The 57671-nt window shown below is 54.9% G+C and carries 49 protein-coding genes, 1 tRNA gene and 1 riboswitch (2 of these 51 only partly in view); of the genes, 29 read left to right on the top strand and 21 right to left on the bottom strand.

Annotated features, from left to right (window positions below; genetic code table 11):
• Window positions 1–1098: the 5' portion of a diaminobutyrate--2-oxoglutarate transaminase gene (gene ectB / locus M6D89_RS10870; protein WP_253968097.1), read on the bottom strand. It extends 171 nt beyond the left edge of the window; only the first 1098 of its 1269 coding nucleotides appear in the window; the start codon lies at window positions 1096–1098; its stop codon lies beyond the left edge, outside the window.
• 270 nt (window positions 1099–1368) lie between these two features.
• Here ectB and M6D89_RS10865 point away from each other — a divergent pair, with 270 nt between their 5' ends.
• The 3 genes from M6D89_RS10865 (at window position 1369) to M6D89_RS10855 (ending at window position 3765) form a co-directional block, all read left to right on the top strand.
• Window positions 1369–1992 (top strand): IMPACT family protein, encoded by a 624-nt coding sequence (locus M6D89_RS10865; RefSeq protein WP_253968096.1) that lies wholly within the window; start codon window positions 1369–1371, stop codon window positions 1990–1992.
• A gap of 207 nt (window positions 1993–2199) precedes the next feature.
• Window positions 2200–2760 carry an HNH endonuclease gene (locus M6D89_RS10860; RefSeq protein WP_253968095.1) on the top strand — a complete coding sequence of 187 codons (561 nt, stop codon included), beginning with the start codon at window positions 2200–2202 and terminating at the stop codon, window positions 2758–2760.
• 66 nt (window positions 2761–2826) lie between these two features.
• Window positions 2827–3765, top strand: a complete 939-nt coding sequence (locus tag M6D89_RS10855; RefSeq protein ID WP_253968094.1) for a sugar phosphate isomerase/epimerase family protein — start codon at window positions 2827–2829, stop codon at window positions 3763–3765.
• Between the two features lie 10 nt (window positions 3766–3775).
• On the opposite strand, the gene M6D89_RS10850 is transcribed toward M6D89_RS10855, so the two are convergent.
• On the bottom strand, window positions 3776–4123 hold the full coding sequence (locus M6D89_RS10850; protein WP_253968093.1) for a hypothetical protein: 348 nt from the start codon (window positions 4121–4123) through the stop codon (window positions 3776–3778).
• 328 nt (window positions 4124–4451) lie between these two features.
• Here M6D89_RS10850 and M6D89_RS10845 point away from each other — a divergent pair, with 328 nt between their 5' ends.
• Window positions 4452–7961 carry a HEAT repeat domain-containing protein gene (locus M6D89_RS10845; RefSeq protein WP_253968092.1) on the top strand — a complete coding sequence of 1170 codons (3510 nt, stop codon included), beginning with the start codon at window positions 4452–4454 and terminating at the stop codon, window positions 7959–7961.
• A gap of 433 nt (window positions 7962–8394) precedes the next feature.
• Here M6D89_RS10845 and M6D89_RS10840 read toward each other — a convergent pair whose 3' ends face one another.
• The 4 genes from M6D89_RS10840 to M6D89_RS10825 all read right to left on the bottom strand — a co-directional run bounded on the left by M6D89_RS10840 (window position 8395) and on the right by M6D89_RS10825 (window position 11788).
• Window positions 8395–9210, bottom strand: a complete 816-nt coding sequence (locus M6D89_RS10840) for a 3-keto-disaccharide hydrolase (RefSeq protein WP_253968091.1) — start codon at window positions 9208–9210, stop codon at window positions 8395–8397.
• Window positions 9211–9284: 74 nt separating this feature from the next.
• The gene (gene cysE / locus M6D89_RS10835; protein ID WP_253968090.1) at window positions 9285–10085 is read right to left on the bottom strand and encodes a serine O-acetyltransferase; all 801 of its coding nucleotides are present in this window, start codon (window positions 10083–10085) and stop codon (window positions 9285–9287) included.
• Window positions 10086–10146: 61 nt separating this feature from the next.
• On the bottom strand, window positions 10147–11145 hold the full coding sequence (locus M6D89_RS10830; protein WP_253968089.1) for a serine/threonine protein kinase: 999 nt from the start codon (window positions 11143–11145) through the stop codon (window positions 10147–10149).
• Between the two features lie 43 nt (window positions 11146–11188).
• On the bottom strand, window positions 11189–11788 hold the full coding sequence (locus tag M6D89_RS10825; RefSeq protein ID WP_253968088.1) for a ComF family protein: 600 nt from the start codon (window positions 11786–11788) through the stop codon (window positions 11189–11191).
• 194 nt (window positions 11789–11982) lie between these two features.
• On the opposite strand from M6D89_RS10825, the gene bioB reads away from it, so the two are divergent.
• The 15 genes from bioB (at window position 11983) to pnp (ending at window position 27294) form a co-directional block, all read left to right on the top strand.
• Window positions 11983–13044, top strand: coding sequence for a biotin synthase BioB (bioB, locus tag M6D89_RS10820; RefSeq protein ID WP_253968087.1), 1062 nt, complete (start codon window positions 11983–11985; stop codon window positions 13042–13044).
• 6 nt (window positions 13045–13050) lie between these two features.
• Window positions 13051–14229 (top strand): 8-amino-7-oxononanoate synthase, encoded by a 1179-nt coding sequence (gene bioF / locus M6D89_RS10815; protein ID WP_253968086.1) that lies wholly within the window; start codon window positions 13051–13053, stop codon window positions 14227–14229.
• A complete protein-coding gene (gene bioC, locus M6D89_RS10810) occupies window positions 14229–15779 on the top strand; it encodes a malonyl-ACP O-methyltransferase BioC (protein ID WP_253968085.1) in 1551 nt (516 codons plus the stop codon). The genes bioF and bioC overlap by 1 nt, the downstream gene beginning before the upstream one ends.
• Window positions 15776–16471 carry a dethiobiotin synthase gene (bioD, locus tag M6D89_RS10805; RefSeq protein WP_253968084.1) on the top strand — a complete coding sequence of 232 codons (696 nt, stop codon included), beginning with the start codon at window positions 15776–15778 and terminating at the stop codon, window positions 16469–16471. The genes bioC and bioD overlap by 4 nt, the downstream gene beginning before the upstream one ends.
• 107 nt (window positions 16472–16578) lie before the next feature.
• Window positions 16579–16809, top strand: a complete 231-nt coding sequence (locus M6D89_RS10800; protein ID WP_253968083.1) for a hypothetical protein — start codon at window positions 16579–16581, stop codon at window positions 16807–16809.
• 8 nt (window positions 16810–16817) lie between these two features.
• Window positions 16818–17687 carry a putative metalloprotease CJM1_0395 family protein gene (locus tag M6D89_RS10795; protein ID WP_253968082.1) on the top strand — a complete coding sequence of 290 codons (870 nt, stop codon included), beginning with the start codon at window positions 16818–16820 and terminating at the stop codon, window positions 17685–17687.
• Between the two features lie 102 nt (window positions 17688–17789).
• Window positions 17790–17969, top strand: coding sequence for a DUF3094 family protein (locus M6D89_RS10790; protein WP_253968081.1), 180 nt, complete (start codon window positions 17790–17792; stop codon window positions 17967–17969).
• 174 nt (window positions 17970–18143) lie between these two features.
• A tRNA-Met gene (locus tag M6D89_RS10785) sits at window positions 18144–18220 on the top strand.
• 286 nt (window positions 18221–18506) lie between these two features.
• A complete protein-coding gene (gene rimP, locus M6D89_RS10780) occupies window positions 18507–18962 on the top strand; it encodes a ribosome maturation factor RimP (protein ID WP_253968080.1) in 456 nt (151 codons plus the stop codon).
• Between the two features lie 40 nt (window positions 18963–19002).
• The gene (gene nusA, locus M6D89_RS10775) at window positions 19003–20484 is read left to right on the top strand and encodes a transcription termination factor NusA (protein WP_253968079.1); all 1482 of its coding nucleotides are present in this window, start codon (window positions 19003–19005) and stop codon (window positions 20482–20484) included.
• Between the two features lie 57 nt (window positions 20485–20541).
• Entirely contained in the window at window positions 20542–23244 is a 2703-nt protein-coding gene (gene infB, locus M6D89_RS10770) for a translation initiation factor IF-2 (protein WP_253968078.1), read from the top strand.
• 77 nt (window positions 23245–23321) lie between these two features.
• A complete protein-coding gene (rbfA, locus tag M6D89_RS10765; protein WP_253968077.1) occupies window positions 23322–23705 on the top strand; it encodes a 30S ribosome-binding factor RbfA in 384 nt (127 codons plus the stop codon).
• Window positions 23705–24652: a tRNA pseudouridine(55) synthase TruB gene (gene truB, locus M6D89_RS10760; RefSeq protein WP_253968076.1), complete on the top strand. Its 948-nt coding sequence runs from the start codon at window positions 23705–23707 to the stop codon at window positions 24650–24652. Before rbfA ends, truB begins: the two co-directional genes overlap by 1 nt.
• A gap of 119 nt (window positions 24653–24771) precedes the next feature.
• Entirely contained in the window at window positions 24772–25041 is a 270-nt protein-coding gene (rpsO, locus tag M6D89_RS10755; protein WP_253968075.1) for a 30S ribosomal protein S15, read from the top strand.
• A gap of 108 nt (window positions 25042–25149) precedes the next feature.
• Complete coding sequence (gene pnp / locus M6D89_RS10750; protein WP_253968074.1) at window positions 25150–27294, top strand: polyribonucleotide nucleotidyltransferase; 2145 nt, start codon at window positions 25150–25152, stop codon at window positions 27292–27294.
• Between the two features lie 71 nt (window positions 27295–27365).
• Here the strand turns inward: pnp and M6D89_RS10745 are convergent, their stop codons facing one another.
• Together M6D89_RS10745 and M6D89_RS10740 are read right to left on the bottom strand one after the other, a co-directional pair.
• Window positions 27366–28010 (bottom strand): ChrR family anti-sigma-E factor, encoded by a 645-nt coding sequence (locus M6D89_RS10745; RefSeq protein ID WP_253968073.1) that lies wholly within the window; start codon window positions 28008–28010, stop codon window positions 27366–27368.
• Window positions 28007–28588 carry a sigma-70 family RNA polymerase sigma factor gene (locus tag M6D89_RS10740; RefSeq protein ID WP_253968072.1) on the bottom strand — a complete coding sequence of 194 codons (582 nt, stop codon included), beginning with the start codon at window positions 28586–28588 and terminating at the stop codon, window positions 28007–28009. Before M6D89_RS10740 ends, M6D89_RS10745 begins: the two co-directional genes overlap by 4 nt.
• A 305-nt stretch (window positions 28589–28893) precedes the next feature.
• On the opposite strand from M6D89_RS10740, the gene M6D89_RS10735 reads away from it, so the two are divergent.
• From M6D89_RS10735 to M6D89_RS10725, 3 genes are all read left to right on the top strand, one after another.
• A complete protein-coding gene (locus M6D89_RS10735) occupies window positions 28894–30726 on the top strand; it encodes a fasciclin domain-containing protein (RefSeq protein WP_253968071.1) in 1833 nt (610 codons plus the stop codon).
• 361 nt (window positions 30727–31087) lie between these two features.
• Window positions 31088–33466 (top strand): hypothetical protein, encoded by a 2379-nt coding sequence (locus tag M6D89_RS10730; RefSeq protein ID WP_253968070.1) that lies wholly within the window; start codon window positions 31088–31090, stop codon window positions 33464–33466.
• 156 nt (window positions 33467–33622) lie between these two features.
• Window positions 33623–35107: a hypothetical protein gene (locus tag M6D89_RS10725; RefSeq protein ID WP_253968069.1), complete on the top strand. Its 1485-nt coding sequence runs from the start codon at window positions 33623–33625 to the stop codon at window positions 35105–35107.
• Between the two features lie 116 nt (window positions 35108–35223).
• Here the strand turns inward: M6D89_RS10725 and M6D89_RS10720 are convergent, their stop codons facing one another.
• The 7 genes from M6D89_RS10720 to M6D89_RS10690 form a co-directional block, all read right to left on the bottom strand.
• Complete coding sequence (locus M6D89_RS10720) at window positions 35224–36390, bottom strand: helix-turn-helix transcriptional regulator (RefSeq protein WP_253968068.1); 1167 nt, start codon at window positions 36388–36390, stop codon at window positions 35224–35226.
• A gap of 306 nt (window positions 36391–36696) precedes the next feature.
• On the bottom strand, window positions 36697–40314 hold the full coding sequence (gene uca, locus M6D89_RS10715; RefSeq protein WP_253968067.1) for an urea carboxylase: 3618 nt from the start codon (window positions 40312–40314) through the stop codon (window positions 36697–36699).
• A gap of 87 nt (window positions 40315–40401) precedes the next feature.
• Window positions 40402–41052, bottom strand: coding sequence for an urea amidolyase associated protein UAAP2 (locus M6D89_RS10710; protein ID WP_253968066.1), 651 nt, complete (start codon window positions 41050–41052; stop codon window positions 40402–40404).
• Window positions 41053–41062: 10 nt separating this feature from the next.
• Window positions 41063–41779, bottom strand: a complete 717-nt coding sequence (locus tag M6D89_RS10705; RefSeq protein WP_253968065.1) for an urea amidolyase associated protein UAAP1 — start codon at window positions 41777–41779, stop codon at window positions 41063–41065.
• A complete protein-coding gene (locus tag M6D89_RS10700) occupies window positions 41776–42567 on the bottom strand; it encodes an ABC transporter ATP-binding protein (RefSeq protein ID WP_253968064.1) in 792 nt (263 codons plus the stop codon). Before M6D89_RS10700 ends, M6D89_RS10705 begins: the two co-directional genes overlap by 4 nt.
• Window positions 42564–43385 carry an ABC transporter permease gene (locus M6D89_RS10695; RefSeq protein ID WP_253968063.1) on the bottom strand — a complete coding sequence of 274 codons (822 nt, stop codon included), beginning with the start codon at window positions 43383–43385 and terminating at the stop codon, window positions 42564–42566. The genes M6D89_RS10700 and M6D89_RS10695 overlap by 4 nt, the downstream gene beginning before the upstream one ends.
• 42 nt (window positions 43386–43427) lie before the next feature.
• The gene (locus M6D89_RS10690; protein WP_253968062.1) at window positions 43428–44468 is read right to left on the bottom strand and encodes a putative urea ABC transporter substrate-binding protein; all 1041 of its coding nucleotides are present in this window, start codon (window positions 44466–44468) and stop codon (window positions 43428–43430) included.
• Between the two features lie 83 nt (window positions 44469–44551).
• Window positions 44552–44652, bottom strand: a riboswitch (guanidine-I (ykkC/yxkD leader).
• Window positions 44653–45033: 381 nt separating this feature from the next.
• Here M6D89_RS10690 and M6D89_RS10685 point away from each other — a divergent pair.
• Window positions 45034–47376 (top strand): DUF1631 family protein, encoded by a 2343-nt coding sequence (locus tag M6D89_RS10685; protein WP_253968061.1) that lies wholly within the window; start codon window positions 45034–45036, stop codon window positions 47374–47376.
• Window positions 47377–47381: 5 nt separating this feature from the next.
• On the top strand, window positions 47382–47732 hold the full coding sequence (locus M6D89_RS10680; protein WP_253968060.1) for a PilZ domain-containing protein: 351 nt from the start codon (window positions 47382–47384) through the stop codon (window positions 47730–47732).
• 28 nt (window positions 47733–47760) lie between these two features.
• Here M6D89_RS10680 and hemL read toward each other — a convergent pair whose 3' ends face one another.
• The 4 genes from hemL to hemJ form a co-directional block, all read right to left on the bottom strand.
• The gene (gene hemL / locus M6D89_RS10675; protein ID WP_253968059.1) at window positions 47761–49050 is read right to left on the bottom strand and encodes a glutamate-1-semialdehyde 2,1-aminomutase; all 1290 of its coding nucleotides are present in this window, start codon (window positions 49048–49050) and stop codon (window positions 47761–47763) included.
• The gene (gene thiE, locus M6D89_RS10670; RefSeq protein WP_253968058.1) at window positions 49047–49706 is read right to left on the bottom strand and encodes a thiamine phosphate synthase; all 660 of its coding nucleotides are present in this window, start codon (window positions 49704–49706) and stop codon (window positions 49047–49049) included. The genes hemL and thiE overlap by 4 nt, the downstream gene beginning before the upstream one ends.
• Window positions 49707–49748: 42 nt before the next feature.
• Window positions 49749–50567: a bifunctional hydroxymethylpyrimidine kinase/phosphomethylpyrimidine kinase gene (gene thiD / locus M6D89_RS10665; RefSeq protein WP_253968057.1), complete on the bottom strand. Its 819-nt coding sequence runs from the start codon at window positions 50565–50567 to the stop codon at window positions 49749–49751.
• A gap of 110 nt (window positions 50568–50677) precedes the next feature.
• Entirely contained in the window at window positions 50678–51100 is a 423-nt protein-coding gene (hemJ, locus tag M6D89_RS10660; protein ID WP_253968056.1) for a protoporphyrinogen oxidase HemJ, read from the bottom strand.
• Window positions 51101–51239: 139 nt separating this feature from the next.
• On the opposite strand from hemJ, the gene argC reads away from it, so the two are divergent.
• The 4 genes from argC to erpA all read left to right on the top strand — a co-directional run bounded on the left by argC (window position 51240) and on the right by erpA (window position 53882).
• Window positions 51240–52286, top strand: a complete 1047-nt coding sequence (argC, locus tag M6D89_RS10655; RefSeq protein WP_253968055.1) for an N-acetyl-gamma-glutamyl-phosphate reductase — start codon at window positions 51240–51242, stop codon at window positions 52284–52286.
• A gap of 15 nt (window positions 52287–52301) precedes the next feature.
• Window positions 52302–53048: a keratin gene (locus M6D89_RS10650; protein WP_253968054.1), complete on the top strand. Its 747-nt coding sequence runs from the start codon at window positions 52302–52304 to the stop codon at window positions 53046–53048.
• A 17-nt stretch (window positions 53049–53065) separates the two neighbouring features.
• Window positions 53066–53464, top strand: a complete 399-nt coding sequence (locus tag M6D89_RS10645; RefSeq protein ID WP_253968053.1) for a bactofilin family protein — start codon at window positions 53066–53068, stop codon at window positions 53462–53464.
• A 64-nt stretch (window positions 53465–53528) separates the two neighbouring features.
• Window positions 53529–53882, top strand: a complete 354-nt coding sequence (gene erpA / locus M6D89_RS10640) for an iron-sulfur cluster insertion protein ErpA (RefSeq protein ID WP_253968052.1) — start codon at window positions 53529–53531, stop codon at window positions 53880–53882.
• 10 nt (window positions 53883–53892) lie between these two features.
• On the opposite strand, the gene M6D89_RS10635 is transcribed toward erpA, so the two are convergent.
• Together M6D89_RS10635 and M6D89_RS10630 are read right to left on the bottom strand one after the other, a co-directional pair.
• On the bottom strand, window positions 53893–55005 hold the full coding sequence (locus tag M6D89_RS10635) for an anhydro-N-acetylmuramic acid kinase (protein WP_253968051.1): 1113 nt from the start codon (window positions 55003–55005) through the stop codon (window positions 53893–53895).
• Window positions 55005–56456: a peptidoglycan DD-metalloendopeptidase family protein gene (locus M6D89_RS10630; RefSeq protein ID WP_253968050.1), complete on the bottom strand. Its 1452-nt coding sequence runs from the start codon at window positions 56454–56456 to the stop codon at window positions 55005–55007. The genes M6D89_RS10635 and M6D89_RS10630 overlap by 1 nt, the downstream gene beginning before the upstream one ends.
• A 259-nt stretch (window positions 56457–56715) precedes the next feature.
• Between M6D89_RS10630 and tyrS the strand changes: the two genes are divergently transcribed.
• Window positions 56716–57671, top strand: partial view of a tyrosine--tRNA ligase gene (gene tyrS, locus M6D89_RS10625; protein ID WP_253968049.1) — the 5' portion only. It continues 352 nt past the right edge of the window; only the first 956 of its 1308 coding nucleotides appear in the window; its start codon is at window positions 56716–56718; its stop codon lies beyond the right edge, outside the window.

The following is a 57671-nucleotide window of genomic DNA, read 5'->3' as shown; positions in this document are numbered from 1 at the left end:
TTCGGCCGAGGTCTCGGAGGCAACGCCCGGGGTCATTTCCAGCCCCCAAATCATGCCCAGACCACGCACTTTGGGGTTGAACTGTGGGAATTCATCGGCAATTTTCTGCAGCTCTTGCTCGATAAATTTGCCTTTATGAACCACCGCGGTGGCCAGGTCGTCGTTATCCCAAAAGCTCAGCGCTTCGGTGGCGGCGACAAAAGCCAGGTTATTACCGCGGAAGGTGCCGGTGTGTTCGCCGGGTTGCCACTGGTCAAGCTCGGGACGCATTAACAGTAATGCCATGGGCAGGCCGCCGCCAATTGACTTGGACAAGGTGACCATGTCTGGGTGGATTCCCGCGCGCTCAAAGCTAAAGAAGGTGCCGGTGCGACCATTGCCCACCTGAATGTCGTCGATAATCAGCAGAATATCGAACTCGCGGCACAGTTGTTCCAGCTTTTTCAGCCATTCGATGCGCGCGACATTAATACCGCCTTCGCCCTGCACGGTTTCCACGATAATGGCGGCGGGCAAGTCGATGCCGCTGCTGCCGTCGTTGAGGAATTTGCGCAAGTAATCAATGGTGTCGACGTCTTCACCCAAAAAGCCGTCGTAGGGCATAAACGCGGTGTTGCTGCGGCTGCCGTAGGATTCGTCTTTGTAAAAGTAGTTGCCAGTGGCGGCCAGGGCGCCCATAGTCAAACCGTGGTAGCCGTTGGTAAAGGCAATAATGTTGGAGCGCTGTTTTACCATGCGCGCCAGTTTCATGGCGGTTTCTACCGCGTTGGTGCCGGTAGGGCCGGTAAACTGAACTTTATACTGCAGGTTGCGTGGTGCCAGAATAGTGTCGCGGAACTTCTGCAAAAAGGCGCGCTTGGCGATAGTGGCCTTATCCAGGCCGTGGACAATGCCATCGCGTTCCAGGTGTTCAATCAGCGCCTTGGTGACCATCGGGTGGTTGTGGCCGTAGTTGAGAACCCCGGCACCGGCAAAGAAGTCAATGTAGCGCGTGCCGTTTTCGTCAAACAGCTCGGAGCCTTTGGCGACATCAAATACGGTTGGAAATGAGCGAACGTAGCCGCGAACTTCCGATTCCATTTCTTCAAAAATTCTCATGCTTGTCTTTCTCCCGATGATGGTTAAATCCTGCGTGGTACGCGGGGTAAATAATCGTTTTACTGGCCCGACCCTTGTGCCGGTCGAGTCACTGATACGCGGTGACCCAGTATGCGGCTCAGTCCGGCTGGACGTTTCTGGAGGCGGGGGCTGCTACTAATTTTAACTCCGGTCGTTTACAAACAGTGCATTCATCATAGCAAGAGCCGCGCTTAAACACGAATTTGCGCGCTTTGTTACACTGGTTTGTTGGCACTAGTGGGGGCAAATATGGGGACGGGTTATCGGGCGCTGGCGGCCGAGCATGTAAACGAGTACGAAGAAAAACGCAGCCAATTTATTACGGTGTTAGTGCCGGTTTGCTCGCGTGAGCAGGCCATGGATGCGCTGGTGCGTATCAAGGCTGAACGTCCCGGTGCCAATCATTATTGTTGGGCGTATATTGTCGGCGCCGCCGACCAGCCTAAAACAGCGGCGTTTAGCGACGATGGTGAACCCTCCGGCACGGCGGGCAAGCCTATGTTGCATGTGCTGCAGCATCGGGACGCAGGGGATTGTCTGGCCGTCGTCGTCCGTTTTTTTGGCGGCGTGAAGTTGGGCGCGGGCGGTTTAGTGCGGGCCTACAGCGCCTCGGTTTCGGGTGCGCTGGACGGCGCGGCCTGGCGTTCGGTGGTGCCTAAGCAGGCCGTGATTATTGAGGTGCCTTTTCCCCTCGAGCAAAAAATGCGACATCTGCTCGGTGAATACTCGGTTCAGGATATCGAGGCCGAGTATCGCGAGTCGGTCAGTCTGTGCTTTGAGTTGGCTCAAGGGCAGGTCTCGTCATTGCGCCGCCAAGTGGCGCAGTTAAGTTCTGGCGCTGCCAGAGTTTTGCCCGAGGAGAAAAAAGAGTAGGCGAGGTGCGTAAAAAGCGGTACATTTGACATATTATCGTCACAGTTAACCGACAAAGTAGGGACAAATCGAAACATTTGTCGCTCCGACGATCATCGCATTGAGGGCTTGGTTGACAATCCCGAGCGATGCCACGCTTTACCAGTAATAGGTTGGGCCACCTGTACGAATAGAGGTGCCCCGAGCCTGTCACTACGGGAGGTGTCGATGGAAGAGAGGATACTGCGGCTCAATATCGCCGGGCAGCCTATTGAGTGGTTACCCTGGCAGGACGCCGTCTGTCTTTATGCCAGGGATTTGGTGGTTTGGAGCCTGGGCGGCTCGGTGCGCAAAGTGGTGGGCGGTTACGCCCGATGTAGCAGCGTGCGCTCGCAGATAACCCTTCCCGCCATTATCGCCTGTGGCGGCAGTCGAATCGCCCGCTACCGTCTTATCCCCCCGCTTACCAACCGCGCTCTGTTTGCCCGAGACGACCATTTGTGCCTTTACTGCGGCAAAAAATTTATTACCGCTCAGTTGTCCCGCGACCATGTGCACCCGGTCAGTCGCGGCGGTCGGGATGTGTGGCAAAATGTGGTCACCGCCTGCAAGCGCTGCAATCAACGCAAAAGCAATCATCTGTTACAAGATATCGATATGGAGCTTTTGGCTCTGCCGTTTCGCCCCAATATCGCCGAGTATCTTGCGCTGATTAACTCCGATCGAATTCGCGGTGATCAGATGGAGTTCCTGCGCCCGCAGTTTTCGGAAAACCGCGCCTGGCACTGAGTTTGGCTTTGTCGCTAGAATAGCCCTCCATCCAATAACAAGACGACATCCTCGTTGAGGTTTTCTATGGCTTCTCTCTCCCGACGCTCTTTTTTGCACGCACTCGCGGCGACTTCTGTTTGTGGGGCCTTTCCCGGCTTAACCCGAGCGCAAAGCGACGCGTTTTATTTTGATATCTCACTGGCGCAGTGGTCACTGCACAAGGCTTTTTTTGATCAGTCGCTCAGCACCCTGGATTTTCCCTCGGTGGCACGCACCAATTTCGATATTGGCGCGGTGGAGTATGTGAATCAATTCTTTATGGACAAGGCGCAGGATCAAACTTTTTTGCGGGAGTTAAAACGGCGCGCGGACGATCACAATGTCCGCAACCTGCTGATTATGATTGATGGCGAGGGCGACCTGTCTACTGCCGACGAAGGGCGCCGTAAGCAGGCCGTAGAGAATCATTACCCCTGGATAGAGGCGGCCAACACCATCGGCTGTCACAGTATTCGGGTTAACTTACACGGCGCCGGCAGCGCCGAAGACTGGCACAATGCTTCGGTGGCCAGCCTGGTTGAACTGGCCGCGTTCTCCGAGCCTTTGGGGATTAAGATACTGGTGGAAAATCACGGTGGTTATTCTTCTCACGGCGCCAAGCTTGCCGAGGTTTTAAAAGAGGCCGATTCGCCCTACTGCGGTTCGATGCCGGATTTTGGCAACTTTTGCTATCAGCGCGCGGACGGTGGCTTGTGGGATTCGCCGTGCATCAAACAGTATGATATCTACCAGGGCGTGGCCGACTTAATGCCCTATGCAGGCGCGGTGAGTGCGAAAACCTTTCGTTTTGATGAGCAGGGCAATGAGCCGGATATGGATTATCGCCGACTGTTTGAAATTATTAAAAACGCGGGTTACAACGGCTATGTGGGCATCGAGTACGAGGGTAGCGAGCTGCCCGCCGACCAGGGCATTCTCGCGACCAAGCGTTTGCTTGAGCGGGTGCGAAAAGAGCTCGCTTGAGGCGTCAGCCTTAGCGGTAGACCACCTGGCCGCGATAGACGCGGTGGGGGCGATCGCTGGGCTGGGGTTCTTGTGCCGGTTTGCGAGACTCGCTCAGGCTCACTTGGCCGCGATAAACCTTCACTTGCTGAGCGACCTTTTCTTCGGGTTTTTCCAGGCGCGCGGGCCAATCGCCAGCGGCGAGTTGAAACAGCTCTTTGATCAGCGCCCGGGTCACCGCGTCGCGGGTTTGGTGATAATAATCCGCCAGCTCGTAGAATAAATCGGGGTTGGCCAACTTAATGCCAGGCTTAAGTTCAGAGGGGGCTCGGCGACGCAACTCGAGCACCAGGTCAATCATGGGTTTGCTGTACTGCATAAACTGCTACCTGTCCCGTTAGATTGAAAGGGGTCTCCCCCAGAGACAGGGTGTCTGCAAAATGTTCGCCAAGCTGACTATTTCACCATTTAGGCGCCATATGGTCGCTGGAGCGGGCTTGGGGGAAAGCAAGGTGCTTTGTTTTGGGGCTATAGGGCGTGCACTGTGTCCAACATGAGGCGCGGAGGAACCTCTTAAAGGTCTGCAAACACTACTTAACTTGTGCCTTTATGGCGCGGGCTTATAATCTGTTCGTAGCTCTAATTTTACCCGTTCAGGCACGAATGACGTGCTGTAACCGATACTCATAACGATAACTGTGATGATTATGTCCAACCAAATTTCAGGCGCTTTATTGCTGCCCCGCTCACTTCGTCTTTCTATCCTGGCCCTGGCAGTCGCCCTGACGGCCTGCTCGCCACCGGAGCAAACCTCGGAAACGGCCGGCAAAGACCCCGCACCAGCCCCGGCTAATCAAACCGACAAAGGTTCGCCCCTGGCGCCAGAACGTATTGTGGAGATCACCGATGCCGCCGCCAGCACCCGCGCCCAGAGCATCGAGTCGCAAACCAATATGGAGCTCGCCGACGGCTTGCAGATGGAGCTCTGGGCCTCGGAGAAGCTGCTCGCCGACCCGGTGGCCCTGAGCATGGACTACGACGGTAACGCCTGGGTGGCCATTACCCATCGCAGCAATAACTCAGAGTTTGATATTCGTCCCTACCCGCACTGGCTGACGCCGGCCCAGGCGATGCAAGACGTTGAAGATCGTCGCGCGTTTCTTAAAGATTATTTCAGCGCCGATAAAAACCTGACCGCCGATGATATTCCCGACCGCAATAAAGACGGGGTACACGACTGGCAAGACCTGGCAGTGGTCAAAGAAGAAGTGCTGCAAGTGTCCGATACCAGCGGCGATGGCCGCGCTGATCGCGCCCAGACCTTTTTGGAAGATTTTAATACCGAAGTCACCGATGTGCTGGGCGGCATTTACTATCACAATGAATTGAACGAGCTGTTTTTGGCAGTGGCGCCTCACGCCTGGCGGGTAAAAGACGCCGATGGCGATGGCATCGCTGATGATAAGCAGCAGCTGGCCGACGGCTTTGGCGTACATATCGGCTTTAGTGGCCACGGGATGTCAGGGGTCACTTTGGGGCCCGATGGCCGAATCTACTACGGTATCGGCGACATTGGCGCCAATATCACCGACAACGACGGTAACCAGCACGCCTACCCCAATCGCGGTGTGGTGGTGCGCAGCGAGTTGGATGGCAGTAACTTTGAAGTGTTTGCCCACGGGGTGCGCAACACTCACGAATTTGTGTTCGATAAATACGGCAATCTGGTCAGCGTAGATAATGACGGCGACCATCCGGGCGAGTTTGAACGTGTGGTTTATCTGGTGGATGGTTCGGACAGCGGCTGGCGCAGCAACTGGCAGTTCGGCAAATACACAGACCCCAAAAATAACAACTACAAAGTGTGGATGGACGAGGAGTTCTACAAGCCGCGCTTTGAATCCCAAGCGGCGCACATTTTGCCACCGGTGGCTCCATACCACGCCGGGCCTACTGGCATGGTCTACCATCCGGGCACGGGTTTGAGCGAGCGCTGGAAAGACCACTTCTTTATCGTCGAATACACCGGCAATGGGCCGCGCTCTGGCGTTAATGCCTTTACCCTCAAACCCGAGGGGGCGGGCTTTACCCTGGATACCGATCAACAAATGATGCGCGGTATTCAAGCCACCGGCCTGGATATGGGCCCCGACGGCGCTCTTTATACTAGCGACTGGATCGAGGGGTGGCACCGCAATGGCAAGGGCCGTATCTGGAAGCTGGATACCCCGGCCGAGGCCGATGCGGAACAGCGCGCCGAGACCAAGGCGCTGTTACAGGAAAACTTAAGCGAGCGCGATGCTGAATCGCTGGTCGCACTCTTGGCCCACGACGATATGCGTGTGCGTCAGCGGGCCCAGTTTGAGCTGGTCTCGCGCGGCGACGCAGCGCCGTTGGTGGGGGTGTTGGATGCCGACGCTCAATTGGCGCGCATTCACGCCATTTGGGGTATCGGTCAGTTCGCGCGCCAGGAGGCGGCTGCCGCTGAGCCTCTGCTGAGCTACCTGCGCGACGATAGTGACCCAGAAGTTCGTGCACAGATTGCCAAGGTGATCGGCGACGCGGAGTACGCGGCGGCGACCGATGCGCTGTTAAGTAACTTGGAGCACGACAATGCCCGGGTGCGTTTCTTCGCCACCCAGGCGCTCGGCCGGATCGGTGCCGAGCAGGCGACGCAGCCAATCATTGCCATGCTTGAGGCCAATAACGACGCGGACGTTTATCTGCGCCAGGGCGGTGCGGTTGCTCTGGCCCGTATTGGCGATGAGCAAGCATTGGCGGCCCTCGCCGAACACGAGTCCGAGGCGGTGCGTATTGCCGCTGTGGTGGCTTTGGGCCGTTTACAAAGCGATGCCCTGGCGGACTTCCTGGACGATCAAAGCCAGTTCGTGGTTACCAGCGCCGCGCGCGTGATCAACGACGATTTGTTTGTTGAAGGGGCCCTGCCGAGACTGGCCGAGCTGCTGGGTGCAACGCCGTTTACAAACGAAGAGTTACTGCGCCGCGCGATTAACGCCAATGCCTTTGTCGCCGATAAAGCGGCGGCTCAGCGCCTGGCCGACTATGCCGCCGATGCCGGCGCCGCTGCCGCGCTGCGCGCCGAAGCGTTAGAGGCGCTCACCTATTGGGAAAGCCCTTCGGTGTTTGACCGTGTGAGTGGTCGCTACCGTGGTGAGCGTACCGGCAATGCCGCCGTGGCGCGCGAGGTGCTGGCGGATGTCTATCCTGCGCTGCTCGCCGATGACTCTTCTGTCGTGCGCGAGGCTGCGGTTAACGCCCTGGGCAACCTGGCCTTTGCCGATGCTTCCGAGCGCTTAGTGAACTCGGTGCACAACGACAGCGCCGCCGAGGTGCGTCTAACCGCGCTCAATAATCTGCACAAGTTGGGTTATGCCGATATGCAAAAAGTGGTGTATGACGCGCTCAAAGATCAGGACGAAAGTGTGCGTATGAGTGCCTTGGCCATTGTTCCCGATTTGGATATTCCGGTGGAAACCAAAGTGGATATGCACACCATTTTGCTCGCTGAGGGCACCGTGGGTGAGCAGCAGGCGGCCTATCAGTCGCTGGCCAATATCAAGGCTCCCGAAGCGTATAGCGTACTGTCACAACAGATGGACAAGCTGATCGCCGGTGAGGTTGTGCCCGAAGTGCAGCTGGAGCTGGTTAACGCCGCCGAAGCGGCCGGCAGCGACGGGCTGACGCAAAAGCTGGCTGCCTACGAGGCGGCTAAAGATCAAACCAATCCGCTGGAGAAATACGCTGAGGCGTTAAAAGGCGGCGATGCCGAATCGGGTTTTGCCATTTTCAGTTACAGCAGTACCGCCCAGTGTGTGCGCTGCCATGTGATCGGCCCTCGCGGCAGCCATGTGGGCCCCGAGCTGACCGACATTGGCAGCCGTTTGACCCGCGAGCAATTGCTGGAAGCCATGGTGGCGCCCGGCGTTCGTATCGCCCCCGGGTTTGGCAATACTACCGTAACCTTGCAAGACGGTACCGTGGTTGAGGGGCTGTTTGCCGCCGAGGCCGAGGACAGCATTACCGTCCAGGCCAGCGACGGCACCGAGCACACGATTGCGCTCGGGGATATCGCCGAGCAGACTTATTCCCCCTCGGGTATGCCACCCATGGGGCTGATGCTGGATAAAGGTCAGCTGCGCGATCTGGTGGAGTATTTGCACCTGCAGCGCGGCCAAAGTAAGGCGGTTTCACACTAAAGCCCGCTGCGCGGGGCGGCCTTAGCGCCGCCCAAGCAAAAATACCGGCCTCGTGCCGGTATTTTTGTATGGGCTCCGCGGAGCCTCTGATCAAGTCCCCAGTGGCCTCTGGCTTACAGAGCTTTTCGAGATCAAGGCGGCGAACTGAAAGCGGGCTGACGGCCCGGTGAGGTGAGCTAACACAGAGATCGGAAAGCTCTGTAAGCCCCGAAGGGCGCGGCCAAAACGTTCATCCGCTGTGTTGCACTTCTTGCCAAGGACTATGGCCATTGCCTGCGAAGCGCGCCTTGCGGAGTGAACGTTTTGACTCGCGCAGAGACCGCTGGGGACTTGATCAGAGGCTCCCTATGTCTTATGGGGCAGGGGCCTATCCACCACGAAAAAGCCCCCGCCGAGCGGCGAGGGCTTGGTTGCTACTTACTTGAGGCGGGAATTACTCGTAATCACAGGCCTCGGCGCTGTGTTTTACCAAATAGTCTTTGTAGTTGCTGGCGTCCGTGTCCATACAGCCTTCCAGGTTCAGTAGCTTAACGCTGCGAAAATCAATGGGGGCCGACTCCGCCTGCAGGGCAATATACCCCCCCTCTAGCGCGGTACCATCGTCTTTTTGCAAGTCCGTATAGCGCATCACCTCTTCGCCGTTGACCTTGTGCACCGCCAATTCGCGGCCGTGTACTTCCAGCTCTACCGTGACCCATTGGTCGCCCGGGTAGGTGTTACTGCTGGAGTTGATGCAGTGGTCTTTGCGCAGTACCGGCGCCATCACCACATGCGTGCCGGGTGTACACAGGTTGGCGGTACTGCGCTCGCCCGAGTCCTTACCGCCCAGTAGTTGGTACTCGATACTGAGCGGAAAGTCTTGCCCTAGCGCCATGGTTTCGGGCGCCTGGGCGTGGTACATAATGCCGTTATTGCGCCAGGCCCACTCGGGCCCGCCATCCACCTGGGGTCCGGTAAAGCGGTACTCCACTTGCAGCCGATAGTAGGAAAAGGGCCGTACTTTATAAAAAATATGGCCGAAATCGTCGTTAAAATCCGGGTATTGGTCGTAGCGCACCTTTAGCAAACCGTCTTCGGCGCGGAAAGTGTTGTGGGTATTTTCACCCAACTCCGAGTGGCGAATTTTAATCGCCCAATTGTCTAAATCCTCGCCGTTAAACAGGGCTTGCCAATCGCTCTCGGCTGGGGCAGCAAGAGCGGCGACGGGACTAAGGGCGAGAGCAAGGGCGAGAGGTTTGAGTGGCGACATGGCGGCTCCATTATTTTATTGGTGAAATTGTTGCCAAATATACACGAGGGCGAGCCGGTTGGGGAGTTTGTCGCTCACTCCCCAATGGTGTGATTCATCGCCCGCGAGGGGTGGGCGCAATCGGCACTGCCCACTATCTTGGCGGGGACGCCGGCGACGGTGGTACGCGGGGGCACACTTTTAAGCACGACGCTGCCTGCGCCTACTTTGGCGCAGTGGCCGATTTCAATGTTGCCCAAAATCTTGGCGCCGGCGCTGATCAGCACGCCGCTGCGCACTTTGGGGTGGCGGTCGCCGCTCTCCTTGCCGGTGCCGCCTAAGGTGACCGCTTGCATAATCGACACTTCATCTTCCACTACCGCGGTTTCGCCAATAACGATACCGGTGCCGTGGTCGAGCATAATGCCCCGGCCGATGCGGGCGGCCGGGTGGATGTCCACGGAGAAAACCACCGATATACGGTTTTGCAGAAACAGCGCCATGGCGCGGCGTTCTTTGCCCCAAAGCCAGTGGGCGATGCGGTAGGCCTGCAGGGCGTGAAAGCCTTTAAAAAATAAAAACGGGGTGGTCAGCGAGCAGCAGGCTGAGTCGCGCTCGTTAATCGCCTGAATGTCCGCGCGCATGGCAGTGCCTATGGCCGGGTCGTCGGCCAGGGCTTCGTCGATCACCTCGCGCACCGAAATGGCCGGTAGCGCGGGGCTTTCGAGTTTGTTGGCCAGATGAAAGCTGAGGGCATCTTCCAGGCTAGTGTGATTGAGAATGGTGGCGTATAAAAAGCTTGCCAGCATAGGCTCTTTAGCCGCCTGCTCGGTGGCGCTCAGGCGAATTTGTTCCCATACCGGGTCGGCGCTGGCAGCGGCTTGCTGAATAGTCATAGTGGCTCCTTTAAATGCTTATGCCATTATGAGGCTTAGGTTTCAGATTTCCAGAGCCCGGCTAATAAACTTCCAGCGCCGGCTCGTTCAAAGCCGCCAATTGCTCGCGCAACTCCAGAATATGCTCGGCCCAGTAGCGTTCGGTATTAAACCAGGGAAAGCTGTGGGGAAAGGCTGGGTCGGACCAGCGCTTCGCCAGCCAGCCGGCGTAATGCATAATGCGCAGGGTTCGCAGGGCCTCAATTAACAGCAGCTCGGCGGGGTTAAAGTCACAGAACTCCCGGTAGCCTTCCAGGATTTCCGAAATCTGCGCGGTTTGCTGGGCGCGATCGCCCGACAGCAGCATCCACAAATCCTGAATCGCGGGGCCCGAGCGGGCGTCGTCAAAGTCCACAAAATGCGGCACATCGTCGCGCCAGAGAATGTTACCCGGGTGACAGTCGCCGTGCAGGCGGATGCGCTGGTAGGGTACTTGCTCCAGGATTTCCCGGCAGCGGCTAATTAAGTCCTGTCCCAGGCTGTCGTAGGCGGCGCGCAAGGAGTCGGGAATAAACGCATTGGCGCGCAGAAAGTCGTAACTGTTTACCGCAAAAGTCTCGGTGTTCAGTTCGGGCCGGTGGGTAAAGGGTTTGGATTTGCCCAGGGCGTGAATCCGCCCCAGCGCGCGGCCCAGACTCAGCAAATGGTCAAAGTTATCCAGGGTGGGGGCGTGGCCGCCCTGGCGCGGGTAGAGCGTAAAGCGAAACCCCTGATACTCAAACAGCGTGCGCCCGTTTTGCGCCAAGGGTGGTACTACCGAAACCCCCAGATCAAACAGCTGCTGCGAGAATTGGTGCTCTTCCAGTATCTGCGCATCGCTCCAGCGCTCGGGGCGGTAAAACTTTGCAATCAGCGGGCTTTGCCCTTCAATGCCCACTTGGTAGACGCGATTTTCGTAACTGTTGAGAGCAAATACCCGCGCATCGCACCAGTAATCCAAGCTTTCCACGGCATCCATGACCAGGTCGGGGGTCAGGGCCTGATAGGCGTGGGGCTGAATGTCGTTAGGGCTGTCGCTCATAAAACCATCGCTATCCGCTGAGTGAAAGCGACATTGTACGGGTTTAGTGCTCTGGCGTGCGCGCCAGCGCCCAAATTTGTACCGAGGCGGCGCCGGCTTTGCGCAGCAGCCGACTCAGGGTGCGGGCGGTGGTTGTGGTGGTGACAATATCATCCACCAAAGCCACATGCTGCCCTTGCAGGGGCCGGGCGCGGTAAATGCCGCGAATAGTCCGGGCCCGCTCTTGGCGGCTTAGGCCGTGCAGGGGCGTTGAGTGCCGGGTTTTTTGCAACAGCTTGGGCGCCAAGGGTGCGCCGCTGGCCCGCGATGCGGCCCGGCCCAGCCACAGGGTTTGATCCAGGCCGCGTCTGACTAAACCCCGCCAGTGCATGGGCACGGGGACTATAAGGTCGGCGCGGGCGTGATGCTGGCGCAAGTGGTCCTCAAAAGCCTTGCCCAACCAGTAGGCGCTGGCCAGACAGCGCTCAAACTTAAATCGGCCGATCAGGTAGTCGAGGGGGAATTGGTAGTAAAAGCAGGCCAGGGTGTGCGTAAAATCCGGCGGGTGCGCGAGGCACTGACCGCAGTAGTCGCTGTTGCTTGTCAGAGGTAGAGCGCACAGCTGACAGCTAAATTGCGGTTGGGCTTGTAACTGCGCCAGCATCGTCTCACAGTGCGGGCACAAGCGCCGCTTGCTGGGCTGATGACAGAGTAGGCAAAATTGCTGCAAAAACACTTGTTAACCAAAAATCCTTTTCCAGGTTGACAGCGCCGCCGCCGCCTTTATGATAGTCCCCACCGAGATTAGCAGTTGCGCGGCCTGTTGCCAGGGCGAGCGCACCAACCGATGGAATTATTATGAACGCATCTGTATCTGCCCCCGCTCTGCGCCACGATTGGTCGCGTCAGGAAATTTTGAATTTGCTGGCCCTGCCGTTTAACGATTTATTGTTTCAGGCGCAAACCGTACACCGCGCCCACTTTAACGCTAATGAAGTACAGGTCAGCACACTGTGCTCGATTAAAACCGGCGCCTGCCCCGAAGACTGTGCCTACTGCCCGCAGAGCGCGCGCTACGATACCGGGCTGGAAAAAGAAAAGCTGATGGCGGTAGAAAAAGTGGTGGAAGAGGCCCGCGCCGCCAAAGCCAATGGCGCCACCCGTTTTTGTATGGGCGCCGCCTGGCGCTCGCCCCGGGGTAAGGACATGCCCTATGTCACCAAAATGGTGAGCGAAGTTAAATCCATGGGCCTGGAAACTTGCATGACCTTAGGCATGCTAGACGAAACCCAGGCCCGTGAGCTGGCCGATGCTGGCCTTGATTACTACAACCACAATCTGGATACCTCGCCCGAGTTCTACGGCGAAATTATCACCACCCGCACTTATCAAGATCGTTTAGACACCCTGGCCAATGTGCGCTCGGCGGGCATGAAAGTCTGCTGTGGTGGCATCGTGGGTATGGGCGAAGAGGCCGGTGACCGCGCGGGATTACTGCAGCAGTTGGCCAATATGCCCGATCACCCGGAATCGGTGCCGATTAATATGCTGGTTAAAGTTGAGGGAACGCCGCTGGAAACAGAAGCGGATTTGGACCCCATCGACTTTATTCGCACCATTGCCGCCGCTCGTATTCTCATGCCGCAGTCCCATGTGCGTCTGTCCGCCGGGCGCGAAGAGATGAGCGATGAAATGCAGGCCATGGCATTCTTTGCCGGGGCCAACTCTATTTTCTACGGCGAAAAATTGCTTACCACCGCCAACCCCGAAGCGAACAAGGATATGCAGCTGTTCGCCCGCCTGGGGATCAAACCCGAAGAGCGTCACGTACACGGCGATGACGAGGCGGTAGAAGCTGACATCGCCGCCAATCTGGAAGCGGCGCACAACGACAAGTTCTTTTACAACGCGGCTAACTAACGGCCCATGAACCCCTTCCAGCAACACCTGCAGGCGGTGCTTTCCGAGCGCCGCCAACAGCACCGCTATCGCTCCCGCCCCGAGATTGGCGCCCCCCAGGGGCCAGAGTTGGTGGTAGACGGGCGCCCCTACACCGCGTTTTGCAGCAATGATTATTTGGGGCTCGCCAATCATCCCGATATGCGCGAGGCCATGGCCGATGCCGCGCAACACTGGGGCGTCGGCAGCGGCGCCTCACATCTGGTGTGCGGCCACAGTGACGAGCACCATAAATTAGAGCAAGAGCTGGCGGCTTTTTGCGGCCGCGAGCGCGCGCTGGTGTTCTCTACCGGGTTTATGGCGAATCTGGGGGCGATTACCGCTTTGGTGGGCAAGGGTGATGCGGTGATTGAAGATCGTCTCAATCACGCCTCCTTGCTGGATGCCGGCTTGCAAAGCGGCGCCCGCTTGCGGCGCTTTCAGCACAATGACCTCGACTCGCTTCAGCGCCAGTTAAGTCTGAGTGCTCAGGCCGTTAAATCTCTGGTGGTGGTGGATGGGGTTTTCAGTATGGATGGCGATTTGGCGCCTTTACCCCAACAGGCGGCGCTGGCCGCCGAACACAACGCCTGGCTGATGGTGGATGACGCTCACGGCTTTGGCTGTCTGGGTGAAACCGGCGGCGGTGTCTTGCAGCATTACGGTCTCGGCCAGAACGAGGTGCCGGTATTAATGGGCACTTTGGGCAAGGCGGTGGGCAGCTTTGGCGCCTTTGTCGCCGGTTCCGAGGCGCTTATCGAAACCCTGATTCAGCTTTCCCGCAGCTATATTTACACCACCGCTTTGCCACCGGCGGTCGCGGCCGCCAGTCGCAAAAGCCTGCAGCTGATTTGCCGCGAGAGCTGGCGACGCACTCATTTACAGGCACTTATTGCGCGTTTTCGCCGCGGCGCCCAAGCGGCAGGGCTGACGTTGATGGACTCGCCCACCGCCATTCAGCCAATTTTGGTGGGTGACGATGCCAAGGCCCTGGCCTTGTCGCAGGCGCTGCGCGAGCAGGGTTACTGGGTGAGCGCCATTCGCCCGCCCACCGTGCCCGAGGGCAGTGCTCGCTTGCGAGTAACGCTAAGTGCGGCCCACAGCGAGGCTCAGGTGGATGGCCTGCTGGTCGCCCTTGCTCGGGGGCAGTCCGAGGTGGGCGACTAATGCTCCAGTATCAGCGCTATTCGCCGCTAGGCTCCGCCGGTGATATTCCTTTGGTGTTATTGCACGGGTGGGGTTTTGACCATCGCTCAATGGAGCCTTTTGTGCAGCCTCTGCGTGAGCTGGGCGAGGTTTGGAGTGTCGATATTCCGGGGTTTGGCGAGGTCGATGCCGATTTCGACGCCGACGCATTTATCGCTGTTTTGGCTCGGGAGTTACCCGCACAAGTCTATCTAATCGGCTGGTCCCTGGGCGGGGCGCTCGCGCTGGATTTTGCGCTCAGTCACCCCGAGCGAGTGGCCTCTTTGGTGACCCTGGCCACCAACCCTAAGTTTGTCGCCGACGGCGATTGGCCGCAGGCGATGGACTCGCGGGTGAACCGTGGCTTTAATCGTGGATTTGCCCAACAGCCAGAGGCAACGCTCAAGCAGTTTTGCGCGCTGGTGGCTCAGGGTAGCCGGGCCGAGAGGCCGCTGGTTCGCACTATGCGCCAGCGTGTGGCCGCAGATGCTGCTGGCAGACAAACTGAGTGGAGCGAGGCCTTGGCGTATCTGGCGGCGACGGATTTTCGCGCCCGAGCCGAGAGCCTGAAAGTGCCGGGCCTGCACATTTACGCCGCCAACGATGGGCTGGTCCCCGCCGCTTGCGGTGAGTTTTGGAATAATAAGCCCGATCAGCAGAGCCGTTTGGTCGCGGAGGCCAGCCATTGCCTCCATTGGGATCAGCCTAGTGCGGTCGTAAAACTGATCAGTGATTTTGTTCGCCCGGCGGGTAAACAATTGGACAAAGCGCGTATTGCGCGGTCGTTCAGTAAGGCCGCCCCCAGTTATGAATCGGCGGCACGCCTACAGAAGCGAGTGGGTGAGCGCTTACTATCCGCAATTGATTCGCGCGCCTGCCGGGTATTGGATGCGGGCTGTGGCACGGGCTATTTTCTGCCCCACCTAAAAGATAGAACCCAGGCGCAAGAGCTAACCGCGCTGGATTTGGCCCAAGGGATGTTGAGCTACGCGCGCCAGCATCACCGCGATGTCGATCATTGGGTGTGCGCCGATCTGGAAGCAATGCCCCTGCCTTCGAATTCGGTCGATTTGATCTATTCCAGCTTGGCGGTGCAGTGGTGTGAGGACCTGATGGCCCTGGCCTGTGAGTTGTATCGCGTATTGGATGGCAATGGTCGTTTATACCTGGCCACCTTGGATGAAGGTACTCTGGCAGAGTTGCGCCAGGCCTGGCAGCGGGCGGATGGCTATGTCCACGTCAACCGCTTCTATCCTGTCGGCCTTTTGGCGCAGGCGCTAGAGGCTGCAGGCTTTACCAATATTCGCTGGCACACCGAAACAGAAGTTATCTATGCCCCCAGTTTTCGTCACATTGCCCGCGAGCTCAAAGACTTGGGGGCGCACAATCTTAACGCGGGGGCGCCGCGCGGTTTAACCGGTCGCCAGCGTCTGCGGGCGCTCGAGTCCGCCTACGAGGCTTTTCGGGTTCCCGAGGGGTTGCCCGCCAGCTATCAAGTGACCTATCTGCAAGCGAGTAAAACCGTGCCATGAATCATTACTTTATTGCCGGAACCGATACCGATGTGGGCAAAACTCGCATAGCCGCCGCGCTTTTGTACGCCGCGAGGCAGCGGGGTTTGACCACTGCCGGGGTCAAGCCTGTGGCGGCCGGTTGTGAGGAAAGCGCCGAGGGGCTACGCAACGACGATGCACTGCGCTTGCAGGCGCAGTGCGAACCGCCGCTCGACTATTCCCAGGTGAATCCGGTAGCCCTGGCACCGCCCATCGCGCCCCACATTGCCGCCGCCGAGAAAGGGGTAAGCCTGAGTGTGGCAGAACTTTTGCCACCGGTGCGCGACACCTTATCGGCGGGCGCCGAGTTTGCGCTGGTCGAGGGGGCCGGTGGTTGGCGGGTGCCGTTAAATGAACGCGAAACCCTGGCTGATTTGGCCGTGGCGCTTAAGCTGCCGGTGATCTTAGTGGTGGGGGTGAGGTTGGGGTGTATTAATCACGCCCTGCTCAGCGCCGAGGCAATTCGCGCCGATGGCTTGCCTCTGGCAGGCTGGGTCGCCAATGGGATAGACCCCCAGGCTGCGCGCGCCGAAGAGAACATCGATACCCTGCGCCACTGGTTGCAGGCCCCCTGTTTGGGGGTGGTGCCTTTCTGTGACGGCGGCGAAGCCCCCGAGCTTGCTCGCTACCTGGATCTGTCTTCGTTAGTGCCCGCTGGCTATAAGCCCTAAGTTTTAGTGCCAAGACAGTCTTAGCAGGCGGATACTTTGATTGTTTTTTGTACGCCTTTGGCGCTAAAATAAAGATCAGTGTCGCTATTTTAGCCGTGGAGGTTATTGTGGATGTAGGTTCAGTGGTAAACCAGAGCCTTATTGGTATGCAGAGTTCGCGGGCCGAAATCACCCAGTCGGCGCAGCAAATCAATCAGGCGGCGGCCGGCGATACCTCGCAAAGCCTGGCCGAGCCTCTGGTCAATATGCAGGTTCAGCAGCAGGTGTTTGATAGCTCGGCGCGGGTGTTAGAAACCGCTAACGAGACTATGGGGACCCTGTTGGATATTAAGGCCTGAGGTCTGCCGTGATTAACTCCTTTCCCTCGAACTTTGCCAATGCCGTGGTGCCTTTTGCACCGCTTGGCCGTCAGGCCGTGGGAGAGGAAAATACCGAATTAAAAAGCTCGAGCTTCAAAGCCTTGGAAGAGGGCGCTGCCGGAGCCCGAGGGGAAAATCGTCGCTCGCCGGATGATCGCCCAGGTGAAGTGGAAGAGCGCGAGCGCACCCGCGGCGAAGATCGCGCGCCAGGGGCGGTATCGGGTAAAAATGCCGAAGCGGCTGAACAAAAACAGCAAGAGCTAGAGCGCGAGCAGGTGCGCGAATTGGCCGCCCGCGACCGCGAGGTTCGCGCCCACGAGCGCGCCCATGCAGCTGTGGGTGGTGTGCATGCCGGCGCGCCTACCTATGAATACACCCGCGGCCCCGATGGCATTAATTACGCCACCTCGGGCGAAGTTAATGTCGATACCAGCCCGGTGCCCGGAGATCCTCAGGCAACCCTGGAAAAAGCTCAGCAGATACGTCGTGCCGCCATGGCGCCCGCCGAGCCCTCGGGGCAGGATCGCCAAGTGGCGGCTCAGGCCGCTCAGCTTGAGGCGCAAGCGCGCGTCGAAATAGCCGAACAGGCTCGGGAAGAGCGCCGCGCGGAGCAGGCCGAATCCGAACAGTCGCGCGAGCGGCGCCAAGCTGAAAACAGTCCGGATGAGAGCACGCAGCCCGTTCGGGCCGAGTCGGGCGACAGCGATAAAGACGATGAGCGCGAGCGGCTTGCAGAGGCGGCCCGCGTTACCGCCGACATTGTCAATCGCAATATCGATATTAACCGCCAGCTTATCGATATCGGGGTGGTGGAGCCGCCGATTAATAGCGGTGCGCTACTGGATCAACGCGCCTAAAATTTTTGCTCGTTTGTTTGCGCCCTCGCATTACTTCCCTTATTCCCCCCATTTTGTTTTGTTGTTACTCTCACGTTTAAGAATAATGTGAGAGGTCGAGCCATGCCCAGTAAGTTGAATCCGGAAGATCAGGCGAGAGTGGATAAAGTCCTGCGCCAGGGAGCGAATCGTGTAGAGCGCAAGCCGTTTAAGGTGTGGACTCTGTTCGCGGTTTTACTGTTGGTGCTAACCCTGATGAGCGGAGTCAGCTATTGGATCGCCTGGCAGTATGGGGTGGTATAGCTGGGCGGTTTCGGAAATTAACCGGCGATTGTCTAAATTCTCTTCTGGTTGTCTGCAAAATATCCAGCCCACTGTCTTTATAAAAAGAAAAGTGAATTCACCCTTGACCACACCCAAATGCCTCCCTATAATGCGCGGCCTCGGTTAGGGGAAAGCCCAGAACTGAGTTGATGATGCGGGGTGGAGCAGCCTGGTAGCTCGTCGGGCTCATAACCCGAAGGTCGTTGGTTCGAATCCAGCCCCCGCTACCAAATTTAAGCGTTAGGGTTTAAGCTAAGCACTGACGCGTGACCACAGCAGGTGGTCGGCCAAGCGAGCAGCTGGCCATACAGGCTGATGATTTATCAGCCAGGCGCCGCAGTGATGTATGGCGTATTCGGGGCCCCTGCTAGGGGCTTTTTTGTATCTGAAAGTCAGTGGTCTGCCACTGCCGCAGATAGTACGCAGAAGCGACTGTAGTACTGTTTTAAAAGGTGGGCCTATGGCCCATTTTTTGTTTCTGGCGCAGTGTCGGCGCACAATCAGTGGAGATTCATTATGGCGTCTGTAGAAGAGCGTTTGACGACGATGTTTGCGCCGGCTGTGGATGCGCTGGGCTGCCAGTTGTGGGGGGTTGAATATCTCACCGGTGGCCGCACCAAAGTACTGCGGGTGTATATCGATAAGGCGGACGGCGTACAGGTTGAAGATTGCGCCCAGGTCAGCCGTCAGTTAAGCAGTTTGATGGATGTGGAAGATCCGATTGCGGGCGAGTACACCCTGGAGGTGTCATCCCCAGGTATGGATCGACCGCTTTACACTCTGGAGCAGTTTGCGCAATACCAGGGGCAGATTATTGCTGTTAAATTGCGGGTTCCGTTTGATGGACGGCGCAAATTTAAGGGCTTATTAAGCGGCATTGAGGATCAGGATGTCGTGATGCAGGTGGATAACGAAGAGTATCTCCTGCCCATTGAATCGATTGAAAAAGCAAACATAGTCCCCCAGTTCTGATCGCCGCGCGATTGGAAACAGGAGTTAACGAGGCAAGCTCATGAACAAAGAAATTTTGCTGGTCGCCGATGCCGTTTCGAACGAGAAAGGCGTTGACAAGGATGTGATCTTTGAGGCGATTGAAAGTGCGCTGGCTATGGCCACCAAAAAACGCTTCGATGAGGATTCTACCATCGAGGTGAATATTGATCGTGCCTCGGGGGACTATGAAACTTTCCGCAGTTGGGAAGTCGTGGCCGATGATGTGCTGGCCGAGCTGGGCACCCAGTTGACCACCGAAGAAGCCGCCGAAGTAGATCCCGCTTTGCAGGTGGGGGACATTCACCGCGAAAAAATTGAAAATGTCGACTTTGGTCGCATCGCGGCGCAAACCGCCAAACAGGTTATTGTGCAGAAAGTTCGCGAAGCCGAACGTGCTCAGATGGTCGACGAATACCGCGACCGCGTGGGCGAGCTGATTAACGGTACGGTTAAAAAAGTGACTCGCGACAGCATTATTGTCGATTTGGGCAACAATGCCGAAGCGCTGTTGCCGCGCGATCAATTAGTGGGGCGTGAAATTTTCCGCATGGGTGATCGGGTACGTGCCTACTTACAAGAGGTTCGTTCTGAAGCTCGCGGTCCGCAACTGTTTCTGAGCCGTTCTTGCCCGGAAATGCTGATCGAGCTGTTCAAAATTGAAGTGCCGGAAATCTCCGAAGGTATTATTGAGATTAAAGGCGCGGCCCGCGACCCGGGCCTGCGCGCCAAAATTGCGGTTAACACTAATGACGGTCGTATTGATCCCGTAGGCGCGTGTGTCGGTATGCGTGGTTCGCGCGTCCAGGCAGTGTCTAACGAGTTAGGTAACGAGCGAGTTGATATTGTGCTGTGGGATGATAACCCCGCGCAGTTCGTTATTAATGCGATGTCGCCCGCCGAAATCGAGTCGATTGTGGTGGATGAAGATACCAACTCAATGGATCTGGCCGTTGGCGAAGAAAACCTGGCGATGGCCATTGGCCGCGGCGGGCAGAATGTGCGCCTGGCTTGTGACTTGACCCAGTGGAACATCAACGTCATGAGTAACGCCGAGTGGGAAGAGAAGCAAGAAGCGGAAACCGGCGGCTATATTCAAGTGTTTATGAACGCTCTGGATGTGGATGAAGACGTTGCCCAGGTGCTGGTGGAAGAGGGCTTTACCAGCATTGAAGAAGTGGCTTATGTGCCGCTCGATGAAATCGCCTCCATTGAAGGCTTTGATGAAGACGTGGCCGAAGAATTGCGCGCTCGTGCGAAAGACGCTTTGTTGACTCAAGCTTTGGCGTCTGAAGAGCAGCTGGAGGGCGCCGCCCCGGCCGACGACCTTCTGAATATGGAAGGTATGGAAAAAGAGCTGGCGGTCATTTTGGCCAGCCGCGGTATCGTAACCATGGAAGATCTGGCCGAACAGGCCATTGATGAGTTACTGGATATCGAAGGCGTGGATGAAGAGCGAGCTGCCGCCCTGATTATGAAAGCCCGCGAGCCCTGGTTTGCCTGATCGATCCGTAGTGTGACTAGCGGTAGGTAAGGCAAAATTTAAAACTGAGGATATGTAATGGCAGAAGTAAAAGTAAGCGAACTCGCCAAGTCAGTGGGAACTCCCGTTGAGCGACTGCTTAAACAAATGCAGGAAGCTGGGCTGAAGCATACCACTGAGGATGCGTTGGTCTCTGATGAAGAGAAGCAACAGTTGTTGGCTTATTTGAAAAGCAGCCACGGCGAGTCGGCGCCCGATGCCGAGCCGCGCAAAATTACTCTGAAGCGTAAAACCACTACTACCCTGAAAGCGGGCGGCCGTAAAACGGTCAATGTAGAGGTGCGCAAAAAGCGCACCTACGTAAAACGCAAGCAGGAAGAAGAGGCGCCGGAAGCCGAGGAAACTCAGGTAGCCGCCCAGGCCGCTCCCGAGCCCGAGGTTGAGGTAGAGCCCACGCCGGTGCCCGAGCCGCAACCGGCTCCAGAGCCTGAACCAGAACCCGAGCCGGAACCGGAGCCCGAGCCCGAAGTGGCCGAGCCTGAGCCCGTCGCCGAGCCCGCCCCGGCACCTGCGCGTAAATCGTTTGTCGATGATATTGAAGAAAAGCGTCAGGCTGCGATGGAGCGTCGCAAGGCCGAAGAGGCCGCGCGCGAAGCGGAATTAAAAGCGGCCGAAGAGAAAAAAGCGGCCGAGAAAAAAGTGGCTGAGCAGAAAGCCGCCGAGCAAAAAGCGGCGCCCAAACCCGCAGCACCTGCTGCAGAAGATGCGCCTGGTCCGGCTAAACCGGACACCAAGCACGGTCGCAAGAAAGAGCGCCGCGGTAACTTTGACGATGACGACGGCACGCCGCGCGCCAAGCGAGCTGGCAAAGCCGGTAAAAAAGGCATGGGCCCCAAAAAATCATCCAAAGCCGATTTGTATGAACTGGCAGAAGACGATGATGATTCAGCGTTTATGCAGCGTCGCCGCGCCGCGCGTGCCGCGCACAAAGCCTCAAACAAACACGGCTTTAAAAAGCCTACGCAGAAGATTGTGCACGAAGTAGAAGTTCCCGAAACCATTACTGTGTCAGATTTGGCGCAGCGTATGACCGTTAAAGCCGGTGAAGTGATTAAGCAGCTGATGAAGCTGGGCGTTATGGCCACCATCAATCAGCCGTTGGATCAGGAAACCGCGCAGCTTGTGGTTGAAGAAATGGGCCACCAGGCGAAGCTGGTCAGCGAAGATGATATTGAAAATGATCTGGAAGCTCAGGTTAAAGTCGATGGTGAAGAGAAGCACCGCGCGCCTGTGGTGACCGTTATGGGTCACGTTGACCACGGTAAAACCTCGCTGCTCGACTATATTCGTAAAGCCAAGGTGGCAGCCGGCGAAGCCGGTGGTATTACCCAGCACATTGGTGCCTACCGGGTTAAAACCAGCCAGGGCGAAATCGCCTTTTTGGATACTCCGGGCCACGCCGCTTTTACCGCGATGCGCGCGCGCGGCGCCCAGTGTACCGACGTGGTTATTCTGGTGGTGGCTGCCGACGATGGTGTAATGCCCCAGACCGAAGAGGCCGTAAACCATGCTAAGGCTGCCGGTGTGCCTTTGGTTGTCGCGATTAATAAGTGCGATAAAGAAGCCGCTGATCCGGATCGCGTGAAAAACGAACTGGCCGCCAAAGAAGTCATCCCCGAGGATTGGGGCGGTGATACTCAGTTTATCGAAGTGTCGGCGCACACTGGCGACGGTATTGATGAGTTGTTAGAAGCCGTGTCTCTGCAAGCCGAGCTGCTGGAGCTGACCGCCGTAGAAGACGCGCCCGCCCAGGGTGTTGTGGTTGAGTCCCGGGTGGACAAAGGCCGTGGTGTAGTGGCGACTTTGCTGGTGCAGCAAGGTACCCTAAAGCACGGCGATCTGGTGCTGGCCGGCCAGAGCGTGGGGCGTGTTCGCGCCGCGATGAACGAGCTGGGACAGCAGGTTAAAAACGTCGGGCCTTCATCGCCTGTGGAAATTTTAGGCTTGGATTCCGCGCCCAGTGCTGGTGATGAGTTTGTGGTGCTGGACGATGAGCGCAAAGCTCGCGAAGTGGCCGAATTCCGCGCCGATAAAGAACGCAAAGAGCGCTTGCAGCGTCAACAGGCCGCCAAACTGGAAAACATGTTCGCCGGTATGGACGGCGGTGAGAAGAAAGTGCTTTCGGTTGTGGTTAAGGCCGATGTGCGCGGCTCACTGGAAGCCATCCTGGCCTCGCTGGGTGAGATTGGTAACGACGAAGTTGAAGTGCAGGTGGTGTCTTCCGGTGTGGGTGGCATTACCGACAATGACGTCAACCTGGCTCTGACGGCGAACGCCATCGTTATCGGCTTTAACGTTCGTGCGCCGGGTAGCACTCGTCGCTTGGCCGAGCAAGAGAGCATTGAAATCCGCTACTACAGCATTATTTATCAGCTGTTGGATGATGTGAAAAGTGCTCTGTCCGGCATGCTCGACCCCGAGCGAGTGGAAGAGATTGTGGGTATTGCCGATGTTCGCGAAGTGTTCAGCTCACCCAAGTTTGGTCAGGTGGCCGGCTGTATGGTGACCGAGGGCAATGTTTACCGCAACAAGCCTATCCGGGTACTGCGCGATAACGTGGTGATCTTTGAAGGTGAGCTGGAATCGCTGCGTCGCTTTAAAGATGACGTTAACGAAGTGCGTAACGGTATGGAGTGTGGTATCGGCGTGAAGAACTACGACGTTAAGGTCGGCGACCAGATTGAAGTCTTTGAAGTGAAAGAAGTGGCGCGCGAACTTTAAAAAAGCGGCGTGTATTGCTTAATGCCCCGGCGTTTTTTGCGTCGGGGCTTTGTCGTCTTTAACAGACAGGTAAAAAAATGCCTAGAGAATTTGCCCGTGCCGACCGAGTGGCCGATGCCATTCAGCGTTATCTGGCCAATATGATTCAACAGGAAATACGCGACCCACGCGTGGGAATGGTGAACATCAACAGCGTCACCATCAGCCGGGATATGGCCTATGCCAAGGTTTACATTACTGTGGTGGGCGGCGATGAACAAGAGGGGCGCACCAGCGCCGAAGTACTGAATAAAGCCTCGGGCTTTTTGCGCACTCTGCTCGCCAAAGAGCTGGACATGCGCACCGTGCCCAAGCTTAATTTCAACTATGACCACACTTCAGTGCGTGGCCAAGAGCTGTCTTCGCTGATCGATCGCGCCGTTGCGGCCGATAAAGCCAAATCGGCTGACGAGGACGAATAATGGGGCGCAAGCGTAAAGGGCGTGCGATTGATGGCGTCTTGTTATTGGACAAGCCTCTGGGGCTCAGCTCAAATCACGCCCTGCAGCGGGTGAAGCGTTTATTTTTTGCCGCCAAAGCCGGTCACACCGGTAGCTTAGACCCTTTGGCCACGGGCGTTTTACCGATCTGTCTGGGTGAGGCGACCAAGTTTTCGCAGTTTTTACTGGATGCGGATAAGACCTATCTGGCCACTTTTGTTCTGGGTGAGAAGACTGCCACCGGCGATGCCGAGGGCGAGGTGCTTGAGGCCCTCAGTGCCGAGGCTGTGACAGAAGCCCAAGTCGCCGATGCCATCCAGGGTTTTCTGGGCGAAATTGGACAAGTGCCGCCTATGTACTCGGCACTTAAACAAAATGGCCAGCCCCTGTACAAGCTCGCCCGCCAAGGTATAGAAGTTGAGCGGGACGCGCGCCGGGTCGAGATTTTGGATTATCGTCTGCTCGCCTTTCGTCCCGGTATCCGCGCCGAGGTGGATGTGGAAGTTCACTGCAGTAAAGGCACCTACATCCGCTCACTCGCCGAGGACCTGGGTGAAGTGCTGCAGGTGGGTGGGCATGTCAGCGCCCTGCGCCGGACTTTTACCGGCGGTTTTGAGATCGACCAGTGTATTACGCTTGAGGCGCTCAGCGAAGAGCGTGGCGAGGGGCGCGCCGAAACCCTGGATCACCACCTGCTGCCCACCGACACCCCGGCCGATCACTTGGCCAAGGTGGCGCTAAACCGTGACAGCGCCTATTATTTTCGCCAGGGCAATCCGGTAATGGATGCCCAGGTCTATCGCGCCGGCGAAGAAGGTGATATGGTGCGTGTCTTTTGTGAAAGTGGCCAATTTTTAGGCGTTGCGGTCATTGACGAGGGGCGGGTAGCGCCCAAGCGCCTGGTCGCCAGCGCTGCAACTGGCGCATAAAACCAATTTGCCGGCTTCGGTTGGCAAACCACCTGCCTCGCGCGGGTGTTCTCTCTGGCCTGCCTGTAAATATGCACGGGTACGGCTGTAATCAACGCATATTGAAAGAGGAAATGACAATGGCACTAAGTGCACAAGAGAAAGCTGAAATCGTAAAAGAGTATCAACAAGCCGAAGGTGATACTGGCTCACCGGAAGTTCAGGTTGCACTGTTGACCTTTAACATCAACAAACTGCAAAACCACTTCGCGGGCCACAAGCAAGATCACCATTCGCGTCGCGGTTTGATCCGCATGGTAAACCAGCGTCGCAAGCTGCTGGATTACCTAAAAGGTAAAGATACCAGCCGTTACGCTGCCCTGATCCAAAAACTGGGTCTGCGCCGCTAATTGCAAAGTGCCCGCATTTGCGGGCACTTTTTTGTTGGATATCGGTATTTAGCTGACAGAAAGCTTGCGTATAAAGAAACGCATTATTGGTAAGTAAAGGATAGAAGAGTGAATCCGATTATTAAGAAATTTCAGTATGGTGATCAAACCGTAACTCTGGAAACCGGCCGCATCGCGCGTCAGGCAACTGGGGCGGTGATGGTCACCATGGGCGAGACAGCCGTTTTATGTACTGTGGTAGGCGCCAAAGAAGCCAAGCCGGATCAAGCGTTTTTCCCGCTGTCGGTCCACTATCAGGAACGTGCCTACTCAGCCGGTAAAATCCCCGGCGGCTTTTTTAAGCGCGAAGGCCGTCCTTCCGAAAAAGAAACCCTCACCTCGCGTCTGATCGACCGTCCCATCCGCCCGCTGTTCCCCAACGGCTACATGAACGAAGTTCAGGTGGTGTGTACGGTCATGTCTACCTGTAAAACCGTAGATCCGGACATTCCGGCCATGATCGGTACGTCAGCGGCCCTGGCCGTTTCTGGTATTCCGTTCGCGGGCCCCATCGGCGCCGCGCGTGTGGGTTACACCCAGGACGCCGGTTACCTGCTGAACCCCAGCTACGAACAGCTGAAAGGCTCTGAGCTGGACATGGTTGTAGCCGGTACCTCTGAAGCGGTACTGATGGTTGAGTCAGAAGCCAATGAGCTGCCCGAAGACATTATGCTGGGCGCGGTTTTGTTTGCTCACCAGGAAATGCAAGCCGTGGTTCAGGCCTGTGCCGAACTGGCGCGCGACGCCGGTAAGCCCAAGTGGGAGTGGCAGCCAGAGCCCGAAAACACCGCTCTGACCGATGCCATCAAGCACGGTTTTTCCGAGTCTATCGGTGTTGCCTACCGCATTACCGACAAGGCCAAGCGCTACGATCGTCTGTCTGAGCTGCGTAACCAGGCCGTTGAAGAGCTGGCCAAAGAAGACGGCGATGTTTCAGCCGATGAAGTGAAAAAAGTCTTCGGCAAAGTCGAAAAAGCCATTGTCCGCGACCGCATTGTCGCCGGTGAGCCCCGCATTGATGGCCGCGACGCCAAGACTGTGCGCGGTATCGAAGTCGAAGTCGGTGTATTGGGTAAAGCCCACGGCTCGGCGCTCTTTACCCGCGGCGAGACTCAGGCGCTGGTTGTGGCCACTTTGGGTAATGCGCGCGATGCACAAATCATCGATGCCCTGGAAGGCGAGCGCAAAGATCCTTTCATGCTGCACTACAACTTCCCTCCCTACTCGGTGGGTGAGTGTGGTCGTATGGGCGCAACCGGCCGTCGCGAGATTGGTCACGGTCGTCTGGCCCGTCGCGGTATTGGTGCGGTGCTGCCCGATCAGGAATCCTTCCCCTACACCATGCGCGTGGTGAGCGAGATTACCGAATCCAACGGTTCCAGCTCTATGGCCTCTGTGTGTGGTTCGTCTCTGGCGCTGATGGACGCCGGTGTGCCTTTGAAAGCGCCGGTAGCCGGTATCGCTATGGGCTTGGTTAAAGACGATGAAAAGTTTGCCGTTTTGACCGATATTCTGGGCGACGAAGACCACCTAGGCGATATGGACTTTAAAGTGGCCGGTACCACCTCGGGTATTACCGCGCTGCAGATGGACATTAAAATTGAAGGCATTACCGAGCAGATTATGGAGATTGCCCTGGAGCAAGCTCTGCAAGCTCGTCTGCACATTCTCGCCGAGATGAACAAGGTCATTGCCGAGTCGCGCGAAACCGTTAGCGAAAACGCGCCGCGCTTCGAAACCATGAAGGTGCATCCGGACAAGATCCGCGACATCATCGGTAAAGGCGGTGCAACTATCCGTTCAATTACCGAAGAGACTGGCGCTTCAGTGGATATTGAAGACGACGGCAGCGTGAAGGTTTACGCCGATGACAACGCCGCTCTGCAAGCGGCTGTAGATCGCATCCTGGGTATTACCGCCGAAGCTGAAATTGGTGAAATTTACGAAGGTACTGTGGTTCGCATTGTCGACTTTGGTGCGTTTGTAAACTTCCTGCCGGGCAAAGACGGTCTGGTACACATCTCGCAAATCGCCGAAGAGCGCGTTAACAGTGTTAGCGACTACCTCAAAGAAGGTGAAGTGGTGAAGGTGAAGTGCCTGGACGTCGATCAGCGCGGTCGTATTAAGCTGTCGATTAAAGAAGCAAAAGCGGAAGAAGCCGAGCAAGCGCCGGCCGAAGCCCCTGCTGCAGAAGAACCCAATAAAAGCGAATAAGCTTTTGTCGGGATCAAAAAAACCGCGTCATTGACGCGGTTTTTTTATGCCTGATGTTTAGCGCCATTTGGCTACCAGCGCATAAAAGGGTTGAGTAGGCGATAAAAGCCGCTGACAAAATAAATTGGCGCATCTAAAACCGTCAGACAAATGCAGTCCTCATTTTGCAGCGCCGTGGGCGTGTGTCGGTGACTGGCGTCGCGGGTAACAAAGTCGCCTTTATGGTAAACCCCCAGCTCGTCGGAAAATCCGCCGCTCAGGATGACTGTAGTTTCTTGGCCGCGATGGGAGTGTGGCGGTACTTTTGCACCGGCGCGTATTTTTTGCAGCGCGACGCGTACCCCCTGTCCCGCCAGCTGCTTGGTCAGATCATACTCGGCAATATCTTTCGTTTGCTTGCGCCAGGGTATCGCATCAAAACTATCGGGCAGCAGGTTCTGCAGAGGGTTGTAGAGCCTCGATTGAACTTTTGTCGTTATCTGCGGCTCGGGTTTTGCGTCTAGGGTATCCATAAAATCGTCGAAACCCTGTACCTCTACAGCCTGGGGATCGCTTTGCGCCAATAGGGTTCCGCCTAGAGCGTTCAGTTGCTCAAGCTGCCCGCGGCACTGGCCACACATAAATAGGTGTACCGCCACAGCCAGTGACTGCGCCAGTGAAAGCGACCCTGCTGAGTAATCCATGAGGGTGATTTCATCGGGATGGTAACCACTCATAGCTCTTTTGCCTCTAACATCACTCGAAGTTTTTGCATCGATAAACGTAATCTTCCCTTGAGCGTGCCCAGGGGAATATTCAATTCGGCGGCCACCTCCTGGTGGGTTTTGCCTTCGTAGTAAACTTTTTTCACCGCAATCATCTGCTCTTCGGGTAGCTCGGAGATCGATTTGCTTAGATGACGCTGAGCAGATAGCTGTTGAATCGAACTGACGGTGTTATCTTCAGAAGGAATCTGCCACAACTCTTCGGTCTCGACTTTAATTTCCGCCTGCATACGTCCGGCTTTGCGCAATAGATCAATTCGCTGGTTTCGCGTGATGGTAAAAATCCAGGTAGAAACTGACGCCAGTGAGTCGGCGTATTTATCAGCGCTGCGCCACACGCTGGTCATGACCTCTTGGACCAACTCGTCGGCCTGCTGGCTGACACCCTGATTCATCGCATAGGCCTTAATACGAGGCGCGAAGTGATCGTAAATCTGCCGAAAGGCCTCCCGGTCGCGGTGGTGTGCTACCTGATGCAGTAAATCGACCCACTTTTGCGTGTCTTGGTCTCTGGTTCCGGGGGCGCTCATGTGCCTGACCTTAGATCGTATAACGGATGTCTGTGCCATGGGTGCCTGTCCTCGCTTCGTTTTCTTTGTTTACGCAGGCAGGCCCAGGTTGGATCACCAGCATAGCATGGACAAAGGGTCTGCGGCAGAACCATAAGTCAGAATGAGCCAATTCAGTGGTACGGCCATAATGTTAATAATGATCAATTTAATCGATGCGTAAGCCGCATTTTTTCAAATCAAAGAAACTTTTTTGATCCTGAAATTTTGTAACGGCGTAACTGCCACTGCACGTAAGACTTCTTACTAATTGCAGGAGATGCAAAATGAATAAGCTCACTCTGAGGTACTTGCTAGTCGCCGCGATGGCATTGGGGTTAACGGCCTGCGGTAGCGATGATGACGACAATGATTCACCGATGCCTGAACCGGAACCCGCGCAAACGATTGTTGACGTAGCATCAGACAGTGGTGATTTCACCACTTTGGTGGCAGCGCTGGAGGCCACGGGCCTGGATGAAACTCTGGACGATGAGGATGCAACTTTCACCGTATTCGCGCCCACGGATGACGCCTTCGCTTTGTTGGGGCAAGACACCATCGACGCTCTTTTAAACGACACCGACCAACTCTCGGACATTCTTCTTTACCACGTAATCGCCGATGCCGAAATCGACGCTGAAGCCGCGATTGCCAGTGCTGGCAATACTGTAGAGGTGGCTAATGGCCAGCGTGTGGGCCTGTCTCTCGAAGGCGAGTCGCTGCTGGTTAACCTGTCGATGGTCACCACAACCGATATTCAAACAGACAACGGCATTATTCACGTTATTGATGCTGTGCTCATGCCGCCCGCCGAGCGCGGCGAGCCGAGTATGAATATCGTGGAAACGGCGGTGGACAATGGTAATTTCACCACCCTGATTGCGGCGCTACAGGCTGCTGACCTGGATACGGTGCTGGCCGACGAAAGCGGCAGCTTTACGGTTTTTGCCCCTACCGATGATGCTTTCGACATGGTGGGCGAGGAAAACATTACGGCCTTGCTGAATGACCCGGAAGCGCTTGAAGCTGTTCTTTTGCAGCACGTGGTTTCCGGTGAAATTAACTCCAGCGCAGCCTATGCGGCCAACGGCTCCGCTGTGGAAACCTCTGCGGGTACCGATGTGTTAGTGGATATTGTGGACCGCAAACTCACTGTGGGCGGCGCCAATGTGGTAATGAAAGACATCTACACCACCAACGGTATTATCCATGTGATTGATACGGTAATTGTTGGTGATTTGGAGCTGCCCGAGCCGCCCCAATCGATCGTTGATGTTGCTGTGGAGGCGGGTAATTTCAACACTTTGGTCGCTGCATTGCAGGCTACTGGCTTGGATGCGACCCTGGCTGACCTGGACACAGATTTTACTGTGTTTGCCCCCACTGATGAGGCCTTTGCGGGACTGGGTGAAGACACCATTAATGAGTTGCTGGCCGACACCGAGACGCTAAGCGACATTCTGCTCTATCATGTCATTCCCGGTAATGCAGTGCTGGCCGATGGTGCTATCGCAATTGCCAACGACGAAATGTCAAAAATCTCCATGGCTAACGACGATATGGCGGCCCTGTCTTTAAGTGGTGAGTCGCTCTACATTAATACTGCCATGGTCACCAGTGCGAATGTGATGGCAGAAAACGGTGTCATTCACGCGATTGATCAGGTAATCATGCCGCCTGCGGATATGATGGCTTCTGACAGCAACATCGTAGAGACGGCTGTCGATGCGGGTAACTTCACGACTTTAGTGAGCGCCCTTCAGGCGGCGGGCCTGGACGCTACACTGGCGGACGAGAGTGAAACCTTCACCGTCTTTGCACCCACCGATGCCGCTTTCGATAAAATTGATAGCGCCACCTTGGATGCCTTGATTATGGATACCCCCGCCTTAACTCAAGTGCTGCTTCAGCACGTTATTGCTGAGATGGCCGTAGATTCCGTCACTGCCTTCACTTTAAATGGTACCAGTATCGACACTGCCGCCGATGAAGACGTAAGTATCGAAATTGTTGACGGAATGCTGCAGGTGCAGGGAAGCAATGTCATCATGTATGACATCTATACCAGTAATGGGGTCATACACGTCATCGATACGGTGATTACAGAAACCTTGTAAAATGATGCCCTGAGACCCGGTCCATGCTTGGGCTGGGTTGGCAAGCTCTTGAGCTAGTGCTGCGAGCTTGCTGGTTATATTTAAGGCGTAAATGTGCTGAATTGGCTCAGTATGCTTTAATGTTTGTAGCTTCCCTTCGACTATACCCCATAGATAATGCTCGTCCTTTCAAATCTCAGGTCCTAGGTCCGGCTCTTGAGCTAGATGAGGCCTCTTCTTTGATCTAAGTGCTAAGAATTGCTCCCATGCATACCCCCAATGTTAGGGGTTATGGGCATTGGCGAATCCGCATTATCATAGATCCTTCGGAGTATAATGAGTGCTCCGGCAAACTGTCGCCGTTGAGCACGGGCTAGTTTAGATGAGCATAACTAGTGCTGTTTTAGGCGCGTTAAACGAGAGAAATCTTATGCGTTTGGCATTATTGACGGCATGTACACTTATATTGTTTGGTTGTGGAGGAGCATCGACGGAAAACCCTCCAGCACCACCACCTTCCTTAGAGGATTCGACAGCTCCCCAAATTTCTATTGACAGCAATGTTGAGAGCCAATGGCCGGGTAGCACAGTTATGTTAAGTACTAATGCCTCAGATAATTCCGGCTTGCCTCCTGAGGTTTCAGTTTCATGTGACCGAGGAAGCCTTGAAGGGAAAATTTTAAATCTTCCAGTAGATCCTGCAGTTAGAAGCGTTAAATGTATCGCCGTTGCCGAAGACGCCGGTGGCAATAGCGCTACTGATGACGTAGTCATCGAAATAACACCGACAGCCATAACGCTAATAGATTCTGATTTAGAGTTTTTTCCCGGCAGCACGGTTGTATACAGCTATGAGGGGCCAGAGCTTTCTGGGGCTTCTGTTGAAGTGACCCTGGGTGGAGTCTCTATATCTCACGTAGGCATTTCGGATAATGTGATTTCTTTCATTGTTCCTTTAGGTGTAGAAGGACTTTCTGACGTTAACGTTTTAATAAATAAAGTTAAATACTCATCGAAAATTAATGTAAACCCAGAGGTTGTCATTGAAGATCCATTAAAAGTCGTATTGGATTCCGTGGGTATATCTTTATCTGGATTACGTGAACAAAATGTCGTGACGGATGAGATGTATGAAGACCTCCTGTTGGCCCAAGAGTCTATTTCTAGCCTTTCTGAAAATGATTTAATGCTATTGGCTCATATAGTTTATCAGCTCGATAGAGATTATGAGTTTTTCTCTGGCGGCTCTTCTTACGCCCCACCTTCAATAAAAAACGATAGGGGCGTGTTGCAGAAAGATTCTTCCTGTGAGAGTTCGCTTAAGAGTTTCCTAAGAGACTCCGCTTTCTCGACAGCAAGTCTCTACACAACAGTGGTTGGTCTCGGGATGATGTCATCGGGTGCTGGATCATTGCCGGGGGCTTTAGTCACCTCCCTTGGAGCCTGGGCAACATACAAAAATGCGCGGCGCCTAAAATACTCCATGAATGAGGTGTATGAACAATGTGTCGTGCCGGTTGGAGTATATATATCTAGTCCTGAGAGTGATATTTCGAAAAATTCGTTAAAGACTACTATAGATGATAAAGGCATTCTGGAATTTTGGGAGGGGGAGTTCGGAAATGTCGCCATTAATATTGAGTATGGTTTCGAGAATGAAGGTCAAAAGTCAAAATTTGTAAGCCGATTAAACAACGTTAGGGCTGTATTGCAGATGGTGAGATCGGCTTTCAATTTTAATATTAGCCTACCAATGTATTCCGATACTATAAAGCCTGCGAATGCGAGTGATTTTAGTTTGACCAATGTGTCAAACTCTAATGTTCATGGGCGGGTTGTCTCAACCGAGAATTCAGTCATGAGGCTTGAGTTCAAATTTAACGATATAGATCTCATTCCAGAAAATGGAGTTGTAGATTTTAGCTTCATGTTGTCAGATGAGGAAAGTGGGTATGAGGTTGTTAAGTCGGCTACTCTGATCGCAGTTGATCAGCCTAAGTTGAGCGTTTTTTTTGAAGGTGTAGAGGTGGTCGATGGATCAGTACAGTCGATGGAGTCCGACTCAGCTACGATTAACGTTAAAAACGTAGGTCGGGGGACAATTGAACTCAGCGATGTGTTCTTAAATAACGATAATTATGTCATTGAGAATAGTTCCGGGGAAGTTAGCGTTCTACGGCCCATGGAAAGTGAGCAGTTTGTCCTTACTTATGTTGGGGAAGCTTCTATTGATAATCGTAGTGTCGACCTTTATTTTGGAGAGGTTGATAATGATGATGTGAGTTTTACGTTCTCATTGGAGACTGGGTGTTCGACATTAATTTATATGGACTCGCTTGAGCTATTTGGCTTTGGCTGTGGGGTTATCTATGAAACAAGTGATCATTGGACCCTATTCTTCAGTGGGAGTTCTTACAGTTTATCAGTTTCTGTTGGGCCCAACTTTATAGGAAGTGGTTCATACACGTTGAATGATTGGCCTATCACCGAGACGACAAGCTCTTCCCACTTGGCCGTAATTCATAGTTATAGTGAAGGTCCGAGCTATTATCATACCGGTAATCTTTCGGTATATCGGGGCATTGATAAAAACTACGGTGGTTCAGTTACAATTACCGAATACTCCAATAATTTAATGGCGGGAAGGTTTAGCTTTACGGCGGCGGCACATAGTGATCCTTATGAGGATAGTGAAGGTTGGCAATATGTTGATTTTTATGATGAGAAGCGGGTAGAGGGTGAGTTTAGAATTCTTCGATAATGTGTTTTGGTATGGTATTGGATAAACTCTACTGGATCGGAAACCCCCTAGAGATTTCAAGTATATCAAGTTACTTTTAATGGTTATTGGATTCCATGCTAAGCGCACAAACAAGCGTCTAGTCCTTTCGAAAAGAGCAAAGAGCAGGTGAAGTCAGTGAAAAGAATTAATGGGTTATTGGCTGCAATGGCAGTAAGTTTGGTGACCGGCTGTGGAGGATCGTCATCGAATGATGACGATGACACAAGCTTTAGCAGCTCCTCAAGCGTGCAAATGAGCAGTTCGAGCTCTTCAGTTGAATCTTCAAATTCGCAAATATCGAGTTCTACTTCTTCAATTGGCTCATCAAGTTCGCAGGTTGCTAGCTCGGCCTCTTCTGATGGCTCAAACAGTAGTGCATCGTCAGAGCCCAATAGCTCGTCCTCAAGCGTCAGCAGTGCGGCGGCAGCGAAAACGGGCGTATTTTTAGATAGTCCAGTTGTCAATATCGGCTATCGCACTGAGACTTTGGATGGTCAGACAAATGGTGGCGGTGAGTTCCAATATCTAGAAGGAGAGACGGTTACCTTTTTTATTGGCAATCTCGAGTTCCCCGCTGTGGCCGCTGTCAGTAAGATCACACCTTTGGATCTTGCGGGAACCGACGATTCGTCCAACCCCATGGTTGTGAATATTATTCGATTACTTCAGTCGCTGGATGTCGATGGAAATCCAGAGAATGGACTTGAAATAGCTAAGACTGCTAAGACTGTATCGGTCCCGGTCGATTTTTCGGCGCCAATCAACGACTTTGAAGCTAACGCGGCTGTTGTCAATCTAGTGGCTAATTCGGGTTCTGTGATTACGCGACTAGTATCTCAAAGTGCCGCTATATCTCATTTTGAGCAGACGTTGACAGCTGAGGGAATTGAGTTCACGAACAATTCCAGTGTTGTAGGTGTTTGGAGAACATCACAAACCGAGAACGATTTGTTAGCGTTTGTGTTTTTTGCTGATGGTACTTATGCCCATGTAGAAATTGACGAGAAGGGGCCTTACGAGTATGAAGACCAAGATTCAGGTATGGAGTGGGGAACTTACGCGGTGAATCAAGAAACCGGCCTTGTCGCTGTTTCACAAATATTTGATGAAAATGGCGGCGCCGGATTGACTAGTTTTACCGATGAGGATCGGGACCTCTTCTTTCATGTGTCAGGGGATATTCTTACATTGGAGTTTGACGAAAATGCCAACGGCGTGATTGACACCGAGGGTGAAACGCTAGTGTTTTCCCGCCAGAGTGCTTCCTCTGGCTTGTACGGTCCGTGGGTGAATGAGTCATCAGAAAATGAGTTTTTGGCCTTTGTTTTTTTTGAAGATAATACCTATATTCACATGGAGGTGGATGAAGAAGAGCCTTTTGATGTTTATGGGGAAGATTCAGGCATGGAGTGGGGTAGCTATAATCTGAATTCTGAGACAGGTGCTCTTGTGATTGATGTCTTTAATGATTACAACGATGATGCTGGTTTGAGTGATCAGGATTTAAATGAAATGGATCACTATGTAATCTTTACTGAAGACGGTATGTTACTCCATGTCGATTCAAACAGAAATGGCCTTGTGGACGATAATGAGCGTTTCAATTTTCAACGCCCATAGAGAAAGCCAGCTATCCCTGTCAAGTGTAGATAGTTCGTTGGCCCTAGCGTACCAGAATTTGTATGTTGTTGGGCTAGGGCCTAAAGTGTTCGCTGTAAGTGCGGATAGGTGTAAGGCTAAGATGCCGGTAACGCAGAGAGTAAATTGATCAGTTGCATTTGGTTTGCTACGCCGGTTTTTTCAAAAATAGATCTTAATTGTTCTCGAACTGTATAAACAGATTTGTTTTCTTGTTGCGCAATTTGCTTGGCCGATTGAAGTTGAGAAAATCTCTGACATACCCGTGCTTCTGCGGCTGTCAGGTTAAACATTTTGCCAAGGGTGTGTTCCGGTAAGGGGGTTATCAGATCGGGTGACACTACATACACCATGGCGCCGCGAAATGTAGGCTGGCCTTCGCGATCTTCCATAATGGCGTCCACCCCAATAAATGCTTGGTGTTGACCTTCCAGACTAACGGGTACTAAGTCCGTACTGTAGGTCAGATCCATTGCTTTGGTTTCTGATATGGTCTGGGCAATGGCAAATTGTAGAGCCTTATTCGTATGCTCTTGGTTTAGGCGGAAATGGGTACCGCCGGTTAATGATAGTTCTGACTGGTCTTGCAAAAAAGTTTCCATTTGCCGGTTTTGCGCCATTAACTCGCTAAATTCGTTGATTATTGCCACCGGAATACGCATTTTGTTGAGTGCGGTGCGAATGTAGATATTGTCATCGCCGCTGCCGGATAGCTCCAAACGCAGTTTCATGGCATTTTCAATAAAAGGCGATAGCGCTTCCATACGCTGCATCTCTTCGGGCTGGTACTCTCCGTGGCTTTGTGATCGGTTGTGTACCAAAACGCAGGTGTGTTGGGCGTCGCGAAACAAGGTGGCGCCGGCGACATAGTGAATATTATTGCGATGGGCCCAGGTATAGGCAGGGGTGGATTCCACCACTTCGCGGTTGGGCATCAGGTTACTGGCAATCCATTGATGGGGGGCTGCATGAAGTATGGCCAGGTGCGCCATATCATACTGAAAGTAATGCTCCAGATAAGCCATCAGCTCCATTTCTGAGGGCTGCGCCCCGGCGGTTTCTTGAAATATGGGCGCGCGTTGTGAGGGTATGGCTATATAAATGTGCGCGCTGTGTAAGTTAAAGTGCTGGCAAAAAGCATCTAAAAACTGATACCAGCCACTTTCATTGGCATTGGCCTGAACGAGTAGGCCAAGTAAAAAGGCATCCTGGGGGGCAATACTGGGAAGGTAACTGGTTTGTGTGTAGTCCTTGTGGGGTTTCATTATTTTATCCTGTCAAGCTGGCTGGGTTGGGGGTATGGACGGATTATTGCCGATTTGAGAACCGAGTCAAGTTGTTGGCTGGGCCTTTTTATGCATATTTGCTATATGCTATTAGCCCGGCAATTAGTATTGTTGAGTTAATAGTGCGGTGCATGGGTGGTGCCGCAGCGGGCCGAAGGCCCGCGAGAGCCCTGGAGGCATCAGCACCGTCGCCCGCATGCGTCGGAATTTCAAGGACGACAACAAACAATAGTCCGTCGCAAGAATTTCCCCTTAGCTGAAATAAGGGGAAAGCTTTCTCTTCCGTTAGTCGTGAGACAGCACCGCCAGGGAATCCCCAGGCTTAACGCCATTCCCGGAGGCCTTTAATACCTGCTTGACCTTCCCGGCGGCGGGCGCGGGTATATTAATTTCCATTTTCATGGACTCGAGAATCAGCAAGGTTTGACCGGCTTCTACCTCGTCGCCTTCGTTGACCAACACCTGCCAAACGCTGCCGGAGACTGAGCTGTCCACCAGAGTGTCGCCTTCGTCCAGATCCAGTTCGTTGTCCGATTCGGTTTGTTCAACCGGGGTAAAGTTAAACTGGCCGTCGGCGTGCCAGCGCTCCAGCTCTTCATCAAAAGCATTCTGTCGATGAGACTGAAACGCTTGAATGTCCGAGTCATGATCGCTAATAAACTGTTCGTAATCCGATAAACTGAATTCGGTTTGCTCGATTTTGATGGGGTATTGCCCACGGGGAAAGTCGCGACGCATTTGTTTTAGTTCATCGGCGCTCACCTCGTAAAAACGTATTTGGTCAAAAAAGCGCAATAGCCAGCGCTGATCAAACTCGGGCGTTTTACGGTAGCGGTTCCACATTTGAATGGTACGCCCCACAAACTGATAACCACCCGGACCTTCCATGCCGTAAACGCACATGTAAGCGCCGCCAATACCCACGGAGTTTTCTGCCGTCCAAGTTCGCGCGGGATTGTATTTGGTGGTTACTAAACGGTGACGCGGGTCCATGGGGGTTGCCACCGGTGCACCCAGATACACATCTCCCAGTCCCATCACCAAGTAAGAGGCATCGAAGACGATATCTTTTACCTGATCGATACTGTCCAGGCCGTTAATACGGCGGATAAACTCCAGGTTGGAAGGACACCAGGGCGCGCCCGGGCGCACACTCTGTTCGTATTTGGCGATGGCCTCGCGGCAGGCTTCGTCGTCCCACGACAGTGGCAGATGCACAATCCGCGAGGGAACGCTCAGTTCGGCAATTTGCGTGGCGAGATACTTTTCGCCTTTTTGCAGGTGGGCGATGAGCTCATCCAAAGACACCTGTTGGCTATTGTAATGAATTTGCAGCGAGCGAATCCCGGGGGTGAGTTCGCGCATGCCCGGCAGGGGATTTTTCTCCAGCCATTGCATTAAGGCGTGAGCGCGAAAACGCAGCTTAATATCCAGCTGCAGTGGTCCGTACTCGACCAGCAAAAAGTGATCGCCCGCGACTCGGTAATTGACGTCTTCACCGACTTCGCTAGCCGGTAGGTGGGCGACAATTGGTGACGGCAGGTTATCGGCTGTAAGGGTCGCGACTGGCGCGGTGCTGGCGGATAACTGGGCGATAGAATTGCGCTGCGTCTTTTCAATCGCCACCGCAGTTTCTACGGTAACGGGAACAAAGCGAATGGTGTCGCCGGCGCGCACCTGGCCCAGCTTCCACAAATCTGCGGTAATCACGGTGGCAGGACAGACAAAACCGCCTAGCGATGGACCATCGGGGCCCAAAATAACCGGCATATCACCGGTGAAGTCCACGGTGCCAAAGGCGTAGGCATTATCGTGAATGTTGGACGGGTGCATGCCGGCCTCGCCGCCGGTAGTGCGAGCCCATTCGGGTTTGGGGCCATTCAGTCGTACGCCGGTGCGACTTGAGTTGTAGTGAACTTCCCAGTCGGTGGTAAAAAAGGTGTCGATATCACCATCGGTAAAAAAGTCCGGCGCGCCGTGGGGCCCATAGACTACGCGTAATTCCCACTGATTGCTGATGCTGGGCTTCAGCTGTTGAGGAATGTGCGCTTCTTTTACTGGCGAGGTTTTACGGCAGTGAAGGACATCGCCCGCCAGCAGCGCGCGGCCATTGTGCCCACCGAACTGACCCAGGGTAAAGGTAGAACGCGAACCCAAATAGCTGGGGCATTGAATGCCGCCTGCTACCGCAAGATACGCGCGAGCGCCTTGTTCACTAACGCGGCCCAGGGTTAAGGTTTGCCCGGCTTTTACCGTAAAAATTTCCCAGCTGGATACAGGTGTGCCATCCAGTTTTGCATCAATGGCGGCGCCGGTTAACGCACACTGGGTGTCAAAGCCAAATTGTAAGCTGGGGCCCGCTACGGTAATTTCCAATGCGGCCGCTTCGGCGTCGTTGCCCAGCAGCTGATTGGCGAGACGGAACGAGTAGTTATCAAAAGGCCCAGATGGAGGTACACCAATGTGCCAGTAACCGCTGCGACCAGGAAAATCCTGAATCGTGGTTTGTGTGCCGCCGGATAATACATCGATACGCGCCTCGGCAAAGCCGCGTTCGTTAAGGTAACGAGTGGTAATTTCACCGTCGATAAAAACCGGCTCGTCCAAAAGCTCGGTGACATACGCTTTATTGGTTTCAATGCCGTACAGCTTGGAGCTTATTAAAGTAGCTTTTAACAGCTCAATAGCTGATGTGCGGTTTTTACTCTTGGTAATCACCTTTGCCAGCATGGGGTCAAAATAGGGGGATACTTCCAGACCGGATTCAATCCAGTGATCGATACGAACGACTTTATCGTCGCTGCGCTCGTTACTCGGAAAGCTAACCTCACTTAACAAACCGGCGCTGGGCTGGAAATTTTTTACCGAGTCTTCGGCGTAAACACGCACTTGAATGGCGTGGCCGGTGGGCGTTAATTGGGCAAACTCCTGCTCAATATCCAGTGCTTCTTCGGCGGCCAGGCGAATCATCCAGGCGACTAAGTCCAGCCCCCAAACTTCCTCGGTAACCCCATGCTCAACTTGCAGGCGAGTGTTGACCTCAAGAAAATAAAACTTTTCGTCTTTGGCGTCGTAAATATACTCCACGGTACCAGCGCCGCGATAGTTAACCGCCGCCAAAAGTCGCGCCGCTGTGTCGTGCATGGCGTGGCGCAGTGGTTCGGGCAGGTTGGGTGCCGGGCATTCCTCAATCACTTTTTGGTTGCGTCTTTGGCTGGAGCAATCGCGCTCGCCAATGGCAACCGCTTTGCCTTTGCCGTCACCAAAAACCTGTACTTCAATATGGCGAGCCTGGCCGATAAACTTTTCTAAAAAGACGCGGTCGTCGGAAAAGTTATTGGCGCCTAACTTGCGCACAGAATCAAAACTGTCTTTAAGGTCTTGCTCGCTTTCGCACAGCTTCATGCCAATACCGCCGCCCCCGGCGCTGCTTTTTAGCATGATGGGGTAGCCGATCTCGGCGGCAGCTTTCAGTGCGTCCTTTAAAGAGTCGAGCAAGTCGGTGCCAGGCACCAAAGGCACAGCATTTTCTTCGGCAACCTCGCGCGCCGTATGCTTTAAGCCGAACACATTCATTTGCTCGGGGGTTGGGCCAACAAAGGCAATGCCCGCGCTTTCACAGCGCTGCACGAACGTGGGATTTTCACTGAGAAAGCCGTAGCCCGGGTGAATGGCTTGGGCGCCGGTTTTCTTGGCAATTGCTAGAATTTTTTCTTGCGCAAGATAGGTGTCGGCAGCGGCGCCTTCGCCTAAGCTATAGGCTTCGTCCGCTTGGCGAACGTGCAGGCTGGCGGCGTCGGCTTCGGCGTACACGGCTACCGATTGGATGCCCATTTGGCGCAGGGTGCGAATAATACGGGCGGCAATGGCGCCTCGGTTGGCAATTAAAACTTTGGTAAACATAACTGTCTCCGCGGGTCGTCCCGGCTATGCCTTGTGCGTCAGAGGTCGTCCTCTGCGGCAATTCGATTCAGTTTTTTGTGTGTGGACTTAAGCCCGCGCGTCCCAAACAATCATCTCGACCGGCGTGGGGTTGTAGCCGTTGCACGGGTTGTTCAGTTGTGGGCAGTTAGACATAAGCACCAGTACGTCCATTAATGCGGTCATTTCCACGTACTTTCCCGCTCCGGAAATGCCGTCGGCAAACGTTAAGCCGCCCTCGGCGGTGACGGGCACATTCATAAAAAAGTTAATGTTGTGGGTAATATCCCGCTTGCTAACGCCGAACTCAGGGTGCTCGGCAACCGCCAGCATCCAGCTGTCGCGGCAGGCGTGCATGCAGCGTTTTTCCAAATCGTAGCGCACGGTGTTGCTTTCGGTCGCGCAGGCGCCGCCCAAGGTGTCGTGGCGGCCACAGGTATCGGCGGTAATTTCCAACATCGGGTTGTTTAAGTTGCTGCGCAGTACGCTGCCCGCGGTTAAGTACACATTGCCCTGTTCGCGAATGGTATCGGTGGCGCTGTAGCGCTCGGAAACATCGGCGGCATTAAAAAATAACGTGTCTGCTGCCTGATTACCTTCCAGGTCAAGAATGCGTAACGTCTGGCCTTTTTTTAGCGGTGCAAAGTAGTAATCGCCCGCGCCTATGGTGTGGCGCTCAGCGGCGTTTTCCGGTAACAATTGGCTTTCTAAAATGGTCATGTCAGCCTCGTTATATTCCAATGTGGTAGAGCGCGTTATTGGCAAAGCCCCGGGCGTTTTCCGGGCGTGAATTCAGGCACAGGTCATCTTCGTTGATCGGTGCGGCTTCGCCCAGATCGATGCGAATGTCTCCGCGTGGATATTCGGCACTGGCCTCTAACGGATGAGGGCAAGTGTGCAGTATGACGAGAGTATCCATTTCGAAACGCAGCTCGACGCTTGCACCGGCTTGGTTGGCGCTGGAATCCAGTGCCATGGCGCCGGCATCGTCGGTGGCGACTTTACTGAACCAGTTGACGTTGGCTGCTAAATCGGCGCGCCCTAAACCGTACTTGGCAAGTTCGACCAAAAAGGCATCAAAGCCATTTTGCAGCCAGTCATTACTTTGGGTTTGGTAATCCCGCTGGCCCCAGTTTTTTTCCACCATGGCCTTGTGGCTGGTACCGCTGACGGTGTCGTGCCAGCCGAAAGTGTCGTCGGTAATAGAGGCGAAAATACGCCCCATGTCCGAGTACAGGCAGTGTCCTGCGGTCAGCTTGAAAGTGTGTTGGCACTTGAGTGAGTCGGGGGCGTTGTAGCGCTCTAATAAGTTGCGAGGGTTATAGAACAACATACCCACATTGCCTGCGCCACTCGGGTCGGTCAGGCGCATGGCACTGCCGCGGCGCGCTTCAAATGACCAGTGGCTGGCGCCGGGTAGGGTGGTGGTGTAATCAATGTTTTTCACGCTGATTCTCCAGTGATTTTTTTGTCTTCAGGCTCGTTAATTTGTTGTTGCATTTTGGCCAGGGTGTCGGCGGGAATTTCGCCCACCGGTAAGTCGTAGGTGATTTGTGCGCCCCAGGCGCCCGGCGCTTGCGGATCGTGGCGGACCTTGTCGAACACCCACAGGCGGGTGCCCAGGTAAAACCCTTCGGAGAGATCGTGGGTTACCATAAACACGGTAAGGTTGTGCTCGCGCCACAGCTCCAGAATAAGCTGGTGCATATCCGCGCGAATACCCGGATCGAGTGCGCCAAAGGGTTCATCTAAAAGCAGCACCTTGGGTTTGCGGATCAGGGCCTGGGCAATGGCGAGGCGTTGGCGCATACCGCCGGATAGTTCGTGGGGGTATTTGTCGGCCGCTGGGGTCAGGCCCACTTTTTCCAGGAGGGCGCGGGCCTCTTCGCGCACTTGTTTTTTGCGACCGCCGAAGAGTTTGCCCAGCAGTGGCGCGCGCTCAAATTCCCGCGCGATCATCACGTTTTCCAGCACGCTTAGGTGTGGGAATACCGAGTACTGCTGGAACACAATGCCGCGACTTTGATCCGGTTCATCCGGTATCGGTTGGCCGTCAATTAACAGCTGGCCGCGGGTGGGGGATTCCATGCCCAGCAGCATTTTTAAGAAGGTGCTTTTGCCGCAGCCCGAGGTGCCCACCAAGGTGACAAACTCGCCGTCGTTAACGGTTTTACTGATGTCTTCCAGAACGACGTTATCGCCGTACTCCTTCCACAGGTTTTTAATTTCAATCATGCTTTACCTCCTTGGTGGTGCCAGGGGAAAGCGAGCTGGCTGGTTTTGGCGAGCAGCCAATCGATAATAAAGGCCAGCAAGGTAATCCAGGCCACATAGGGCAGAATCACATCCATGGATAAATAGCGGCGCACCAAAAAGATTCGGTAACCCAAACCATCGGTCGAGGCGATACCCTCGGCGGCAATTAAAAACAGCCAGCCTGCGCCCAGGGATAAACGCATGGCGTTGATCAGGCGAGGCATGAGCTGCGGTACCAGCACGCGCCAGACAATATGCCAGCTGCTGGCGCCCAGAGTTTGCGCCTTGATTAATTGTTCGCGGGGAATCTCCAGGGTGCAGCGCTGAATGTCCCGGGCAATAAAAGGCGCGACGCCAAAGATAATCAGCGCGATTTTCGACAACTCGCCCAAGCCAAACACAATAAATAAGATGGGCAGCAGCGCCATGGGGGGAATCAGCGAGATTACCGTAATCAATGGCGCCAGAGGGGCATAGGCCGTAGGCAGGGCGCCGGTGAGCAGCCCCAGGGTAAAACCGATAAACGCGGCAATGCCAATACCCAGGCCCAGACGGGTCAAGCTGGATAGGGTGTCCTGCCAGAACAGGTATTCGCCGGTGCGTTTGCTGGGTTCAAAGGCCAGGCGCGATATGGCATCGCCCATTTGTTCAAAGCTGGGTAGCAGCTTATCGCTGGGGTTGGCCTCCAGCCGCGCATCCGAGGCGATAACGTAAATCAGCAGGATCAGCGCGAAAGGCAGTAACCCTAACAGGATGCGGGCGGGCTTCGATGGGGTTAAGTTAACCAGTCTTTTCATTCTTGGCTCTCAGACGGGGGCAAAGCCCCCGAGTCGGAGGTATTACAGCTTGCCGTCGGCAGCCATTTGCATATAAGTGGTGTCAAAACGCAGTTGGGTGTTGGCACTGTTGCCATAGGTGCCCTGAGGGCCCTCTACGCCGATAAAGCCGGCATCTGGCGCGCCTTCGCCCAGCAGACCATGGTCAAATGAGAACTCGGCCACTTTTTGCATGGTGTCTAGCAGTTCGTCGCTGTTAACCAGCGCCAGAGCGTCGGCAGGTTGGTAGAACATTCTGGTTTTGGCCAGCTGCGCCTCGTAGCCCGCGCGGTCGGTACCCGAGGCGTTACCCATGGCTTCGCGCGCGGCAATACCGGCTTCGTCGTCACCACTCATCAGGCCCATAATTTCGTACCAGGCGCCCACCAAGGCTTTACCCAGTTCGGGGTTGGCTTCAAGGGTGTCGGTTTTCACCACCAGCAAGTCCATAATCTCGCCGGGGATTTGCGAAGAATCGAACACCAGGTTGGCGTCGTCTTCGGCGATAATGGCGTTTAACAGAGGGTTCCAGGTGGTGACTGCACTGACTGAGCCGGAGTTGTACAGAGCAACCAAATCGGCATCGGCGGTATTAACGACTTGCACGTCCGCTTCGGTCATGTCCACGGTTTCCAGCGCACGGGCCAGCAGGTAGTGAGAAACCGACAGCTCCACCAGGTTAATACGCTGGCCTTTAATGTCAGCGAGACTGTCTTTATCGCGAAGCACTACGCCGTCGTTACCGTTAGAGAAATCGCCCACAATCAGCGCTGTGCTGTCCACGCCACTGGCGGCGGGGATGGTCAGCGCATCCATGTTGGTCATGGTGCAGGCATCGAACTCGCCAGTGGTGTACTGGTTAATGGATTCGATGTAGTCGTTAATTTGCACGACTTCGATATCAATGCCGTACTTATCGGCCCATTTGTCGACGATCTTTTGCTCGGCGCCGTAGCCCCAGGGCATCCAGCCGACATAGATTGACCAGCACACTTTAAAGGAATCGGCCGCTTGGACCTGGAAGGATAAAAGTAGCGCTAACGCTGCAATTGACAGTTGTTTCATGACAAACCTCCGAGGGTTGCACTTGGGTTCCGGGAGCACTGTTGGCAATCAGGCCAATTCGGGAATCCATAAAGATTCCTTAAGTCTCCCGGGCTTTTATCCCGCCGTGTAACCTCCTTGCGAAGGTCGAAAGCTCTCGGACCAGTCACGGTGAAATACCGCCGGAACCCTAGCCTTCTATTGGTGCAAATTGTCGATTGGCCCTACTTGCCAAAGCAGTGCGGACACATTCAACGCATGTTTTGCAAATTAAATACCAACCGGTGAAATGTACCGGCGGCAGGCCTTGGTGAGCGGTATTTGGGGGTGTCCCAGCAATTTTGCGATCGTCTCTGGCTGGGCGGGTGAGATGTTATGGTGCACGTTAAGGTTAGGGGGCCTTCTTGTGGTGCATTTTTAGGTGTAATTGACTGTTATTTGTCCAGGGGTGGTTTTTCGGTATCCTTTCCAGGTTATGTGCGATGGCGCACATTGTGGCATATACTTACGAAAGTTTGCGTTAGTAAACATTGGGTGGTTCGACTCAATAAGTCTCACATGAGGTGGGAGGATGAATTTAAGTAGCATGGATAAATCTGATAGCGACAATTTGGCCGATTCGGCTCGCAGGTCAATGGGAGAGGCACACTCCCCATTGTCTGCGGCTCAAATCGCGCGTTGTATCGATGCCAGTGTCGCCACCGCTGTCGAGTACATAACCCACAATTTCCCGCGCTTTTGGGATGAGTGGATAACCTCGGTGCAAAAGCGCGAGGAAAATGCCCGATCCAATAAAGAACAGCTCGCACTTGCCGAGGTGGTGAAGCTTCTGCAGCAGCGCGCGACCTACATACAGCGCCAATATGTCAGTCTGATCGAACAGAACTTTACCGATTTTTCCCGCCAAGAGTTAACCAAGCCCGCGGGCCAGGAACGTTTCAGTCGCAATGAAGGGCTATCGCTGGTTGATAACTCCGAGCTGGAAGAGACCATAGCCATTACTTCCATTTGTCACCGCGCTGATACCCAACTAGCGGATGTGCTTTGGGCACTACAGCAGCGTTTGTCGCTCATGAATGGCGGTAAAAAAATTGATGAAAAAGGCAACCCGGTAAGCCCGGTACAGTTGTGCGATGCACTGCGCCGAGCCATGGCCGAGCTGGCTTTGGACACCCGGATTAAGGTTTTGGGGTACAAGCATTTTGAAGCCGCTTTAATAAAGCCATTGGCGGAATTTTACGATGAGCTAAATCGCTATTTGGCGGATGAAAATATTCTGCCTAATCTGCGTTTTACGGCGCAGCGCTCTGCGGAGGCCAACCCTGGGAAAACGGCCGAAAAATCAACTGCCGATGCATCTGACGAGACCTCTGCGCCCGACTCAGCGCAAGGAGCCGGGCAGCTACCGCGCCGCCGGGCGACCGACCGGATATTTGCCGATTCGCCTCATAGCGACCCGGCGGAATATCAGCAGGGATTGGTCAGTGCGATTAAATTGCTGCAGACCCACCTGGGCGGAAGCTTGGCCGCACAGGCTGGGACAGCCCCGCCGTCCGGCGGGCGTCGCGCCCAGGATGGTAATCCGGCGGTGGCTGCTGCTCCGCTGGTGGGGGCGGTCAGCGTATTGCAACAGCAGTTGGCGGGGCAGTCTCAGGCTTTGGCTGATATCCCCATGACTCAGGTACAGCCTCAGTCGGTCAGTGAGGTGTCGGCTCGTCTGGTATCAGAATTAAAGCAGGCGGGTGAGTCAAACACTCGCTCCGATGAGTTGCATACCATTGAGCTAGTGGGACTGTTATTTGAATATATTTTATCGGACGAGCAGTTGCCCGATTCGGTTAAAGCGCTGTTAAGTTATTTGCATACGCCGGTACTCAAGTTGGCATTTATCGATAAAGATTTCTTTGAAAATGTCGATCATCCGGCTCGTATTCTGCTCAATCAAATGGCCGAAGCAGGGTCACGCTGGGTCAGTAACGACGGCACCAGTCAGTACAATATTTACGAGAAAATCCGCACCTGTGTCTTTCAGGTACTGGAGAATTTTGGCAACGACGTAAAAGTGTTTGCCGAAACCTCATTAGATTTTAGTGCGTTTATTCGCAATGTGTCGCGCCGTCAAGAGTTGATGGAAAAGCGCGCCCTAGAAAAAGCCCGCGGCGAAGAAAAGTTGCGCGAGGCAAAAATTCTCGTCAACACACAAATCTCGCGCTTGATTGACGGCAGGGATTTGCCATCGCCGGTGCTTTTGCTCTTGTTGCTGCCCTGGTCGGATTATTTGTCTTTTATTATTTTGCGTTATGGCCAGGATTCGGAAGAGTTTGAGCGCGCCCTGTCCGTCGGGCAGCACCTTATCTGGACCATTGAGCCCAAGCTGCTGGAGGCCGATAAGGTTCGTCAGCTGGATGTTCAGGATAAGCTCATGGCCGAATTGCAAAAAGGCTTTGATACCATTGGCTATGAGCAGAGCAAGTCCCGTAAACTGCTTGACGCGATTAAGTCATTGCAAACCCTGGCCCTTAAAAGTCAGCAGGCCGAACCTGCGCCCGAACCCATGCGCAACAAGCTTGAGTCTATGGCAGCGGAAAAGGCCGGCACCTTAAATCAGCAAATTACCCAGGCGAGCGCCGAGGAATCTGAACTGATTGAAAAGCTAAAACTGATAGAGTTTGGGACCTGGCTGGAAGATGATAAAGGCAAGCGACTTAAAGTGGCTTGGTATAACCACAAGACCATGAATTATATGTTGGTTGATCAGCAGGGTCGCAAGGTCTCGATGACCTCGGCACTGCAAATGGCGCGCGCGATGATTGCGGGTAATTTGCGGGTTATTGCCGGTAGTGCTAAACCCTTCTTTGAGCGCGCTTTAGAGAATATCTACCACAGTTTGAACGCTCGCGCTTCGGCCGAGTTGTTGCAGCAAGAGTGATCGGTATGACCGAGTTTCCGTCAAAAAACAGTCGTTGCCAAGCGCGACAAGCGACCGGGCAAACGGTGGACGTGTACGATAATACTCTGGATGCTTACGTAGGCCGCCTGGTGAATATTCATACCCAGGGGTTAATGGTTATCGGAGATCAGCCTTTTGAAGAAGATCGACTATATCGACTGGATTTGCATTTGTCTCACCCGGTAAACGAGCGCAACAGCATTCACTTGGGAGTCGATTGTCTGTGGGTGCGCAACGCCGACGACAACGGTAAGCATTGGGCGGGCTTTAGTATTATCGACGCATCGCCTCAGGCTCTGGAGGATATTGAGACCCTCGCTCAGAGTGAATCCTGAGCGAGCGCCTTACCGAAACCGGTCCCGTTTATTTATTACGTAACAGGGTAAAGACCTCGCCTGCTTTGGCGATACTGGTGTCGATATCCTCGTTGCTGTGAGCTTGGGACATAAAACCCGCCTCATAGGAGGCCGGGGCAAGGTACACACCGCGCTCGAGCATACCGTGAAAAAAGCGATTAAAGCGTTCGGTATCGCACGCCATTACCTGTTGGTAATTCACCACTTTTTTCTCGTCGGTAAAAAAGCCGCCAAACATACTGCCCACGCTGTTGGTGGTAAACGGAATGTCGGCTTTGCGAGCTTCGGCCTCAAGGCCCTGAACCAGACGTTGGGTTTTGGTTTCCAGCTGGGCGTAAAAGCCCGGTTCGCTGATGAGCTCAAGGGTAGCAATGCCCGCCGCCATGGCCACTGGATTACCCGACAGGGTGCCCGCCTGATAGACGGGGCCTTTGGGGGCCAGGTGGTTCATAATATCCGCGCGCCCGCCGAAGGCGCCCACCGGCATGCCGCCGCCAATAACCTTACCCAAGGTGGTTAGATCGGGCTGCACGCCGTAGTAGCCCTGCGCACCGGTAGCGCTGACGCGAAAACCCGACATCACCTCATCAAAAATCAGCACACTGCCGTGCTTGTCGCAGACCTCGCGCAGGGTTTGTAAAAAACCGGGCTCAGGTGGAATGCAGTTCATGTTGCCAGCGACCGGCTCGACAATTACGCAGGCGACTCGGTCTCCCTGCTGGGCAAAAAATGTCTCAACCTGCTGCGGGTCGTTGTAATTTAAGGTCACGGTGTGTTCGGCCAGAACCGCCGGCACGCCGGGCGAGCTGGGGACTCCCAGGGTTAAGGCGCCCGAGCCGGCTTTAATTAACAGCGAGTCCGAGTGGCCGTGGTAGCAGCCTTCAAATTTTACGATGGTATCGCGCTCGGTATAGGCACGTGCCAGGCGAATGGCGCTCATGGTGGCTTCGGTGCCGGAATTTACAAAGCGCACTAAATCCATGCCGGGTAGACATTCGCATACCATTTTAGCCAGCACTGTTTCGCGTTCGGTGGGGGCGCCAAAGGTCAGGCCCGATTCCACCGCCTCGATCACTGCGGCGATAACCTTGGGGTGATTGTGACCTAGCACCATAGGGCCCCAGGATTGCACATAATCGATGTAACGTTTTTCGTCCACATCGGTGACATAGGCGCCCGAGGCGCTTTTGAGAAACACTGGGGTCCCTCCTACCGCTTTAAAAGCGCGCACCGGTGAGTTCACACCCCCGGGGATGTACTGCCCGGCCTGGGCAAATAACGTGTCGGACTGACTCATGAAACGCTCCTCGCGTCTGGCGAATGAAAATAACGGTGGTCAAACTGTTCGGCATACTGCTGCGGTTGGGGGTGGTGGTAAACACTGTGGCACATGGCGGTGTAATCGGCGCCCTGGGATATAACCTCTGGGGCGTTATCAAGGTTAAGTCCACCTATGGCCACAATAACGGCTTGCGGCCAGCGGCTGCGCGCTTCTTGAAGTAATTTTAAAGGGGCAGGCGGAGCGCCGGGTTTGGTGCTAGAGGCGTAAAAACGCCCGAAGGCAATGTAGTTTGCCCCTTGGGTAAGCGCCTCCTGCGCCAGGTTCAGGTCGTCATGACAGGTTACTCCGATGATGGCATCCGGCCCCAACATCTCTCGCGCCTGGGCGGGGCTTGCGTCCGATTGCCCCAAGTGAACTCCGGCGGCACCCACCTCGCAGGCCAGGGCGATATCGTCGTTAATAATTAACTGTGCGCCGACCGCGCGGCATAGGGTTTGTAGGTGTGAGGCCTGAGCCTGACGTTTGGGTGAGTCATCAGACTTGTCGCGGTATTGCAGTAGTTGGCAGCCCCCCGCGAGTATGCTTTCGCTAACGCTAAGCAGTGTAGGCTCGCTGAGCTCTTGGCACTCGGTAATAGCGTACAAATGATTGTGCGGGGGACGTTTTAGCATGGCGCAAGTTTACCGGCACCGCTGAGGCAGTGCAAAGCGCTCTCACTGCTTCTTTGACGCCCAGAACAGTCTATCGGGGGCGCTGTGTCCCATGCCCACGCGGTAGCTATGCTGCAAGCTATTCCAGGTAAAGCGCTGGGCCTGCTGCACGGCCTCACTCAGCAAAAGGCCGTGTGCCAGATAGGCGCACACGCTGGCCGATAGGGTGGCACCCGCTCCACAGCTGCTGATGTTTAAGCGCTCCCAGGAAAAAAGACGCGCCGGGTGGCCCAGTTGATACAGCCGGTTTTCCAGGGTTTTGGGGGTGCGCTTGGCACCGGTGATTAACACGGCCTCGGCGCCCCGGTTCAATAGCTCGCGGCCACAGGCATCGACGCAGTCGGCTTGATGCGCCAGTTGGGCCGCCTCGTCGCTATCGGGGGTTACAATGGTGGCCAGGGGAAGCAGCAGCTCAAGTAGCGCTTGGATCAAGGGTTCGCTGGCTGTGGGAGCCAGTTCTTCTCCGGACTGGATGGACAGCTGCAGCACCGGGTCGAGCACCACGGGGATTTGCGGGTAGTCTTGCAAAATGCTGTGCACCGCCTCGATTTGTGCCACCTGGCTGAAATGCCCCAGCTTGATGGCGGCTACGGGTATGTCTTCTAAGATGGAGCGCGCTTGTTCAATGAAAAAGCCAGTGTCACAAGGTTGCATGGCCAGCAGGCGGCGAGTATCACGGGCACACCAAACGGTTGCGAGAGCGCAACAGTGTACGCCCAGGCTGAGAGAGGTTTCGATATCCGCCTGAATACCCGTGCAACCGCTGGGGTCGTGACTGGATAGGCTTAAAACGGCGGGTTTGGTGTCGATAAGTTCGCGCATGGCTTTTTACCTCCACCTGGAGTTTAGCAGCTCCTAAATCGGAATGGCTTCCCTTTAATTGGGGGCGAAGGGGATTGCTCAATCGCCATTGATAGCTCTTATTGAGGCCTCTAGAAGGGTTTGACGACAGCCAGAATCACAATGGCCAGTAGCGCCAAAACCGGCAGCTCGTTAAAAACCCGAAAGTAGATGTGGCTGCGCTGATTGGCGTCGCGAGCAAAACGTTTGAGGTGGGCGCCGCAGATGTGATGATAGCCAATCAGGGCGATCACCAGCGCCAGCTTTATCCAAAACCAATAGGTAACTTTTAGGTAATCCCACTGAAAATGAACCAGCCCCAGGCCGAATACCAGAGTGGCAATCATCGAAGGGGTGGCAATGCCGCGATAGAGTTTGCGCTCCATAATTTTAAAGCGTTCGCGACCGGCGCTGTCGTCGCACTGGGCGTGATAGACAAACAGGCGCGGCAAATAGAATAGGGCGGCAAACCAGCAAATAACGGAAATAATATGGAAGGCTTTAATCCAAAGCATGGCAACCTCGCGGTGGTTAGATTCAACAGGCCCTGACGCCATTATGCCAGCAGTCGGTGTGTTGCTGGAAATTTACCCCCTGGGCTCTTATGATAGAGCCCTTTGCCCGCTGGGCGCAGAGTAATGTGAGGTGACATTCGTGATTAAAGTGGGAATTGTAGGCGGTACCGGCTATACCGGGGTCGAGTTGTTGCGCTTGTTGGCAAAACACCCTAACGCCCGGGTCTCAGTGATTACCTCCCGCGCCGAGGCCGGTATCCCGGTCAGCGATCTATACCCCAATCTGCGCGGCCATGTGGATTTGGCCTTTACCGAGCCGGATGTAGATAGCCTGGGCCAGTGTGATGTGGTGTTTTTCGCCACGCCCCATGGCGTCGCGCAAAACCTGATGCCCGCCTTGATCGCGACCGGCACTCGGGTCGTTGATTTGTCGGCCGACTTTAGAATTCGCGATGCCGAGCTTTGGGCGCGCTGGTACAACCAGCCCCACGGCTGTCCCGAACTGATTGACCAAGCCGTTTACGGCTTGCCCGAACTCAACCGCGAGGCAATCAAAACCGCGCGCCTGGTGGCCTGCCCCGGCTGTTACCCCACGGCGGCGCAGCTGGCGCTTTTGCCGTTGTTGCAGCAGGATTTGGTCGCCACCGACAACTTGATTGTTAGCGCCGCCAGTGGCGCCACGGGCGCCGGACGCCAGGCTAAGGTGGGTATGCTGCTGACTGAAATCAGCGATAGCTTCAAAGCTTATGGCGCCGGTGGTCATCGCCACCTGCCCGAAATCGAGCAGGCCCTACACGACATGCAGCCCGCTGGCAGCGATCCGGCACAGGTCACTTTCGTGCCCCATTTGTTGCCTATGGTGCGCGGTATTCACGCGACCTGTTATGCACGTGCTAAGGATGCGGCGAGTTTGCCGGATCTGCAGGCGCTGTTTGAAGAGCGCTTTCTGGATGAGCCGTTTGTGGATGTGATGCCCGCCGGTTCGCACCCCGAAACCCGCTCGGTAAAAGGCTCGAATATGTGCCGCATTTCCGTGTGTCAGCCTCAGGGCCGCGATACCATAGTCGTCTTGGCGGTGATCGATAACTTAACCCGCGGCGCCTCCGGGCAAGCGGTACAGAATATGAACATTATGTTCGGCTTCGATGAGACTGAGGGTCTGGATGTGGTGGCACTGCTGCCGTAAAGGGGCGCAATAATAATGAGCAGTGTCAAAGGCAGTAAACAGTATTCCATGCGGGTGGTACCCCACCGCCCCGCGTTACGCTTGCTAAGGTTTGTTTTGCTCTTGCTGGTTCTGGCGCTACTGGCGGCGGGCGCGTATGTGTGGGGGTACTGGCAAGCGAGCGGCGGCAATGTACCCACCGGTCAGTCACGCGAGCAACTGCAAGTTCAATTAAATGAAGCTCAAAGCGAATCCGAACGTTTGCGTCAGCAGGTGGCCAACCTGCGTATGGCCTCAGAAGTAGACCGCCAGGCCAGTGAAGATGTGCGTGGCGAGGTCATCGAATTGCGCCGCCAGATCGCCAGCCTGGAAGCCGATATTTCGTTTTACCGAGGTTTAATGGCGCCGGGCGAAAGCGGCGGTGGTCTGGCTTTGGGGGATATTACCCTGCAGGCGCTGGGCGCCGAGCGGCACTACCGTTTTAAATTTGTGGTGCAGCAAATTGCCACCGACCATCAGGTGTTAAACGGCTCGCTAAGTGTGGACATCCTCGGCACCAACGCCTCCGGAGAGGTAGAGCGGCTGCCGCTGCAACAGATATCGCCGGATTACAGCGAAAACAATATCAAATTGCGCTTTAAGTATTTTCAAAATATCGAAGGCGAACTGACCCTGCCGCCGGGCTTTGAGCCTCAGCAGTTGGAGTTGGTGGCGAGTGAGTCGGGCAGTGGCGCCGATTCGGTAGAACGAACCTACGGCTGGCTAACAGACCAGTCGCAATAACACGCTTGGGGACCTTTATGGCGTTCAGCAATAACCATACTCTTATCTCGAAAGGCACTCGCATCAGCGGGGATATTCATTTCACTGGTGATCTGCAAATTGAAGGGCGGGTGACGGGTAATATTCTGGTTGAAGGCGGCGGCGATGCTAAATTAGTGGTCGCCAACAACGGTGTCGTGGAAGGAGAAATTAGAGTGCCCATGGTGGTGGTCAATGGCAAGGTGGTGGGTAATGTCTATTCCACCAAGCATGTCGAGCTGGCTGCAAAAGCCGTGGTGGAGGGTAATGTGCACTACAATCTTATCGAGATGGTAAAAGGGGCCCAGGTGAATGGATCGCTGGTTTACGGCGAGTCAGAAAAGCCTGCCAAGGGTAAGGTTCAGAGTGAAAAAGCCACCGATACGTCCAATTCGTAATAGTTGACTATTTTACTCTGGTATTGGGATAATGCCCCGCTACGTTGTACCGGAGTCGCATAGTATGTCTACCCCTGAAGTTTTCACCCCCGAACCTTTGTACGTAAGCCCGGGTGCGGTGGCGAAAGTGAAAAGCCTGATTGAAGAGGAGGGCAACCCCGACCTCAAGCTGCGCGTGTACGTGACAGGCGGCGGCTGTTCGGGGTTTCAGTACGGCTTTACTTTTGATGAGGTGACCGCCGAAGACGACACCATTGTGGATAAAGAGGGTGTCAAGGTTGTGGTTGATGCCCTCAGCTTTCCCTACTTGGCGGGTGCCAATGTGGACTATAGCGAGGGTTTGCAGGGCTCGCGCTTTACCGTGACCAACCCCAATGCCGCCACTACCTGTGGCTGTGGCGCTTCTTTTTCGGTGTAGCTCACTCCGTTTACGCGGGGTAAACCCCTCCCAATATCACCTCTCGCTGCGCCCCGGTCACGGCGGGAACATTGCCGGCAAGCCGTGACATGGTTTGTCCGGCCAGCCAGGCGAAGGCCGCCGCCTCCACCCAGTCCGGATCAATCCCCAGCGCGCTTGTAGTGTGCAGGCTAAAGCCTGGGGCTTGCGCCTGTAGCCTTTGCAGCAAGTGCGGGTTGTGCGTGCCGCCACCGCAAATGTACATTTCCCCACCTTGGTCCGCACCCGGACAGGCGAGCAAATGTTGGGCAATGGTTTGCGCACTAAACTCAACCAGGGTTGCCTGCACATCCTGAGGGTCTAAAACGGGCATTTCGGCCAACACAGTTTCCAGCCAGGGAAGGTTGAACTCTTCGCGTCCCGAGCTTTTGGGGGTGGGCCGTGCCAAATAAGGATGCTCGAGAAGCACCTCTAAAAGAGTCGGCTGCAGCTGCCCTTGTTGGCCCCAGGCCCCGTTTTCGTCGTAGCATTGGTCGAGATGTTTTTGCACCCAGCTGTCCAATAGCGTGTTGCCGGGCCCGGTGTCAAAACCCAGAGGTTCCCGCCCCGGCGCCAGCCAGCTGATATTGCCAATGCCGCCGATATTGATCACCGCCCGCGCGGTGGTGGGAGATGCAAATACCGCTTTGTGAAATGCAGGCACCAAGGGTGCCCCCTGTCCCCCCGCGGCCATGTCGCGCCGTCGCAAGTCTGCAACGGTAGTGATGCCGGTGCGTTCGGCAATGATATTGGGGTCGCCAATTTGCCAGCTAAAAGGTGTCGCTGACTGTCCCGGCGGGCGGTGGCGAATGGTTTGGCCGTGGCTGCCGATGGCGGCAATGGACTTAGGACCAAGGTTTTCTTGCGACAGCAGAGCCTTGGCCGCTTCGGCGAACTTTTCCCCCAGCTCTCGATCCAGGGCGCCGGCACGCTCTATTTCATCATCGCCCGGGGTGCATAGTTGATGAATGCGTTGCTGCAGCTGGGGGGTAAAGGGTGAGAAATAGTGCCCGATCAGCTGACATGCTTGGCCATCAATATCGACCAGCGCCGCGTCAATGCCATCGGCGCTGGTGCCCGAGATAAGGCCAAGATACAAAGGCATTAGTTTATGGTCCGATCGGTATCGCCCATGGCAAGTTGGCTGGCCGAAGTATGCCGTTGCAGCTGTGCTACCCATGGCTTGGTTTGGGCCAAAAAGTCCTGCTTCTCGGCGCCCGCAATGGATTTTGCTTTAGGCAGCTTCTGCACAATAGTGCGGGGGTTGCGATGTACGCCATCCAGCAAAAATTCGTAGTGCAGGTGTGGGCCCGTGGCATAGCCAGTAGAGCCGACGGTGCCGATGACCTGCTTTTGTTTGACGCGCTGGCCGGTTTTAACCTTGCGTTTATTCAGGTGAATATACTTGGTGACAATGTTGTTGCCGTGTTGAATAAACACATAGTTGCCGTTGGGCTTAGTGTAGCCGGCGGCAATCACCTTACCGTCCCCTGAAGCCCATACCGGGGTGCCGGTATCGGCGGCGTAGTCGGTGCCGCGGTGGGGGCGCACGGTTTTGAAAATAGGGTGCAGACGCTTGGGGTTAAAGTTGCCGCTGATACGGCGGAAATCAACGGGCGCCAGCAAAAAGGCTTTGCGCATGCTGTCGCCATCGGGGGTGTAGTAGTGGCTTTCACCATTGGCGTGGGTGTAACGCACGGCCTTGAATTTGTGGCCCTGGTTGGTAAATTCCGCCGCTAAAATGGCCCCGTTACCAATCTTTTCTCCGTCCAGGTACTTTTCTTCATAAAGCACACTGAAATGGTCGCCCTTGCGAATATCCAGGGCGAAGTCCACATCCCAGCCAAAGATGTTGGCCAGTTCCATAATCATGGCATCGTCAATGCCTACGCTCTGTCCTGCCATATACAGCGAGCTGGCGATCACCGCTTCTTTATAGACCGGGCGCAATTCCGGCTCTTTAATTTCCTGAACCGCTTTAAAGCCATCGCCATCTTTTTCAAAGTGGGTGCTGTTCAGACGATCGGGAATGTGCGAGAGCTTTTCCAGTTCGCCCTCGGGGTTGAGGTAGAACACTACCTCGTGCCCGGGCATGATTCGGGTTAGGGATTTAGCTTCATCGCAGGTGTGGGTGAGGGTGTAGACCTCGCGATCACTCAGGCCCGCGCGCTTAAACAGAGTCGACAGGCTATCTCCCGAGCGCACAGTAAAGCTTTTTTGTTCCAGTGCGGGCGCGGGTTCGGCTTGCGCGGTGGAGACTTGGGGCTCAGGTGTGGGGCCCCCGAACGTGTCGGCGACTGAAATCTCTACCGCATCCATGGTTGCGGGAGCATTCTGCTCCGCGGGGATGGCAAGGCTTGCCGGTGGCGTATTCTCTTGGGGCTGCGCATCCAGTTTAATCGTCTGCGAATTGGGCGCGTTCGTCGTCTCGCTGGGCATAGCCGCCCAGCCGATTAGCCCGAAAGATAGGGCCGCGGCGATTATCAGATGACCGCGGGGAAAGCTCGGTACCTTATTGGTTCCGGCATTAGTGTCTTTGTTTTCAGGGGGTTGCATGAAGTTTTTAAACCCGTACCACATGTTAAGTTCCCGCTAGTTATATCAGAAAAGGCCCCTAAGATCGAACACTTTTGATCAAAAAATGAACGTGCGAGCCCTTGTGACGGGGCAATAATTCGGCGGATTTAGTCTCCGTCACAGAGGAAAAGTTTCATCTGCAGGGCGAGACTTGTTTTTGTCGGTGTATCAGGTATCTTTGCCCGCTTCCAAAGCGGCCTACAGGCGGCCAATAGATTAGGTAATGACGGGCTAATTCATGACGACTATCGATGCATCACTATTAGAAGACCTTCAGGCGCGCGGACTCGTGGCGCAGACGACCGGTGGCGATGTGCTGGCCGAGTATCTGGCCGGTGGTAGTCGTGCCCTTTACAGTGGCTTCGATCCCACGGCTGACAGCCTGCATATTGGTCATCTGGTGCCCTTGTTGGCATTAAAACGCTTTCAAAAAGCCGGCCATAAGCCTATTGCCCTGGTGGGTGGTGCCACAGGCCTGGTGGGTGATCCCAGTTTTAAAGCGGCCGAGCGCAAGCTCAACACCCCCGATATCGTTGCCGGTTGGACCGACAAGCTAAAGGCGCAGGTCAGTCGCTTTATCGATTTTGATTGCGGTGAAAATTCTGCCGAGGTGGTTAATAACCTCGATTGGGTGGGGCAGATGAATGTGCTCGACTTTCTGCGCGATGTAGGCAAGCACTTCTCCGTTAACAACATGATCAATAAGGAGTCTGTAAAGCAGCGTATTGATCGTGAGGGCGCGGGCATCTCGTTTACCGAGTTTACCTATATGTTGCTGCAGTCTTACGACTTCGCCGAGTTGTACAAGCGCTACAACTGTACCTTACAGATCGGTGGCTCCGACCAGTGGGGCAATATTACCGGCGGTATCGATCTGGCGCGCCGTATGTATAGTGGTGAGACCTATGGCCTGACCCTGCCGTTAGTAACCAAATCCGATGGCACTAAATTTGGCAAAACCGAGACCGGCACCGTGTGGTTGGATCCGGCCAAAACCTCGCCCTATGCCTTTTACCAGTTCTGGTTGGGGACCGCGGATGCGGATGTCTACAAGTTCTTGCGCTATTTCACCTTTTTGCCGCTGGCGGATATTGCCGCCATCGAGCAAGAGGATAAGGCCGCCGAAGGCCGCCCCCAGGCTCAGGGCGTATTGGCCCGCGAAATGACTGCGCTGATTCACGGCGAGCAAGGCTT

The sequence above is a fragment of the Gilvimarinus xylanilyticus genome (genome assembly GCF_024195295.1).
GTDB classification, from domain to species: Bacteria; Pseudomonadota; Gammaproteobacteria; order Pseudomonadales; family Cellvibrionaceae; genus Gilvimarinus; species Gilvimarinus xylanilyticus.
The sequence above is the reverse complement of the archived record's forward strand: the minus strand, read 5'-3'. Positions and strand labels throughout refer to the sequence as shown.

What these genes read in the sequence shown, in the direction of transcription:
- M6D89_RS10720 (WP_253968068.1), bottom strand. Translation starts at nt 36,390, where the DNA reads ATGAAACCCCACAAGGACTACACACAAACCAGTTACCTTCCCAGTATT.
- rpsO (WP_253968075.1), top strand. Translation starts at nt 24,772, where the DNA reads ATGGCACTAAGTGCACAAGAGAAAGCTGAAATCGTAAAAGAGTATCAA.
- M6D89_RS10735 (WP_253968071.1), top strand. Translation starts at nt 28,894, where the DNA reads ATGAATAAGCTCACTCTGAGGTACTTGCTAGTCGCCGCGATGGCATTG.
- M6D89_RS10635 (WP_253968051.1), bottom strand. Translation starts at nt 55,005, where the DNA reads ATGCCTTTGTATCTTGGCCTTATCTCGGGCACCAGCGCCGATGGCATT.
- M6D89_RS10685 (WP_253968061.1), top strand. Translation starts at nt 45,034, where the DNA reads ATGGATAAATCTGATAGCGACAATTTGGCCGATTCGGCTCGCAGGTCA.
- rbfA (WP_253968077.1), top strand. Translation starts at nt 23,322, where the DNA reads ATGCCTAGAGAATTTGCCCGTGCCGACCGAGTGGCCGATGCCATTCAG.
- hemJ (WP_253968056.1), bottom strand. Translation starts at nt 51,100, where the DNA reads ATGCTTTGGATTAAAGCCTTCCATATTATTTCCGTTATTTGCTGGTTT.
- M6D89_RS10865 (WP_253968096.1), top strand. Translation starts at nt 1,369, where the DNA reads ATGGGGACGGGTTATCGGGCGCTGGCGGCCGAGCATGTAAACGAGTAC.
- M6D89_RS10745 (WP_253968073.1), bottom strand. Translation starts at nt 28,010, where the DNA reads ATGAGTGGTTACCATCCCGATGAAATCACCCTCATGGATTACTCAGCA.
- bioC (WP_253968085.1), top strand. Translation starts at nt 14,229, where the DNA reads ATGCTCCAGTATCAGCGCTATTCGCCGCTAGGCTCCGCCGGTGATATT.
- M6D89_RS10690 (WP_253968062.1), bottom strand. Translation starts at nt 44,468, where the DNA reads ATGAAACAACTGTCAATTGCAGCGTTAGCGCTACTTTTATCCTTCCAG.
- M6D89_RS10700 (WP_253968064.1), bottom strand. Translation starts at nt 42,567, where the DNA reads ATGATTGAAATTAAAAACCTGTGGAAGGAGTACGGCGATAACGTCGTT.
- M6D89_RS10845 (WP_253968092.1), top strand. Translation starts at nt 4,452, where the DNA reads ATGTCCAACCAAATTTCAGGCGCTTTATTGCTGCCCCGCTCACTTCGT.
- hemL (WP_253968059.1), bottom strand. Translation starts at nt 49,050, where the DNA reads ATGAGTCAGTCCGACACGTTATTTGCCCAGGCCGGGCAGTACATCCCC.
- M6D89_RS10825 (WP_253968088.1), bottom strand. Translation starts at nt 11,788, where the DNA reads ATGCTGGCGCAGTTACAAGCCCAACCGCAATTTAGCTGTCAGCTGTGC.
- cysE (WP_253968090.1), bottom strand. Translation starts at nt 10,085, where the DNA reads ATGACTATTCAGCAAGCCGCTGCCAGCGCCGACCCGGTATGGGAACAA.
- infB (WP_253968078.1), top strand. Translation starts at nt 20,542, where the DNA reads ATGGCAGAAGTAAAAGTAAGCGAACTCGCCAAGTCAGTGGGAACTCCC.
- erpA (WP_253968052.1), top strand. Translation starts at nt 53,529, where the DNA reads ATGTCTACCCCTGAAGTTTTCACCCCCGAACCTTTGTACGTAAGCCCG.
- uca (WP_253968067.1), bottom strand. Translation starts at nt 40,314, where the DNA reads ATGTTTACCAAAGTTTTAATTGCCAACCGAGGCGCCATTGCCGCCCGT.
- thiE (WP_253968058.1), bottom strand. Translation starts at nt 49,706, where the DNA reads ATGCTAAAACGTCCCCCGCACAATCATTTGTACGCTATTACCGAGTGC.
- M6D89_RS10855 (WP_253968094.1), top strand. Translation starts at nt 2,827, where the DNA reads ATGGCTTCTCTCTCCCGACGCTCTTTTTTGCACGCACTCGCGGCGACT.
- M6D89_RS10695 (WP_253968063.1), bottom strand. Translation starts at nt 43,385, where the DNA reads ATGAAAAGACTGGTTAACTTAACCCCATCGAAGCCCGCCCGCATCCTG.
- M6D89_RS10730 (WP_253968070.1), top strand. Translation starts at nt 31,088, where the DNA reads ATGAGCATAACTAGTGCTGTTTTAGGCGCGTTAAACGAGAGAAATCTT.
- M6D89_RS10740 (WP_253968072.1), bottom strand. Translation starts at nt 28,588, where the DNA reads ATGAGCGCCCCCGGAACCAGAGACCAAGACACGCAAAAGTGGGTCGAT.
- M6D89_RS10650 (WP_253968054.1), top strand. Translation starts at nt 52,302, where the DNA reads ATGAGCAGTGTCAAAGGCAGTAAACAGTATTCCATGCGGGTGGTACCC.
- rimP (WP_253968080.1), top strand. Translation starts at nt 18,507, where the DNA reads ATGGCGTCTGTAGAAGAGCGTTTGACGACGATGTTTGCGCCGGCTGTG.
- bioB (WP_253968087.1), top strand. Translation starts at nt 11,983, where the DNA reads ATGAACGCATCTGTATCTGCCCCCGCTCTGCGCCACGATTGGTCGCGT.
- M6D89_RS10710 (WP_253968066.1), bottom strand. Translation starts at nt 41,052, where the DNA reads ATGACCATTTTAGAAAGCCAATTGTTACCGGAAAACGCCGCTGAGCGC.
- M6D89_RS10645 (WP_253968053.1), top strand. Translation starts at nt 53,066, where the DNA reads ATGGCGTTCAGCAATAACCATACTCTTATCTCGAAAGGCACTCGCATC.
- M6D89_RS10790 (WP_253968081.1), top strand. Translation starts at nt 17,790, where the DNA reads ATGCCCAGTAAGTTGAATCCGGAAGATCAGGCGAGAGTGGATAAAGTC.
- M6D89_RS10840 (WP_253968091.1), bottom strand. Translation starts at nt 9,210, where the DNA reads ATGTCGCCACTCAAACCTCTCGCCCTTGCTCTCGCCCTTAGTCCCGTC.
- truB (WP_253968076.1), top strand. Translation starts at nt 23,705, where the DNA reads ATGGGGCGCAAGCGTAAAGGGCGTGCGATTGATGGCGTCTTGTTATTG.
- bioD (WP_253968084.1), top strand. Translation starts at nt 15,776, where the DNA reads ATGAATCATTACTTTATTGCCGGAACCGATACCGATGTGGGCAAAACT.
- M6D89_RS10850 (WP_253968093.1), bottom strand. Translation starts at nt 4,123, where the DNA reads ATGCAGTACAGCAAACCCATGATTGACCTGGTGCTCGAGTTGCGTCGC.
- M6D89_RS10680 (WP_253968060.1), top strand. Translation starts at nt 47,382, where the DNA reads ATGACCGAGTTTCCGTCAAAAAACAGTCGTTGCCAAGCGCGACAAGCG.
- M6D89_RS10630 (WP_253968050.1), bottom strand. Translation starts at nt 56,456, where the DNA reads ATGCAACCCCCTGAAAACAAAGACACTAATGCCGGAACCAATAAGGTA.
- bioF (WP_253968086.1), top strand. Translation starts at nt 13,051, where the DNA reads ATGAACCCCTTCCAGCAACACCTGCAGGCGGTGCTTTCCGAGCGCCGC.
- thiD (WP_253968057.1), bottom strand. Translation starts at nt 50,567, where the DNA reads ATGCGCGAACTTATCGACACCAAACCCGCCGTTTTAAGCCTATCCAGT.
- M6D89_RS10860 (WP_253968095.1), top strand. Translation starts at nt 2,200, where the DNA reads ATGGAAGAGAGGATACTGCGGCTCAATATCGCCGGGCAGCCTATTGAG.
- M6D89_RS10830 (WP_253968089.1), bottom strand. Translation starts at nt 11,145, where the DNA reads ATGAGCGACAGCCCTAACGACATTCAGCCCCACGCCTATCAGGCCCTG.
- nusA (WP_253968079.1), top strand. Translation starts at nt 19,003, where the DNA reads ATGAACAAAGAAATTTTGCTGGTCGCCGATGCCGTTTCGAACGAGAAA.